The organism is Enterobacter sp. HMSC16D10 (genome assembly GCF_001807145.1).
Lineage (GTDB): Bacteria > Pseudomonadota > Gammaproteobacteria > Enterobacterales > Enterobacteriaceae > Enterobacter > Enterobacter roggenkampii.
The window spans coordinates 56152-113822 of record NZ_KV787894.1 but is presented as its reverse complement, the minus strand read 5'-3'; the positions used below and the strand labels follow the sequence as shown (position 1 = coordinate 113822).

Below are 57671 nucleotides of genomic sequence, written 5' to 3'. Positions count from 1 at the left end.
CTGAGCAGCGCCACCAGGTTGGCCTGCGTGCCGGTGGGCAGGAACAGGGCGGCCTCTTTTCCGCTCAGCTCTGCGGCATAGCGCTGCAGTTCGTTGACCGTCGGGTCATCGCCGTAGACGTCGTCCCCGACCGGGGCGGCCATCATCTCTTCGAGCATGGCGCGACTCGGGCGGGTAACGGTATCACTGCGTAAATCAATCATGGCATGTCCTTATATTTAAAAAGGCGATGCCAGATGTTTTACCTGAGCCAGTTGGTTTTTGCCAGTTCGATCACCTCGTCACCGCGCCCGCTGATGATCGCGCGCAGCATGTACAGGCTAAAGCCTTTGGCCTGCTCAAGCTTGATCTGCGGCGGGATCGCCAGCTCCTCTTTGGCGACGACCACATCCACCAGCACCGGGCCGTCGATGGAGAAGGCGCGCTGCAGGGCTTCATCCACCTCGGACGCCTTCTCCACGCGGATGCCGGTGATGCCGCAGGCCTCGGCGATGCGGGCAAAGTTGGTGTCGTGCAGCTCGGTGCCGTCCGTCAGGTAACCGCCTGCCTTCATCTCCATCGCCACGAAGCCCAGCACGCTGTTGTTGAAGACCACGATTTTCAGCGGAAGCTTCATCTGCACCACCGACAGGAAATCACCCATCAGCATGCTGAACCCGCCGTCGCCGCACATCGCTACCACCTGACGCTCCGGCGCTGTCGCTTTTGCGCCCAGCGCCTGAGGCATGGCGTTAGCCATCGAGCCGTGGTTGAACGAGCCGAGCAGTCGGCGTTTGCCGTTCATTTTCAGGTAGCGTGCCGCCCAGACGGTTGGCGTGCCTACGTCGCAGGTGAAAATGGCGTCTTCGTCTGCGAAATGGCTGATCTGCTGCGCCAGATACTGCGGGTGAATGGCTTTGTCGCTCGGTTTGGCGAGATCGTCCAGACCCTTGCGGGCATCGCGATAGTCGCTTAGCGCTTTATCGAGGAATTTGCGGTCCGTTTTCTCTTCCAGCAGCGGCAGCAGGGCGGCAAGGGTGGATTTGATGTCGCCCACCAGCGCCATATCGACCTTGCTGTGCGCGCCGATGCTGGCCGGGTTGATATCAATCTGAATGATTTTGGCATCCGTCGGGTAAAACGCGCGGTACGGGAACTGGGTGCCGAGCAGGATCAGCGTGTCGGCGTTCATCATGGTGTGGAAGCCGGAAGAAAAACCGATCAGCCCGGTCATGCCTACATCGTAGGGGTTATCGTATTCGACGTGCTCTTTGCCGCGCAGGGCGTGGACGATCGGGGCTTTCAGCTTTCCGGCAAATTCCAGCAGCTCTTTATGCGCGCCCGCACAGCCGCTGCCGCACATCAGGGCGATATTGCTGGCGTAACGCAGCAGCTGCGCCAGCTTTTTCAGCTCCTCCTCGGCTGGCGTCACCACCGGCTGCGGCGCGTGATACCAGTGGGTGCTGGCTCCTTCCGGCGCGGCCTTGAGCGCCACGTCGCCCGGGATAACGACCACGGACACGCCGCGATTCAGCACGGCCTTGCGCATGGCGATCGCCAGAACCTGCGGGATCTGCTCCGGGGATGAAACCAGTTCGCAATAGTGGCTGCATTCACGGAACAGCTCCTGCGGATGCGTCTCCTGAAAATAGCCGCTGCCGATTTCGGAAGAGGGGATATGGGCGGCAATCGCCAGCACCGGCACGTGATTGCGGTGGCAGTCGAAAAGGCCGTTGATCAGGTGCAGGTTACCCGGCCCGCAGGATCCGGCGCAGACGGCCAGTTCACCGGTAAGCTGCGCTTCAGCACCTGCGGCGAACGCGGCAACCTCTTCATGGCGGGTCGGCATCCATTCGATGGTCTTCATCTTGTTGAGGCTGTCGCTGAGTCCGTTGAGGGAATCGCCGGTGACGCCCCAGATACGTTTTACGCCAGCCTGTTCGAGCGTTTTCGCTATATATGCAGCCACGGTTTGTTTCATGGTTGTCCGTCTCCTTTTTGTGATAACGCTTACAAGCTTAGAAGAAAGTCTCCGTATTGCCCGTCACATCCCCCCAATTAAAAGGTGCTTTTCACGCGCAACGCTTCGGCATAATCTGATGATACCTCAGTGAAAACAGGAATCATTTCAAATGGTTAAATCATTGTTAATTGCTGTTAATGAAAAGCTATCGTGCGACGATCTCGGCAAACTCTTGTTACGACTTGCCGTCGGCGGGCTGATGCTCTTTCACGGTTTGCATAAGCTGTTTGGCGGGGTGGGCTTTATCAGCGGCATGCTGGTGGAGAAAGGGCTGCCGGGGTTTATTGCCTACGGCGTGTTGATTGGCGAAGTGGTGGCGCCGATCCTGATTATTGTCGGGCTCTTTACGCGCCCGGCCGCGCTGGTGCTGGCGTTTACGATGATCGTGGCGTGGCTGATGGTGGGATTGGATGAGACATTCGCGCTCGACAAGGTCGGCGCATGGGCGATTGAAAGCCTGGTGTACTTCTTTATCGGCTCGCTGGCAGTGGCGTTTTTAGGGGCAGGGCGGTTTGCGCTGGGGAAAGCACCTGCGTGGCGGTAGGGGTTGGAATCTGTTCCGAGGGAAGGGGTCTACGGACCCTTTTTTATTGGTGAGTTTTAAGTTGTTGATTTCACAACGGTGAATTGTTGGTGGGGAAAAAAGGGTTTACGGAGAATTTTAGGGGGATTTCTTTATATCACAAGAAGATAGGTGTAGATTGTTCCAGTTCACTGCCGTACAGGCAGCTTAGAAACATCTTCACGAAGCCCGCCATTGAGCGGGTTTGTTCACTGCCGTACAGGCAGCTTAGAAAAAAGACTTTCCGACCGACAAAGTCACCACGGCTGTTCACTGCCGTACAGGCAGCTTAGAAACGACCTCGGTCGTGAAGCAGTCCAGATAAGAAGTTCACTGCCGTACAGGCAGCTTAGAAATGGATACGCCCTCATAAGGAGCGTGTAATATAGTTCACTGCCGTACAGGCAGCTTAGAAATCATCCCGGTAACGAGATGGATAAAGGCGCGGGTTCACTGCCGTACAGGCAGCTTAGAAACTAAACCAGTTAAAGCGGCGCTTTCAGTGGTTGTTCACTGCCGTACAGGCAGCTTAGAAATCAGACGATGGATCGATCCACGCCCACCGGCGGTTCACTGCCGTACAGGCAGCTTAGAAACGTATGCGTTTACTGAACGAACCCAATAATAATGTTCACTGCCGTACAGGCAGCTTAGAAATCAAGGCTAAAGTTTTGCTGCTGCAGGTATGGGGTTCACTGCCGTACAGGCAGCTTAGAAATGATGGCTGTAGCTTAGAATCAACCATCTTTTGTTCACTGCCGTACAGGCAGCTTAGAAAGTGTTCACGCGCGTAGACATCCACCAGCAGGGGTTCACTGCCGTACGGCAGCTTAGAAAGCACTTCAGCCGGGTAAGCGTCGGTGGTTAGGGTCCAATGCCGAACAGGCAGTAGGCACAACGTAGGCCGGGTAAACGCAGTGCCACCCGGCAAAAAAGCCCGGTGGCGCTGACGCTTACCGGGCCTACGAACGAACGTTTATTGTTTATGCGAGGACCAGATCGCCCTGCGGATGGCACGAGCACGCCAGCACGTAACCCTCGGCAATTTCCGCGTCGGACAGCGTCATGGTGCTGGTGACGGTGTACTCCCCGGAAACCACCTTTGTTTTACAGCAGCCGCACACCCCGGCACGGCAGGCCGCCGCCACCGGCACGTTGTTGCTTTCCAGCGCCTCCAGCAGCGTCGTGCCCACGCGGCCAAAGAAGGTCTGCGCAGGCTGCAGTTTGGTGAACTGAATCCCGCTGGTTGCCGCTTCCGCCACCGGCGTGAAGAACTGCTCTTTGAAGAAACGGGTCACGCCGAGCGCTTTCACTTCTTCTTCCACGATAGCCATGTACGGCGCCGGGCCGCAGGTCATCACGGTGCGGTTCGCGATATCCGGCACGCTTTGCAGCAACTCGCGGCTCAGGCGACCGGGCACAAAACCGTGCGTCGCGTTGTGCTCAGCCACCAGCGTCACCGGATAATCACGCCACTCCTCGGCAAAAATGACATCGTCCGGAGAGCGCACGCTGAAGATCGCCTGCACGTCGGCCTGCGGGCGGTTTTTTGCCAGCCAGCGGCGCATCGACATAATCGGCGTTACGCCACAGCCTGCCGCCAGCAGCAGGAATTTATCGTCCGCTTTGTCGTCACAGGTGAATTCACCCTGCGCGTCGGAGAGCCAGATATAATCCCCGCGCTTCACGTCACGGGTCAGCCACTGCGAGCCCGCGCCGTCATCAATGCGGCGGACGGTGAGCGTGATGTATTCGCTGACGCCCGGCGTGGAGGAGAGGGTGTAGGCGCGCAGGGTGTCTGCCGAATGGCGAACGCTAACCAGCGCATACTGACCTGCTCGGTACGGATAGTAGTCGTGGCACAGCAGCGACAGCGTCCACACATCCGGCGTCTCCTGATGGATGTGATGCACCTGCATCCGCCACGGGCAGTGTGAGGTTGGCATGGTCATGAATAGCTCCTTACGCGCTCAGCAGTTGCTTCATATCGTCTTCAACGTTGGTCACGGAACGCAGGCCGAATTTCTCGTTCAGCACGGCCAGCAGGTCCGGCGTCAGGAAGCCTGGCGCTGTCGGGCCGGTCACGATGTTGGTCACGCCCAGAGAGAGCAGGGTCAGCAGGATGACAATCGCTTTCTGCTCAAACCAGGAGAGCACCAGCGAGAGCGGCAGATCGTTCACGCCGCAGCCCAGTTTTTCCGCCAGGGTAACGGCCAGAATGATGGCCGAGTATGCATCGTTACACTGGCCCGCATCGATCAGGCGCGGCAGGCCTTCGATGTTGCCGAAGTCCAGCTTGTTGAAACGGTATTTACCGCACGCCAGGGTCAGGATCAGGCAGTCTTCCGGCACGCGGGTGGCGAAATCGGTGAAGTAGTTACGCTCGCCGCGCGCGCCGTCGCAGCCGCCGACGAGGAAGATGTGGCGCAGCTTTTCGCGGCTGACGAGGTCAATCAGCGAATCGGCGGCGCCGAGCAGGGTTTCGCGACCGAAGCCGACGGTGATCAGATGCGGGATCTCGCTGTACGGGAAGCCTGCCATCTGCTGCGCTTGCGCTATCACCGGTCCGAAATCGTCACCTTCAAGATGGCTCACGCCCGGCCAACCGACGATGCTGCGGGTCCAGATGCGGTCGTCATACGCGCCCACGGTCGGGTCGATGATGCAGTTAGAGGTCATCACGATAGGACCAGGGAAGCGGGCAAATTCCACCTGCTGGTTCTGCCAGCCGCTGCCGTAGTTACCGATCAGGTGCTTGAATTTACGCAGCTCCGGATAGCCGTGCGCTGGCAGCATTTCACCGTGGGTATAGACGTTAACGCCGGTGCCTTCGGTTTGCTTCAGCAGGTTGTAGAGATCTTTCAGGTCATGACCGGAGATCAGGATGCATTTGCCCTCGGTCGCTTTGACGTTGACCTGCGTCGGCGTCGGGTGGCCGTAGGTGCCGGTTTCACCCGCGTCCAGAATGCTCATCACGCGGAAGTTCATCTGGCCGATTTCCATTGAGCATTCCAGCAGCGCGTTCATATCGGCAGGCCAGGTGCCCAGCCACGCCATGATTTTATGGTACTGGGCGTAGATGTCGTTATCGTACTGACCGAGCACGTGCGCGTGTTCCATATAGGCCGCAGCGCCTTTCAGGCCGTACAGGCACAGCAGGCGCAGGCCGAGAATGTTGTCGCCAATCGCTGCTTTGTCTTTATTTGGGGTGAATTCGGCCGCCTGACGCTGCAGATCGCCGAGATCGTCGCTCACCAGCTGAAGGTCAGACATCGGGTTTTCCACGCGGGCGTTAGCATCCGCCTTCAGGCACTGCGCCTTCAGCGCTTCACGCAGGGCAATGGCTTCGCGGGCATAGCCAACAATGCGCGGAGAGTCGAAGTTAACGTTGGTCAGCGTGGAGAAGAAGGCGCGCGGGGCGAAGCTGTCGACGTAGTGGTCGATGATGCCATATTCGCGGGCTTTAAACGCCCATGCGGAAAGGCCTTGCAGGGCGGCAATCAGCAGGTCCTGCAGGTCAGATGTTTCTGCGGTTTTGCCGCACATACCCTGTGCGTAAGAGCAGCCATTGCCTGCGGGGTTACGGATGGTTTGTTCACATTGCACACAAAACATAATCACACCTGTTAAAGTTATATTTGATATACATGTTTAAGGTTATGCCTGTGCCAGAACGGAGAAAAGGGCTTTCTGCTACAAAATAGAGGGAGATTGATTTAGCGCAATTTTGGCGGCAGGCACCCTACCGCCAAAGAGGTATCAGGCCGAGAAGACGGCCATCAGAACCGGAACCAGCAGGCTTAAAATAAAGCCGTGAACGATGGCGGCGGGCACCATCTCCAGTCCACCAGAGCGTTGCAATACTGGCAGGGTAAAGTCCATCGACGTCGCGCCGCACAGGCCCAGCGCGGTAGAGCGGCTGCGGCGAACCAGCCCCGGGATCAGCATAATGGCGAGCAGCTCGCGCGCCAGATCGTTAAAGAAGGCGGCACTGCCGATGACCGGGCCAAAGGATTCGGTCAGCAGGATACCGGAGAGGGAATACCAGCCAAAGCCTGACGCCATCGCCAGACCGGTTTTCAGCGGCAGGTCGAGAATAAAGGCGTTAATGACGCCCGCCACCATGGAACTGGCGACCACAATGACCGCAACCATCATTCCCCGACGGTTTAAAACAATTTGCTTCAGCGTCATGCCATTATTTCGCAGCTGGATACCGATCAGGAACAGCAGGAAAATTAGCGTATATTCACTGGCCTCTGTCGCGTGCTGTAAAAATGCCCAGCCGGTCAGCCCAAGAAGAAAACCGAGCACCACGACGCCGCACAGTTTTAATGATTCCAGCGCCATCGCAATTCGGGAAGGCAGTTTTTCCTGATGATGATGGTTTTTCCACGGAACGGTGCGCTCAAGCCAGAATAATGCGGCGATATTACACAGCAAAATAACCACCACGGTGACCACAGAATAATGCAGGATGGAAAGCAGATTCGTCGCCAGATTATCCAGGAAGGCCAGGCTGATCCCCATAAAGAAAAGAATGACGTAAACAATCCAGCTGAGAAAACGGTTGATAAGCCGTAATGCGGATTCTCTGTGCAGCGGGATGAGATAGCCCGCAATCAGGGGCAGCAGAATAATGAGGAGTCCTGAAAACATGAACAGCCGGTCCTTTTGAGTATCTGTTGAGCGCCAGAGACACTACCCAATAAAGACTGTTCAGTAAAGCGGCAATAAAAAAGCCGGGTGGCGGCTGCGCCTTACCCGGCCTACAAGTGCACACTCACCTAGGTCGGGTAAGCGTTAGCGCCACCCGACACCGCGCGCAATTAATCGCGTTTTTCCAGCAGGGTGCGGTACAGCACGCCACCCAGGATACCGCCGATAATCGGCATCACCCAGAACAGCCAGAGCTGCTCAAGCGCCCAGCCGCCCTGGAAGATGGCGACGGCGGTGCTGCGTGCCGGGTTAACGGAGGTGTTGGTAACCGGAATGGAGATCAGGTGGATAAGCGTCAGTGCCAGACCAATGGCGATCGGTGCGAAACCGGCTGGCGCGTGTTTGTCGGTTGCGCCGTGGATCACCAGCAGGAAACCTGCGGTCAGCACAATTTCAATCACGATGGCAGACAGCATGGAATAACCGCCCGGAGAATGCTCGCCGAAGCCGTTAGAGGCGAAGCCGCTGGCCGCCGCGTCGAAGCCAGCTTTACCGCTGGCAATGACGTACAGAACGCCCGCTGCGATAATACCGCCCACCACCTGAGCGACAATATAGCCAATCACCTCTTTCGCCGGAAAACGACCGCCGGCCCATAAACCTAATGTCACTGCCGGGTTAAAATGACCGCCGGAAATATGCCCCACGGCAAAGGCCATGGTTAATACGGTTAAACCAAATGCCAGCGCGACGCCGACAAAACCGATACCTAATTCCGGGAATGCTGCTGCCAGAACGGCGCTACCGCAGCCACCAAATACCAGCCAGAATGTACCAAAGCATTCTGCTGCCAATTTTCTAAACATAACCACCTCAAATAATTTTCCGCACGCTTTCCCGCGCGCGGGATATATCGCCATAAAGGGATGACGACTCAAAGAGTCCGTATTTTAGAAACCAATAACACCCCTTCGCCACTTAAATAAATTCGATTAATTTGATTTAAGGCAATGTGATGTCAATCCTTGTTCAAATCAGCGGTAAATAGAGCATAGACCAATTCTCGTCAGGGTGAATGTTGTGCTGTCGTGACAGGGCGCCTCCCGCTATACTGCTGATAACTTAAAGGAAAAAGTGAACATTGCGCGGGGGATTTATGCTTCTCGAACGTGTGGAAATTGTCGGGTTTCGCGGTATTAACCGCCTGTCGCTGCAGCTGGAACAGAACAACGTCCTGATCGGCGAGAACGCCTGGGGTAAGTCCAGCCTGCTGGATGCGCTGACGTTACTGCTTTCGCCCGAAGACGATCTGTATCACTTCGTTCGCGACGATTTCTGGTTCCCGCCCGGCGACGTGACGGGGCGCGAGAAGCACCTGCATATCATCCTGACGTTCCGCGAATCCGAACCCGGGCGCCATCGGGTGCGTCGCTTCCGCCCGCTGTCACCCTGCTGGGTGCCGTGCGATGATGGTTTCCACCGGATATTCTACCGGCTGGAAGGGGAGATGGCGGAAAACGAGGGCGTGTTGACCCTGCGTGATTTTCTTGATGAGAAGGCCAGCCCGATCCCGCTGGACAATATCGACGATCTGGCCCGCCATCTGATCCGCCTGACGCCTGTGCTGCGCCTGCGCGACGCGCGTTTTATGCGGCGTATCCGTAACGGTACCGTACCGAATATGCCGGAAGTGGAAGTCACCGCCCGCGAGCTGGATTTTCTGGCGAGAGAGCTGGTGTCGCGTCCGCAGAATCTGACCGACGGTCAAATTCGTCAGGGATTGTCCGCAATGGTACAGCTGCTGGAGCACTATTTTTCCGAGCAGGGAACGTCGGAGTCGCGCCACCGCCTCATGCGCCGCCGCTCTCATGACGAACAGCGCAGCTGGCGCTACCTCGATATCATTAACCGGATGATCGACCGGCCCGGCGGTCGTACCCATCGGGTGATTTTACTGGGTCTGTTTTCAACGCTTCTGCAGGCCAAAGGCACCGTGCGTCTTGACCGGGACGCCAGGCCGCTGCTGCTGGTGGAAGACCCGGAAACGCGCCTGCATCCCATCATGCTCTCCGTGGCATGGCATCTGCTGAACCTGCTGCCGCTCCAGCGCGTTACGACCACCAATTCCGGCGAATTATTATCGCTGACGCCGGTCGAGCACGTCTGTCGTCTGGTGCGTGAATCTTCCCGCGTCTCCGCCTACCGGTTAGGTCCGGGTGGATTGAACGCGGAAGACGGGCGGCGCATCGCGTTTCATATTCGCTTTAACCGCGCGTCGTCGCTCTTTGCCCGCTGCTGGCTGCTGGTGGAAGGAGAGACGGAAACCTGGGTCATCAACGAACTGGCGCGCCAGTGCGGCCACCATTTTGATGCGGAAGGCATTAAGGTGATTGAATTCGCCCAGTCGGGACTCAAGCCGCTGATAAAATTTGCCCGCCGGATGGGGATCGAGTGGCACGTTCTGGTCGACGGTGATGAGGCGGGCAAAAAATATGCCTCGACCGTACGCAGCCTGCTGAATAACGAGCGCGAGGAAGAGCGCGACCATTTAACCATGCTGCCCGCGATGGACATGGAGCACTTTATGTATCGTCAGGGGTTCGACGACGTATTCCACCGAATTGCCATGGTGCCGGTCGATGTCCCGATGAACATGCGGCGCGTGATCGCCAAAGCTATTCATCGTTCTTCAAAACCGGATTTAGCCATTGAAGTGGCGACGGAAGCGGGGAGACGGGGCGTGGAGGCGGTGCCGACCCTGCTGCGGAAGATGTTTTCCCGCGTGCTGTGGCTGGCACGCGGGAGAGCGGATTAACGTTGAGTCGCCTGGTTCACCTGCTGAATCAGGCTGTCCAGCAGCGCGTAGCGGCGGCGATATTCGGAGCGTTTTTTGCTCGCAATCTCTTCCATCGGTTTACGCGGCATGACGAGTGGCAGCATGAAGTTGCCGCTATCCTGCTTTTCGCCGCCGATGGAAATCCAGAAACTGTCGTAATCGGCCAACAGTTTCCCCTCTTTTTTCTTGCGGTAGCGCCAGCTGCGATAAATATGGGTGTCATTACTGACGGCGACAATCTGTTCTACCGGGAAGGCGGTGCCGAGGGTCATGGCGGCTTCGACCAGCAGACGTTTTGGGAACAGACCATGGCAGGCCTTCGTCGCACCCTGGATCAGCTCATGGGGAACGTGGGCTTTTGCGCCCTGCAGGCCGCCGATAAACAGCGTCGATTTTCCCTCAAACTGGCACAGGGTGAAGGTCATCTCGGCCAGCACCGTATTCTGGTGGTCGCAGAAGGCGAGGGTGGCTTCCCCTTCTTTATCCAGAAACGCATCGGCGCACAGGCGGACGGTAAATTGCTCTTCATCTTTACCGGTTAAGGTGAGCAGCGTGAAGCCCTTTTTCGACAGATAGCCCGAGAGCAGCGATGCCGGCATATGGCGGCTCATCGTTTGATAGTGCCAGTTAAGGGACTCAAGGGCCTGCTGGCGATCCATATTCACCGTCAGCCAGGGGCGATGCAGACGGCACGGCAGTCCTGGCTGCACCTGCAGCATTTGCATCAGGCTCGGCTGTTTTGCAAGGCTCGTCAACAGGCGAGCGGTACTTACAGGCGTCGCCAGCGAACGTAGCATGAATTTACGTCGATAGGCGGGGTTTTGCCACGCCAGTCCTGGCGTGAGCTTACCGGAAGCCAGATGACTGAAGAGCTGCCAACCCGATGCAGGCTGTGGCAGGTTTGAAAAAGGTGTATCGACGATGGAAGACATGTTAGATCCTGCTTCTTGATGAAGATCTCCATTTCAGCAGGCGAACGTTCAACGTCTCGTAAACAAATTGTGACGATTTCGGAGAACAGGGGTTTCGTTGAGGAGTCGTTTAGATAGAATCAGCATTTATCATTGCCAGAACATTTATTTGGAATATTTATGAACCTCAAGGGAAAACGCAGAACGCTGTTTCTGCTGCTGGCGGTCGTGGTGTTAGCCGGTGGGTACTGGCTATGGCAGGTGCTGAATGCGCCGGTGCCGCAGTATCAGACGCTGATTGTTCGTCCGGGCGAACTGCAACAAAACGTCCTCGCGACGGGCAAGCTTGATGCCCTGCGCAAGGTTGACGTCGGCGCGCAGGTCAGCGGTCAGCTGAAAACGCTGTCGGTTGAGATTGGCGATAAGGTAAAAAAAGGCCAGCTGCTCGGCGTGATCGATCCTGAACAGGCCGAGAACCAGATCCGCGAGGTGGAAGCCACGCTGATGGAGCTGCGCGCGCAGCGCGCGCAGGCGCAGGCAGAGCGTAACCTGGCCCAGGTGACGCTGACCCGTCAGCAGGCGCTGGCCAAAACCCAGGCGATCTCGAAGCAGGATTTAGATACGGCCACCACGGAACTGGCGGTGAAGCAGGCGCAGATTGGCACGATTGACGCGCAAATCAAACGCAACCAGGCCTCGCTGGATACGGCGAAAACCAACCTCGACTACACCAAAATCGTTGCGCCGATGGCCGGGGAAGTGACGCAAATTACCACGCTGCAGGGGCAGACGGTGATTGCCGCGCAGCAGGCGCCCAACATTCTGACGCTGGCGGACATGAGCACCATGCTGGTCAAAGCTCAGGTCTCGGAGGCGGACGTTATCCATCTCAGACCGGGGCAGAATGCCTGGTTTACGGTGCTGGGCGATCCGCAGACGCGCTACGAAGGCGTGCTGAAAGACATTCTCCCGACGCCGGAAAAGGTTAACGACGCCATCTTCTACTATGCCCGTTTTGAAGTGCCGAACCCGCAGGGCGTGCTGCGTCTCGACATGACCGCGCAGGTGCATATCCAGCTGACCGGCGTGAAGAACGTGCTGACCATTCCCCTCTCCGCGCTGGGTGAGTCCGCCGGTGATAGCCGCTATAAAGTGAAAGTGCTGCGCAACGGCGAAACGCGCGAGCGCGAAGTGGTGATTGGCGCGCGCAACGACACCGACGTGGTGGTGGTGAAAGGGCTGGAAGAGGGTGAGGAGGTTGTCATCAGCGAAAGCCTGCCCGGAGCCGCGAAATGACGGCATTGCTTGAGCTGAAAGACATTCGCCGCAGCTATCCGTCGGGCGATGGCCCGGTGGAGGTGCTAAAAGGCATCTCCCTTCGGGTGGAGGCGGGCGAGATGGTGGCGATTGTCGGGGCATCGGGCTCCGGTAAATCGACGCTGATGAACATTCTCGGCTGCCTGGATAAACCCACCAGCGGCACGTACCGCGTGGCCGGGACGGACGTATCAACGCTGGACGGCGACGCGCTGGCGAAGCTGCGTCGGGAGCACTTCGGCTTTATCTTCCAGCGTTACCATCTGCTTTCTCACCTCAATGCCGCGCAGAACGTGGAAGTTCCGGCGGTCTATGCGGGCGTCGAGCGGAAAAAACGCCTCGAGCGCGCGCAGATGCTGCTGACGCGCCTGGGGCTGGCGGAGCGGGTGGAGTATCAGCCCTCGCAGCTGTCCGGCGGCCAGCAGCAGCGCGTGAGTATTGCCCGTGCCCTGATGAACGGTGGGCAGGTGATCCTCGCGGATGAGCCAACCGGCGCGCTCGACAGCCATTCCGGCGAAGAGGTGATGGCGATCCTGCACCAGCTTCGCGATCAAGGGCATACGGTCATTATCGTGACCCACGATCCGCAGGTGGCGGCGCAGGCGGAGCGAATCATTGAGATCCACGACGGCGAGCTGGTCAGCAACCCGCCGCCGCGTGAGTCCAGGGCTGCGGCGCCGAAAGAAGTGCTTCCGGCATCAACCGGATGGGGGCAATTTTCCAGCGGCTTTCGTGAAGCATTGACCATGGCCTGGCTGGCGATGGCGGCCAATAAAATGCGTACCCTGCTGACGATGCTCGGCATCATCATCGGTATTGCCTCGGTGGTGTCGATTGTGGTGGTGGGCGATGCGGCCAAGCAGCTGGTGCTGGCCGATATCCGCGCTATCGGCACCAATACCATTGACGTCTATCCCGGCAAAGACTTTGGTGACGACGAGCCTCAGTATCAGCAGGCGCTGAAATACGACGATCTGGCGGCCATCCAGAAGCAGCCATGGGTCAACTCCGCCACGCCTGCGGTGTCGCAAAACCTGCGCCTGCGCGTGGGCAATGTTGACGTGGCGGCCAGCGCGAACGGCGTCAGCGGGGATTATTTCAACGTCTACGGTATGACCTTCAGCGAAGGGGCCACCTTTAACGCCGAACAGCTGGCGGGCAGGGCGCAGGTGGTGGTGCTGGACGCGAACTCGCGCAGACAGCTCTTCCCCAATAAAGCCAACGTGGTGGGCGAAGTGATCCTGGTCGGCAACATGCCTGCCACGGTCATCGGCGTGGCGGAAGAGAAGCAGTCGATGTTTGGCAGCAGCAAGATCCTGCGCGTCTGGCTTCCCTATACCACCATCTCCGGGCGGATTATGGGGCAGTCCTGGCTCAACTCCATCACCGTGCGCGTGAAGGAGGGCTACGACAGCGCGCTGGCCGAGCAGCAGCTTGAGCGGCTGCTCACCCTGCGCCACGGGAAGAAGGATTTCTTCACCTGGAATATGGACGGCCTCTTGAAAACGGCGGAAAAGACCACACGTACTCTTCAGCTGTTCCTCACGCTGGTGGCGGTGATTTCGCTGGTCGTCGGCGGTATCGGGGTGATGAACATCATGCTGGTGTCGGTAACCGAGCGTACCCGGGAGATTGGCATCCGCATGGCGGTCGGGGCCAGAGCCAGCGACGTGCTGCAGCAGTTTTTGATTGAAGCCGTGCTGGTGTGTCTGGTCGGCGGTGCGATGGGGATTGCGCTCTCGATGATGATCGCCTTCGCGCTCCAGCTCTTTTTACCCGGCTGGGAGATTGGCTTCTCGCCGGTGGCCATTATTACCGCATTCTTGTGTTCAACCTTTACCGGCATTTTGTTTGGCTGGTTGCCCGCCCGCAACGCGGCGCGGCTGGATCCGGTGGATGCGCTGGCTCGGGAATAACCCGAAAATAAAAATGCCAGCCGATCGGGCTGGCATTTTGACTGCGGGATGTACACAATAAAACAGAGAGCTATGCAACCGTCTCTGCTTCAATGGGGACGATAAGGCTTGCATGATTGCCTTTTGGTCCCTGGTGGACATCGAACCGGACGGACTGCCCGGCTTTGAGCGTTCTGTAACCATCCATCTGAATGGTGGAATAGTGAGCGAAGATATCCTCGCCGCCGCCTTCGGGGCAGATGAAGCCAAACCCTTTGGCGTTGTTGAACCACTTAACAGTACCCATTTCCATGCTTCGACATCCTTCGTAAATCTTATAAGTTAAGATGGAATGAACCGGTGGTGGAGTGGGGGCTGTTCAAAACCTCGCCATCTCACGCTTGTACAATTTAGAGAAACGAAAGACGTCGTCAAGCGTTTGGCGCTGGAGATGGGACAATAATCAACCAAAGTTTGAAGCAGTTAACGCTATTGCAACAGTTTGTGACAGACATCGCGGATGACAGTAATAGATGATTGTTATCTAACATCTGAGGCAGATTCAAAGTGGTTATGCAAAATGGGTAAGACCAACGACTGGCTGGATTTTGACCAGCTGGCGGAAGACAAAGTGCGTGACGCGCTAAAACCGCCATCTATGTATAAAGTTATGTTAATGAACGATGATTACACGCCGATGGAATTTGTTATTGACGTGCTACAAAAGTTCTTTTCTTATGATGTAGAACGTGCAACGCAACTGATGCTTACCGTTCATTATCGTGGCAAAGCTATCTGCGGCATCTTCACAGCCGAAGTGGCGGAAACCAAAGTGGCGATGGTGAACGACTATGCGAGGGAGAACGAGCATCCGTTGCTGTGTACGCTGGAAAAGGCCTGATAAGGCATAAAATTGGGGGAGGTGCCTATGCTCAATCAAGAACTGGAACTCAGTTTAAACATGGCTTTCGCCAGAGCGCGTGAGCACCGACATGAGTTTATGACCGTCGAGCATTTACTGCTCGCACTGCTTAGCAACCCATCTGCCCGCGAAGCGCTGGAAGCCTGCTCCGTGGATCTGGTGGCGCTACGTCAGGAACTCGAAGCCTTCATCGAACAAACCACACCGGTGCTGCCTGCCAGTGAAGAAGAGCGCGACACGCAGCCGACGCTCAGCTTCCAGCGCGTGCTGCAGCGCGCGGTATTCCACGTCCAGTCTTCTGGACGTAGTGAAGTGACTGGCGCAAACGTCTTAGTCGCCATCTTCAGCGAGCAGGAGTCACAGGCTGCCTATCTGCTGCGCAAACACGAAGTCAGCCGCCTCGATGTGGTTAACTTTATCTCTCACGGAACGCGCAAAGACGAGCCTAACCAGGCATCGGATTCCAGCAATCAGGTCAATAACAATGAAGAGCAAGCAGGCGGGGAGGATCGTATGGAAAACTTCACCACCAACCTTAACCAGCTTGCTCGCGTTGGCGGTATCGATCCGCTGATTGGTCGCGATAAAGAGCTGGAGCGCGCGATCCAGGTGCTGTGCCGTCGCCGCAAGAACAACCCGCTGCTGGTGGGGGAATCTGGCGTGGGTAAAACCGCGATTGCCGAAGGCCTTGCCTGGCGCATTGTGCAGGGCGACGTACCGGAAGTGATTGCCGACTGCACCATCTACTCGCTGGACATCGGCTCGCTGCTGGCGGGCACCAAATACCGTGGTGATTTTGAAAAACGCTTCAAGGCGCTGTTAAAACAGCTGGAGCAGGACACCAACAGCATCCTGTTTATCGATGAAATCCACACCATCATCGGCGCGGGTGCGGCCTCCGGTGGCCAGGTGGATGCGGCTAACCTGATCAAACCGCTGCTCTCCAGCGGCAAGATCCGCGTGATTGGCTCCACCACCTACCAGGAGTTCAGCAACATCTTTGAGAAAGACCGTGCGCTGGCGCGCCGCTTCCAGAAAATCGATGTGACCGAACCGTCCGTCGAGGAAACGGTGCAGATCATCAACGGCCTGAAGCCGAAGTATGAAGCGCACCACGACGTGCGTTACACCGCGAAAGCGGTGCGTGCGGCGGTGGAGCTGGCGGTGAAATACATCAACGACCGTCATCTGCCGGATAAGGCGATTGACGTGATTGATGAGGCCGGGGCCCGTGCGCGCCTGATGCCGGCCAGCAAGCGTAAGAAAACCGTTAACGTGGCGGATATTGAGTCCGTGGTGGCCCGCATCGCGCGTATCCCTGAGAAGAGCGTTTCTCAGAGCGACCGCGACACGCTGCGCACCCTTGGCAATCGCCTGAAAATGCTGGTCTTTGGTCAGGATAAAGCCATTGAGGCCTTAACCGAAGCGATCAAGATGGCCCGCGCAGGACTGGGGCATGAGCACAAGCCTGTCGGTTCCTTCCTGTTTGCCGGCCCGACCGGTGTGGGGAAAACTGAGGTAACGGTTCAGCTCTCTAAAGCGCTGGGCATTGAGCTGCTGCGCTTTGATATGTCCGAGTATATGGAGCGTCACACCGTCAGCCGTTTGATTGGTGCGCCTCCGGGCTACGTGGGCTTTGACCAGGGCGGCCTGCTCACCGACGCGGTGATCAAGCATCCGCACGCGGTACTGCTGCTCGATGAAATCGAGAAAGCGCACCCGGACGTGTTCAACATCCTGCTGCAGGTGATGGACAACGGGACGCTGACCGACAACAACGGGCGCAAGGCGGACTTCCGCAACGTGGTGCTGGTGATGACCACCAACGCCGGGGTGCGTGAAACCGAGCGTAAATCCATCGGCCTGATCCACCAGGATAACAGCACCGATGCGATGGAGGAGATCAAGAAGATCTTCACGCCGGAGTTCCGTAACCGTCTGGACAACATTATCTGGTTCGATCACCTCTCTACCGAGGTGATCCATCAGGTCGTGGACAAGTTCATTGTCGAGTTGCAGGTTCAGCTGGATCAGAAAGGCGTGTCGCTGGAAGTAAGCCAGGAGGCCCGCAACTGGCTGGCCGAGAAAGGCTACGACCGTGCGATGGGGGCCCGTCCGATGGCGCGCGTGATTCAGGACAACCTGAAGAAACCGCTGGCGAACGAGCTGCTGTTTGGCTCGCTGGTGGACGGCGGCCAGGTGACCGTGGCGCTGGATCAGGCGAAGAACGAACTGACGTACGATTTCCAGAGTGCAGCGAAGCACAAGCCGGAAGCGGCTCACTGATTTCTTACGTAGGTCTTAAAAACCGGGCAATAGCCCGGTTTTTTTATGCCTGCCAAGGTAAAAGCAAAACGACAACTGTGTTGTCGTTTTTAGTGTTTTCTCCCTCTCCCTGTGGGAGAGGGTTGGGGTGAGGGCAACAGGCCGCAGAGGAATTTTGCGAGGCGCTTTCCAGTTTCTTTCGAAGTCAGTTGCTGGATAAATCCACAGGAATAAAATGGCGGCGCACCTGCAAAATCAGGTGCCGGGATTGGCGTCCTGAAAGTGTGCACAAACAATCTTACGTGCATAAAGGATTACATATGATTGATATTAATAATTTCGCCCAATTTTACAGCGAACTCTCACTCAACCCCGATCTCCCCACCCTGGCCGAGCGCTGCAACCTGCTCACCGAAATCCTGCTGGATTGCAAATCACTCCCACAAACGCAGCCCGTATGTCGTTGCCTTGGGGCTTATCTGGAAGAGGTAAAATCCGGCCTCACAGAATCCATGCGTGATTTTCAAGTGGTGGAATTTGAGGACGAAGCGGAAAAACCGCGACAAAAAGAGTGGTTGCTGGAAGATACAGAAACGAAATGCGACTACTGCCGGGCGTTAAACCATGTGCTGCTGGTGTCGCATTTTGACTGCGATATGTTGCCGCACCTGACGGGGTTGCTGCATGACATTACGCATTCAATGGCCGCGGATGTCGTTGCACCTCAAAGTGCAGAAACGGTAATTCATATTATTTCCTGAGTGCTATCTGAGGCGTCGGGGGTGTTCCTCTGACGCCATTGGTTTAAACCCTTTTTTCTGATGCTTACGTAACCTTTTGATTTATATAATGCGAATTTACGAACCAGAAAAAAGGGTTTTATGCGGGAAAGTTGATTATTTTCTTTTTTAACAATAAGATGGCGCAGTTTCCTTTCAGTTCACTGCCGTACAGGCAGCTTAGAAACGGTTGGTCCTGTCCGTTTTGAGTAATGATGTTGTTCACTGCCGTACAGGCAGCTTAGAAATCGGAAGTTGCACCGATGCCCTGCGAACCTGGGTTCACTGCCCTACAGGCAGCTTAGAAAATTCCTCGTATGTTGCTTCGAGAAACCAAAGAGTTCACTGCCGTACAGGCAGCTTAGAAATGCTTAATAGGGCGCACAACATCGTCGTCACCGTTCACTGCCGTACAGGCAGCTTAGAAAGCAGGGCGTAACCATCACGATCACTGCAATGACGTTCACTGCCGTACAGGCAGCTTAGAAAGGCAGGAACGGAACTACAGCGCGACGATCAGGGTTCACTGCCGTACAGGCAGCTTAGAAATTGTTCAGAGTCGGAAGCTTGTCAAACTTCTGGTGCACTGCCGTACAGGCAGCTTAGAAATGGATATATTGACCACTTCTGATTATTCTTTAGTGCACTGCCGTACAGGCAGCTTAGAAAGTCGTGGTAAACGCCATGACTATTTCACATCGGTGCACTGCCGTAAAGGCAGCTTAGAAAAACGGGAGTAGACCGTATTTCTGTTTCCGCGCGTGCACTGCCGTACAGGCAGCTTAGAAATTCGAGGGTTATCAGGAGGCTCTCAACCGCATGTGCACTGCCGTACAGGCAGCTTAGAAAAGAATTTAGTCCCATATTCGCCACAACCGAAATGTGCACTGCCGTACAGGCAGCTTAGAAAAAACCGTTTAATCTGGGATAACTGGCAGAAATTGTGCACTGCCGTACAGGCAGCTTAGAAATATTGGCCGTTAATCGCCTCATTACGCAAAGCGTGCACTGCCGTACAGGCAGCTTAGAAAGTGTCGAAGCGCTGATCTGTCAGGTCAAGCCAGTGCACTGCCGTACAGGCAGCTTAGAAAGTCCACGCAGGCCGCAAGACCTGGGAACAGAAGTGCACTGCCGTACAGGCAGCTTAGAAAACCAGCCGCGCTTCACCAGCATCGGCTCCAGCGTGCACTGCCGTACAGGCAGCTTAGAAAGTACTCGATACCCTCAAAACCGAATTTAAGCTGTTCTCTGCCGTACAGGCAGCTTAGAAAGCTGGAATCAAAGTGATGGAGTGAGTATAAGGATGCACTGCCGCACACGCAGCTCAGCAAAATAGAAAATAAGGCCTAACAGTCCTCGGACCGTGCACTGTCGAACAGACAGCCCTGAAGCTGGAACGAACGGCTAAATAATTGTTCAAATAATCGACTGCGACACACAAAAATAAGGCCGGGAATATCCCGGCCTTATTTAATATTCATCTGCCATTACAGGCGAAAACAATTAGCGACTACGGAAGACAATGCGGCCTTTGCTCAGGTCGTACGGGGTCAGTTCAACAGTCACTTTGTCGCCCGTCAAAATGCGGATGTAGTTTTTGCGCATTTTACCGGAGATGTGCGCAGTTACCACGTGACCGTTTTCCAGCTCTACGCGAAACATGGTATTAGGTAACGTATCAAGTACGGTACCCTGCATTTCAATATTGTCTTCTTTGGCCATCTAATCCTCTGGGGTATCACTACCAAGTTTTGAACCGGCAAGATAATGCCGAAATTCATCAATTAAGTAAAGAATTGCGCGTTTGAAACGCAGCAAAACAGTTTCGGCGCATTGCCCAAGCGTCACGGTACAACCGAACGGAAAGCGCATTCGTAAAGGGGATACAACAGGATAAACGTCAGGACGTTATCTGAAGCGAAGGTCCCAAACGGCGGCGGGGCAACAGGCAGAAGCTACTCTGCGGCGTAATTATAACACCCTCACAAAAAATATGCGGAAAACATTTAGGCATTGGGCATAAAGAGCGTTCTCGGTATCCAGAAGTCGCGCGGGAGCTTTTCCTGACGACTGGCATCCAGATGCTCGATGTACTGGCGTCGCGGTATCTCAACGGCGCCGAGGGAAGCCGTGTGCTCATTGAGCACCTGACAATCGATCAGGCGTCCGCCGCGCTGGGCAAATGCCTGGCAGAAGACCAGCAGCGCTGTTTTCGAGGCGTTAACCGCGCGGGAGAACATCGACTCACCGCAAAACAGCGTCCCCTGCGCCACGCCATACATGCCGCCGACCAGTGCTCCGCCGTCCCACACCTCAATGGAGTGCGCGTAGCCAAGCTCGTGAAGCTGGTGGTAAGCGGTAATGATATCGCGGGTTATCCATGTTCCCTCAAACCGGTCTTCGGCACAGCCTTCAATGACCTGACCAAAGGCGTGGTTCAGGGTGACGCGGTACGGTGATTTTGCATGGAAACGCTTCATGCTGCGGCTCAGGTGAAACTGCTCTGGCCACAGCACGGCACGCGGATCGGGAGACCACCATAAAATCGGGTCGCCGGGAGAAAACCAGGGGAAGATGCCGCGCTGGTACGCCATCAACAGCCGCGCAGGGCTGAGGTCACCACCAAGGGCCAGCAGCCCATTGGGCTCACGCAGCGCCCCTTCAGGAGAAGGGAACGCGATGTTATGACGAGAAAGCTGGACCAGGCGCATGACAGCAAAACTCCAGTACGCGAGTGAGGACGCTACAAATATAGTCTACAGACGCTGTTTAAACTGGAAGTAGCGACCCTGTTTCGCCAACAGCTCTGCGTGACTACCTTGCTCAATAATGTGTCCGTTGTCCATCACAATTATCCGATCAAAACTCGCCAGTCCGCGCAGGCGGTGCGTAACCATCAGGACGGTTTTACCGGTCATGACATTGGCCAGCAAATCAAGGATTTGGCTCTCGGTCGTGGCATCCAGCCCTTCGGTAGGTTCGTCAAGCAGCATCAGCGGCGCATCGTGCAGCAGCGCGCGCGCAATCGCCAGACGGCGCAGCTCTCCGCCGGAAAGCTGACGACCGCCTTCACCGAGCCAGCTGTTCAGTCCATCGCCCTCAAGCAGCTTATGCAGACCGACCTGTTCCAGCACGGCGCGAAGCGCATCATCAGAGGCCTCTGGCGCAGCCAGCAGCAGGTTATCGCGCAGGGTGGCGCTAAACAGATGCACCCGCTGCGGAACGACGCTGACGGTTTTGCGCAGGGCCTGCTCGCTGAAATCGGTCAGCAACGTATTATTAAAACGAATCTGACCGCGCTGCGGGTCCCAGGCGCGGGTCAACAGCTGCAGCAGCGTCGATTTACCGCAGCCGGTACGGCCGAGGATCGCAATCCGCTGGCCGGCATTCACAGAAAGGGTGATACCGTCCAGCGCGTTCTGCGCCTGTTTGTCATAGCTGAAGGTAACATCTTCAAGCGTCAGCGCAACCTGCTCAGGGACAGCGGTCTGCCCGGCACTGAACGTGACTTCAGGCTCCTGCTCGGCAATCTGGGTGATGCGCAGGGCAGAGGCGATGACCTGCCCCAGATGCTGGAAGGCGCCCGTCACCGGAGCCAGCGCTTCAAACGCGGCCAGCGCACAGAAAACGAAAAGGGCAATAAGCGGACCCGGCTGTGTGTTTCCCCCAATATCGCCGGAAGCCAGCCACAGCATGGCAATCACCGCCACGCCGCCGATCAGCATCATCAGCGCCTGAGAGAAGGCCGTCAGCTCCGACTGACGGCGCTGGGCCTCATGCCAGTTCAGCTCCGTACTTTCCATCCGCGCGCGGTAGCGCTTGCTGGCACCAAAAATGGTCAGCTCTGCCTGCCCCTGAAGCCAGGCGGTCAGCTGCTGGCGGTAGTCCCCGCGCAGGCGCGTCAGGTTTTCCCCGGTGGATTTCCCGGCGCGGTAAAACAGCGGCGGCAGAACGATAAGCGTCAGCAGCATGATCCCGCCCAGCGTCAGCGCAACGGGAACATCCAGAACAGACAGCCCCAGCGTGACCACCACAATCACCACAAACGCGCCCACGATAGGGGAAATCACGCGCAGGTAAAGGTGATCCAGCGTGTCAACGTCCGCCACCACGCGGTTAAGCAACTCGCCCTGACGAAAACGCGCCAGCCCGGCAGGGGAGAGGGGCAGCAGTTTGCTGAAGGTATAGATACGCAGGTGCTGCAGCACGCGGAAAGTGGCGTCGTGGCTGACCAGCCGTTCGAAATAGCGCCCGGCAGTACGGGTGATGGCGGTACCGCGAACCCCGGCGGCCGGAAGCATATAGTTGAAGCTGTATAAACCGGCGAACCCCGCAACGGCCGAGGCCGACAGGAACCAGCCGGAAAGCGTGAGCAGGCCGATGCTGGCGAGCAGCGTGACAATCGCCAGCACAATCCCCAGCGTCAGCATCCATTTGTGGCGTTTATAGAGCGCAAGATAAGGCAGCAGAGCGCGCATCAGATATCCTCCTGACGGTTCGCCAGCAGGGTCGCAAATGGCCCCTGGGCGGCAACGAGAGAGGCGTAGTCGCCTTGCTCAACAATACGGCCGTTTTCCATGACCCAGATCTGGTCCCAGTCGGCAATCCCTTCCAGCTGGTGGGTGACCATCAGGGTGGTTTGCTGCAGGGAGGCGGCGTTAAGCGCTTCCATTACGCGCTGCTCGCTGTGTGCGTCAAGGCTGGCTGCGGGCTCGTCCAGCAGCATAAGCTGGCATGGGTTAAGCAGCGCGCGGGCAACGGCCACACGCTGCGCCTGCCCGACCGACAGCCCGGCGGACTGGTCGCCGACTACGGTATCCACCCCTTGCGGCAGCAGCGGCAGAAATTCGCTGACCCAGGCGCGGTCGAGAACCGATTGCAGCTCATCTTCACGCGCGTCCGGGCGCGCCAGAAGCACGTTTTCGCGCAGCGTCGCGGCGGGAAGCTGCGGGTTTTGGCCTACCCAGCTGAGCTGTTTACGCCAGGCGCCAGGATCGAGGTTACGCAGTTCGGTTTTGTTGATCCGCAGTGAACCCGTGTAGGCCATAAATCCGGACAACGCGTTCAGCAGAGAACTTTTCCCGGAACCGCTGATGCCAACAAGCACCACGCGTTGTCCGGCAGGTAAGGTAAAGTTCAGCGGACCTGCGAGCACTTTGCCTTCGGGCGACAGAATGGAAAAGTCCTGCGCTTCAATGGTCACGGAGTCTTTAGCATTCAGCGTTACATCACCGCGCTCCGGGTGGGCCAGCGGCGTTTCCAGGAACGTTTTCAGGCTATCGGCGGCGCCAACCGCCTGGGCTTTGGCGTGATAGAAGGTCCCCAGATCGCGAAGCGGCTGGAAAAACTCCGGCGCCAGGATCAGCGCCAGGAACCCGGCGGAAAGGGTCACCGCCGTGCCGTAATGGCCGAAATCCAGCGCGCCGAGGTAGGAGAAGCCGAAGTAGACCGCCACGAGGGCAATCGACAGTGAGGTGAAGAATTCCAGTACGCCGGAGGACAGGAAGGCGAGGCGTAACACTTCCATGGTGCGCTGACGGAAGTCCTGCGACGCCAGGCGAATATTTTCGGTTTCTGCTTCACCGCGGCCAAAAATGCGCAACGTCTCCATGCCGCGAAGGCGATCGAGAAAATGACCGCTCAAGCGACCCAATGCCAGGAAGTTTCTGCGGTTGGCATCCGCTGCCCCCATCCCGACCAGCGCCATAAAAAGCGGGATCAGCGGGGCGGTGCCCATAAGAATCAGCGCTGCCATCCAGTTCACCGGGAAGATGGCGATCACGATCAGCAGCGGAACGAAGACGGCAAGGGCCATCTGCGGCAGATAGCGCGCGTAGTAGTCATGCATATCGTCAATCTGCTCAAGGATCAGCGTCGCCCAGCTACCGGCCGGTTTACCCTGGATCCACGCGGGCCCGGCTTCCTGAAGCCTGTCGAGCACCTGACGGCGGATCTCGTAGCGGATGTGCTGTCCGGCGTGAAAACCGACGCGCTCACGCAGCCACACCACCCAGGCGCGCAGGATAAAAATCAGGATCAGGACAATAAAGGGCAGCAGGAGCGCTTCGCGGGGAATGTTCTCCATGATCATGTGATTAAGAATGCGGGCCAGCAGCCATGCCTGGGCAACAATCAACAGACCGCTGATGAAACCCAAAATACGGGAAATCATAAGCCAGCGGCGGGAAAGAACGCTTTGCTGTTTCAGCCAGCGTGTTAACTCTTGTTGACGGGTTTTTTCCATTGCGTACTTTGCAGGTGACGTTATTAGAAGTTGGGCAGCGCAATGTTACAACGGGGAGACAATAAAGGCGACTTATCGCCGCCTTTATTTACGTTTGTTACTGACTTGTAAAGATTATTTACCTTGTTCAGCCAGTCCATCGAGGTAGCGTTCAGCGTCCAGCGCGGCCATACAGCCGGTGCCCGCAGAGGTGATCGCCTGACGGTAAATGTGGTCCATTACGTCGCCGGCCGCGAATACGCCCGGGATGCTGGTTTGAGTCGCATTACCATGAATGCCGGACTGCACTTTGATGTAGCCGTTTTCCAGCTCCAGCTGGCCTTCGAAGATCGCGGTGTTCGGGCTGTGGCCGATAGCCACGAACAGACCCGCCACTTCCAGCGTTTCGACGTTATCAGTGTTCTGGGTATCACGGATACGCAGACCGGCAACGCCCATCTGGTCGCCCGTCACCTCTTCCAGGGTGCGGTTGGTGTGCAGCACGATGTTGCCGCTTGCCACCTTATCCATCAGGCGTTTGATCAGGATCTTCTCCGCGCGGAAGGTCTCGCGACGGTGGATCAGGTGCACTTCAGAGGCAATGTTGGCCAGATAAAGCGCTTCTTCCACCGCGGTGTTGCCGCCGCCGATAACCGCGACTTTCTGGTTGCGATAGAAGAAACCGTCGCAGGTGGCGCAGGCAGAAACCCCGCGGCCTTTAAACGCTTCTTCGGATGGCAGACCGAGATAACGGGCAGAGGCGCCGGTAGCGATGATCAGCGCGTCACAGGTGTATTCACCGCTGTCACCCGTCAGGCGGAACGGACGGTTCTGCAGGTCGACCTTGTTGATGTGATCGAACAGAATTTCGGTTTCGAATTTAGCGGCATGCTCGTGCATGCGCTCCATCAGCAGCGGCCCGGTCAGGTCGTTCGGGTCCCCTGGCCAGTTTTCCACTTCGGTGGTGGTGGTCAGCTGACCGCCTTTTTCCATACCGGTGATGAGTACCGGGTGCAGGTTAGCGCGTGCAGCATAGACCGCCGCGGTATATCCCGCAGGTCCAGAACCAAGGATTAGCAGCTTACTGTGTTTGGCCGTGCCCATGAGATCCCCATTGTTGTTGGCAGACATTTGGCTGGATTGTAGGGAATTTGTTGCCGTAAAAAAAGAGCACAGCAATTTTGATATCAATCTGTGTAATAGCCGTGGACGATGAATCGCGCGCGATAACATCACGCTTTCTTAAGAAAACCGGTCGTTTATAAGGCAATAAAATGAGGATTAATACCCTGTCGTAATGAATATCCGGCATGTTGTACTAAAAAACGATGTTTTGCTTTGACAATCCCCTGCGCTTTTGCGAAAACATTCAAGGAAGAAAAAAAACCGCGTTAACCGTATGCCGCATAGGCATGCACGTAAATGCCATTTTTACCGGGTCAGTGAAATCTACGCATGGCGTGGACAGACGCCATACGTGATGTCGGTGACAGCCTTCGGGCAACGGTCTTCTTACCAACAGAACCCGAATCCGCATCGCGTCTAATACAAAACCAGGCGATGTGATGACTAACGGGTACAGGCTCTGAACAGTGATGTGCACAGGGTCCAGGCAGGAGTAGGGAAGGAATACAGAGAGACAATAATAATGGTAGATAGCAAGAAGCGCCCTGGCAAAGATCTCGACCGTATCGATCGTAACATTCTGAATGAATTGCAAAAGGATGGGCGTATTTCCAACGTCGAGCTTTCAAAACGTGTGGGACTTTCCCCGACGCCGTGCCTTGAGCGTGTGCGCCGACTGGAAAGACAGGGTTTTATTCAGGGCTATACGGCTCTGCTGAACCCGCATTATCTGGATGCCTCACTTCTGGTATTTGTTGAGATTACTCTGAATCGTGGTGCGCCGGATGTGTTTGAGCAATTTAACGCCGCTGTACAAAAACTTGAAGAAATTCAAGAGTGTCATCTGGTGTCCGGTGATTTCGACTACCTGTTGAAAACCCGTGTGCCTGATATGTCCGCCTACCGTAAGCTGCTGGGGGAAACCCTGTTGCGTCTGCCGGGCGTGAACGACACCCGTACTTATGTGGTAATGGAAGAGGTCAAACAGAGCAATCGTCTGGTTATTAAGACGCGCTAACACGGAACAGGTGCAAAATCAGCGTAGTTTGATTACACTCCTGTTAATCCATACAGCAACAGTGCCGGGGAGTCCCGGCGCTGTTGTCCGTTTTAGCAAACAGGCAGGATATGCCTGATACCTGGAGAGCCTTTCTTGAGCCAGGAATATACTGAAGACAAAGAAGTCACACTATCGAAGCTAAGCAGCGGACGTCGTCTCCTCGAGGCTTTGCTGATTGTTATTGCCCTTTTTGCCGTCTGGCTGATGGCAGCCTTACTCAGTTTCAACCCCTCTGATCCCAGCTGGTCACAAACTGCATGGCATGAGCCTATCCATAATTTAGGCGGTGTCCCCGGTGCCTGGCTTGCGGACACGCTGTTTTTCATTTTCGGTGTGATGGCCTACACCCTTCCCGTCATTATCATTGGCGGATGCTGGTTTGCGTGGCGTCATCGTCAGAACGATGATTACATCGACTATTTCGCCGTCTCGCTGCGCCTGATTGGCGCGCTGGCGCTGATTCTCACTTCCTGCGGGCTGGCAGCGATCAATGCGGATGATATCTGGTACTTCGCCTCTGGCGGGGTAATCGGCAGCTTATTAAGTTCCGCGCTTCAGCCGATGCTGCACAGCAGCGGCGGCACGCTGGCGCTGCTGTGCATCTGGGCCGCCGGGCTGACGCTGTTTACCGGCTGGTCCTGGGTGAGCATTGCCGAGAAAATTGGCAGCTTTATCCTCACCATTCTGACCTTCGCCAGTAACCGTACCCGTCGTGACGATACGTGGGTGGATGAAGACGAATACGAAGATGAAGAGGAAGACGATGCGCCTGTGCAGCGTCGCGAGTCTCGTCGTGCCCGAATTCTGCGCGGTGCGCTGGCGCGTCGCCAGCGTGTTGCTGAGAAATTTGCCAACCCGCTGGGCCGTAAAACCGATGCGGCGCTCTTCTCCGGTAAACGCATGGATGAAGACGAGCAGGTTGAGTATCGTGCAGCAGGTACCGCCGTCGATCCTGATGATGTGCTTTTTTCCGGTAGCCGTGCCACGCCGGGTGACTTCGACGAATACGATCCACTGTTGAACGGCCACTCGGTTACCGAGCCGGTTGCGGCTGCCGCCGCCGCGACGACCGCTGCGCAGGCGTATGCCGCGCCTGTCGACGCCGTGATGCCATCCGCGCCGGTCCCGCCGCCGGAATCCGTTATTCAGCAGCCTCAGGTTGACTGGCAGACTGCGCCGGGTGTTCACACGCCGGAGCCCGTTATTGCGCCTGAACCTGAAAGCTACATCCCCGTGCAGCAGGAACAGTGGCAGCAGCCTTATCAGCCGCCGCAGCCTGAGTATGCACCGCAGCAATATCAGCAGCCAGTGTCCCAGCCTTATCAGGAGTACGTGCCTGACCCCGTTGAACCTGTGCAGCCTTACGTTGCACCGCAGCCTGAACCTGAGCCTGAAATCGTGGAAGAGGTGAAGCCTGCGCGTCCACCGCTGTACTATTTCGAAGAAGTCGAAGAGCGTCGTGCGCGTGAACGCGAACAGCTGGCCGCCTGGTATCAGCCTGTGCCTGAACCGGTGCAGGAGCCGGTTACGAAGGCGCCTTCTGTTTCTGTTCCGCCGGTCGACCCGACGCCTGCTGTAGCACCCGTAGCGGAAGGCGTTAAGCAGGCTACTGCGGCCGCAGCAGCGGCGGCACCGGTCTTTAGCCTGGCAACAGGGGGCGCACCGCGTCCTCAGGTGAAAGAGGGGATTGGTCCGCAACTGCCTCGTCCTAACCGCGTCCGCGTGCCAACCCGCCGTGAGCTTGCTTCTTATGGCATCAAGCTGCCTTCCCAGCGCATGGCTGAAGAAAAAGCGCGCGAGTCTGAGTACGACGATGATGCTGATGAAATGCAGCAGGACGAGCTGGCCCGCCAGTTCGCTGCGCAGCAGAATCAGCGCTACGGTCAAGACTATCAGCACGACGAACCTGCGCTGGAAGACGACGATGATGCGGCAGAAGCCGAATTAGCGCGCCAGTTTGCGGCAACGCAGCAGCAGCGTTACTCCGGTGAACAGCCGGCAGGGGCAAATCCGTTCTCACTGTCGGACTTTGAATTCTCGCCGATGAAAGATCTGGTGGATGATGGTCCAAGCGAGCCTTTATTTACCCCGAGCGTGATGCCGGAAGCTGAGCCTGTGCGCCAGCAGACACCATCGACCTACGCACAGCAACCTGTTCAACAGCCGTATGTGCAACCACAGCAGCCGCAGCAACAGCAGTTCCAGCAGCCTGCGCCACAGCCGCAGGAGAGCCTGATTCACCCGCTGCTGATGCGTAACGGTGACAGCCGTCCGCTGCAGCGTCCAAGCACGCCGCTGCCGTCGCTGGACCTGCTGACGCCGCCGCCAGCAGAAGTCGAGCCGGTTGATACGTTTGCGCTGGAGCAGATGGCCCGTCTGGTTGAAGCCCGTCTGGCTGACTTCCGTATCAAGGCGGACGTGGTGAACTACTCGCCGGGTCCGGTGATCACCCGTTTTGAACTGAACCTGGCGCCGGGCGTAAAAGCCGCGCGTATTTCCAACCTGTCCCGCGACCTGGCGCGTTCTCTGTCAACCGTGGCGGTGCGCGTGGTGGAAGTGATACCGGGCAAACCGTACGTTGGTCTTGAGCTGCCGAACAAGAAACGTCAGACCGTCTACCTGCGTGAAGTGCTGGATAACACCAAGTTCCGTGATAACCCATCTCCACTGACCGTGGTGCTGGGTAAAGATATCGCTGGCGATCCGGTGGTGGCAGACCTCGCAAAAATGCCTCACCTGCTGGTCGCGGGTACCACCGGTTCCGGTAAGTCCGTCGGTGTGAACGCCATGATCCTCAGCATGCTCTATAAAGCGCAGCCGGAAGATGTGCGTTTCATCATGATCGACCCGAAAATGCTCGAATTGTCGGTCTATGAAGGTATTCCACATCTGCTGACTGAAGTGGTCACCGACATGAAAGACGCCGCCAACGCCCTGCGCTGGAGCGTGAATGAGATGGAACGCCGCTACAAGCTGATGTCTGCGCTGGGCGTGCGTAACCTGGCCGGCTATAACGAGAAAATCGCCGAAGCGGCGCGCATGGGCCGTCCGATTCCGGATCCGTACTGGAAGCCGGGTGACAGCATGGATGCCCAGCATCCGGTGCTGGAAAAACTGCCTTATATCGTGGTGCTGGTCGACGAATTCGCTGACCTGATGATGACCGTCGGTAAGAAAGTGGAAGAGCTGATTGCCCGTCTGGCGCAGAAAGCGCGTGCGGCCGGTATTCACCTTGTGCTGGCGACCCAGCGTCCTTCCGTGGACGTTATCACCGGTCTGATTAAAGCGAACATTCCGACGCGTATCGCCTTCACCGTATCCAGTAAAATTGACTCCCGTACCATTCTTGACCAGGGCGGTGCAGAGTCGCTGCTGGGAATGGGTGACATGCTCTATTCCGGGCCGAACTCCACCTCTCCGGTGCGTGTTCACGGCGCGTTCGTGCGCGACCAGGAAGTGCACGCGGTCGTGCAGGACTGGAAAGCGCGCGGTCGTCCGCAATACGTCGATGGCATCACCAGCGATACGGAAAGCGAAGGCGGCGGCGGTGGCTTTGACGGCGGCGAAGAACTGGATCCATTATTCGATCAGGCGGTGAATTTCGTTACCGAAAAACGTAAAGCGTCTATCTCTGGCGTACAGCGTCAGTTCCGCATCGGCTATAACCGCGCTGCGCGCATTATCGAGCAGATGGAAGCGCAGGGCATTGTGAGCGAGCAGGGGCATAACGGTAACCGCGAGGTGCTTGCTCCGCCACCGTTTGATTAATCTTCCGCGATTGCAAAGAAGGGTAAATCAGCCAAAATTAAGCATTTTCTTCTGTCGCCTGCCTCCGGGCAGGTCCAGAATAGAAGTCGGAAACCCCATATCGGGAAGACGTATTTTAAGGAATAACAATGAAAAAAATCGCCATCGCCTGTGCATTACTCACCAGTTTTGTCGCCAGCAGCGTCTGGGCTGATGCAGCCAGCGACCTTAAAAGCCGACTGGATAAAGTAAGCAGCTTCCACGCCAGCTTTACGCAGAAAGTGACGGACGGTAGCGGCAACGCGGTGCAGGAAGGTCAGGGGGACTTGTGGGTAAAACGGCCAAATCTGTTTAACTGGCACATGACCCAGCCGGATGAAAGCATCCTGGTGTCTGACGGTAAAACCTTATGGTTCTACAACCCGTTCGTTGAGCAGGCTACTGCGACCTGGCTGAAAGATGCCACCAGCAATACGCCATTTATGCTGATTGCCCGTAACCAGGCCAGCGACTGGCAGCAGTACAATATTAAACAGACAGGTGACGAGTTTGTCCTGACGCCGAAAGGCAGCAACGGCAACCTGAAGCAGTTCACCATCAATGTCAGCACCAACGGTACCATTAATCAGTTCGGCGCGGTTGAGCAGGACGATCAGCGCAGCAGCTATCAGCTCAAATCTCAGCAGAACGGCGCCGTTGATGCATCGAAGTTCACCTTTACCCCGCCGAAGGGCGTAACGGTGGACGACCAACGCAATAAGTAAGAGGCGTGAGTGGGCAATCTGTCGCTCGATTTTTCAGATAACGCGTTTCAACCTCTGGCCGCCCGTATGCGGCCAGAAAATTTAGCGCAGTACATCGGTCAGCAGCACCTGCTGGCTGCCGGTAAGCCCTTGCCGCGTGCCATTGAGGCGGGGCATTTGCACTCCATGATCCTCTGGGGCCCCCCAGGCACCGGCAAGACTACGCTTGCAGAAGTGATTGCCCGTTATGCCAACGCGGACGTTGAGCGTATCTCAGCGGTGACGTCCGGCGTGAAGGAGATCCGTGAGGCTATCGAGCGTGCGCGTCAGAACCGCAACGCCGGACGCCGCACCATTCTTTTTGTCGACGAAGTCCATCGCTTCAACAAGAGCCAGCAGGATGCCTTCCTGCCGCATATTGAAGACGGCACGATCTTCTTCATTGGGGCGACCACCGAAAACCCGTCGTTTGAGCTGAACTCGGCGCTGCTTTCCCGTGCGCGCGTTTATCTGCTCAAATCGCTGACGACTGAGGATATCGAAAAGGTTCTCACTCAGGCGATGGACGACAAATCGCGCGGCTACGGCGGACAGGATATCGTTCTGCCTGACGAGACGCGTCGTGCGATTGCCGAGCTGGTCAACGGCGATGCGCGTCGGGCGCTGAACACGCTGGAGATGATGGCCGACATGGCTGAGGTCGACGACGCCGGGAAGCGGGTGCTGAAGCCGGAACTGCTCACCGAAATTGCCGGGGAACGCAGCGCGCGTTTCGATAATAAAGGTGACCGTTTTTACGATTTGATTTCGGCGCTGCATAAGTCCGTGCGCGGCAGCGCGCCGGATGCGGCACTGTACTGGTACGCGCGCATTATTACTGCGGGTGGCGATCCGCTATACGTCGCGCGCCGCTGTCTGGCGATTGCCTCAGAAGATGTCGGCAATGCCGACCCGCGTGCCATGCAGGTCGCGCTGTCGGCCTGGGACTGTTTCACCCGGGTTGGACCCGCAGAAGGTGAGCGCGCCATTGCGCAGGCGATTGTCTATCTGGCCTGTGCGCCGAAAAGCAATGCCGTCTATACCGCGTTTAAGGCCGCGATGTCTGACGCACGCGAACGCCCGGACTACGATGTACCGGTTCATCTGCGTAATGCGCCGACCAAACTGATGAAAGAGATGGGGTATGGGCAGGAATACCGCTACGCTCATGATGAACCCAATGCCTACGCTGCCGGGGAGGAATATTTCCCGCAGGAGATGGCACAAACGCGCTATTATCACCCCACAAACAGAGGTCTTGAAGGCAAGATTGGTGAAAAGCTCACCTGGCTCGCCGGACAGGATCAAAATAGCCCTATAAAACGCTACCGTTAGTTCAATCGTTGCGGTAATGTTGGCAATTGTATCCTTGTGACCGCAGGCTGTGGTCACATTTCCTATTTTAATTCGATAAGCACAGGATAAGCATGCTCGATCCCAATCTGCTGCGTAATGAGCCAGACGCAGTCGCTGAAAAACTGGCACGCCGGGGCTTTAAGCTGGATGTAGATAAGCTGCGCGCTCTTGAAGAGCGTCGTAAAGTACTGCAGGTACAAACTGAAAATCTGCAGGCAGAGCGTAACTCTCGATCGAAATCCATCGGCCAGGCGAAAGCGCGCGGGGAAGATATTGAGCCATTACGCCTGGAAGTGAACAAGCTGGGTGAAGAACTGGATCAGGCGAAAGCTGAACTGGATGTTCTTCAGGCCGAAATTCGTGATATTGCCCTGGCTATCCCGAATATTCCTGACGACAGCGTGCCTGTCGGTAAAGATGAAAACGACAACGTTGAAGTGAAACGCTGGGGTACGCCTCGTGAGTTTGACTTCGAGGTGCGCGACCACGTGACGCTGGGCGAAATGCACGCGGGCCTGGATTTTGCGGCAGCGGTTAAGCTGACCGGCTCTCGCTTCGTGGTGATGAAAGGCCAGATTGCCCATCTGCACCGCGCGCTGGCGCAGTTCATGCTGGATCTGCACACCGAGCAGCATGGCTACAGCGAAACCTATGTGCCGTATCTGGTCAACCACGATACGCTGTACGGTACGGGCCAGCTGCCGAAATTTGCCGGCGACCTGTTCCATACCCGTCCGCTGGACGAGGAAGCAGACAGCAGCAACTACGCGCTGATCCCAACCGCGGAAGTGCCGCTGACTAACCTCGTGCGTGATGAGATCATCGACGAAGACGACCTGCCAATCAAACTGACGGCGCACTCTCCGTGCTTCCGTTCTGAAGCAGGATCTTACGGTCGCGACACGCGCGGTCTGATCCGTATGCACCAGTTCGACAAAGTTGAGATGGTGCAGATCGTCCGTCCTGAAGAATCCATGGACGCGCTGGAAGAGATGACCGGCCACGCTGAAAAAGTGCTGGAGCTGCTGGGTCTGCCATACCGTCGTATGGCGCTGTGCACCGGTGATATGGGCTTTGGTGCCTGCAAAACCTTCGATCTGGAAGTGTGGGTACCTGCGCAGAACACCTACCGTGAGATCTCCTCCTGCTCTAACGTCTGGGATTTCCAGGCGCGCCGCATGCAGGCACGTTGCCGCAGCAAATCTGATAAGAAAACCCGTCTGGTGCATACCCTGAACGGTTCTGGCCTGGCTGTGGGCCGTACCCTGGTTGCCGTGCTGGAAAACTATCAGCAGGCAGACGGTCGTATCGAGATCCCTGAAGTGCTGCGTCCATACATGAAAGGCCAGCAGTACATCGGCTAATAATTTGTCTTAAAAAAAAAAAGCGCCTCATGGCGCTTTTTTTATGCCTTTGGTTTGATACGACGCAATAACCTCTCCCTCTAAAGTAGTAATACTCCTTCGAATGAAAGCCAGCATAAAAAGCTGATAACGATAATATTCGTTATATATAAAAATACATAGCGGTTTGCGCCGCCTCTCTTTTCTTTGTGAGCAACCAAAGTGAGTCTCTATGAAAATCAACGCGCCTGAAGCATTAATGGCTGCCGAGGTCACTCGCCGTGGGTTGATGAAAACCACGGCAATAGGCGGCCTGGCTGTAGCCAGTAGTGCCTTCACGCTCCCTTTTACCCGACTGGCGTCGGCGGCAGATGCTCTGTCTCCGGCCACTTCGCCGGAAAAAGTGGTGTGGAGTGCCTGTACCGTTAACTGCGGTAGCCGTTGTCCGCTGCGTATGCATGTGGTGGATGGCGAAATTAAATATGTCGAAACCGACAATACCGGGGACGATAACTACGAAGGGTTACATCAGGTGCGTGCGTGTTTGCGTGGTCGATCCATGCGTCGCCGCGTCTATAATCCGGACCGCCTGAAATATCCGATGAAGCGTGTCGGTAAGCGTGGGGAAGGGAAGTTCGAGCGGATTAGCTGGGATGAAGCCTACGATATCATCGCCACCAATATGCAGCGCCTTATTAAAGAGTACGGCAACGAATCCATCTATCTGAACTACGGTACCGGGACGCTCGGCGGCACGCTGACCCGTTCCTGGCCGCCGGGAAAAACGCTGGTGGCGCGCCTGATGAACTGCTGCGGCGGTTATCTCAATCACTATGGTGACTACTCCTCAGCGCAGATCGCGGCGGGACTGAACTACACTTACGGCGGCTGGGCGGACGGTAACAGTCCGTCCGATATCGAAAACAGTAAGCTGGTCGTGCTGTTCGGTAACAACCCGGGGGAAACCCGCATGAGCGGTGGCGGGGTAACCTACTACCTCGAACAGGCGCGCGCCAAATCCAATGCCCGCATGATCATCATCGATCCGCGCTATACCGACACCGGTGCCGGACGTGAAGACGAGTGGATCCCCATCCGTCCCGGGACCGATGCGGCCCTGGTCTCAGCGCTGGCGTGGGTGATGATCACCGAAAACCTCGTCGATCAGCCTTTCCTGGATAAATACTGCGTCGGCTATGACGAGAAAACCCTGCCAGCCAGCGCACCCGCAAACGGGCATTACAAAGCCTACATTCTCGGTCAGGGTAGCGACGGCGTGGCAAAAACGCCGGAGTGGGCGTCCACCATCACCGGCATCCCGGCAGAGCGTATCGTTCAGCTGGCGCGTGAGATTGGCTCAGCCAAACCAGCCTACATTAGCCAGGGCTGGGGCCCGCAGCGTCATGCGAACGGTGAAATTGCGACCCGTGCCATTTCCATGCTCTCCATTCTGACCGGCAACGTCGGTATTCACGGCGGTAACACCGGCGCGCGTGAAGGCTCATATGAAGTGCCGTTTGAACGTATGCCAACGCTGGATAACCCGGTTCAGACCAGCATCTCCATGTTTATGTGGACCGATGCGATTGAACGTGGCCCGGAAATGACCGCCCTGCGCGACGGCGTGCGCGGTAAGGACAAGCTGGACGTGCCGATCAAGATGATCTGGAACTATGCCGGTAACTGTCTCATCAACCAGCACTCTGAAATCAACCGCACCCATGAAATCCTGCAGGACGACAAGAAGTGCGAGATGATTGTGGTGATCGACTGCCACATGACCTCCTCGGCAAAATATGCCGATATCCTGCTGCCGGACTGCACCGCCTCTGAGCAGATGGATTTCGCGCTGGACGCCTCCTGCGGCAACATGTCCTACGTGATCTTTACCGACCAGGCGATTAAACCGCGCTTCGAGTGCAAAACCATTTATGAGATGACCTCTGAACTGGCGAAACGTCTAGGCGTTGAGCAGCAGTTCACCGAGGGGCGTACTCAGGAAGGGTGGATGCGCCATCTGCATGAACTCTCCCGTAAGGCAATTCCTGACCTCCCTGACTTTGATACCTTCCGCAAGCAGGGAATGTACAAACAGCGCGATCCGGAAGGACACCACGTGGCGTACAAAGCGTTCCGTGAAGATCCGCAGGCGAACCCGCTGACCACGCCGTCGGGCAAAATCGAAATCTATTCCGAAGCGCTGGCAAAAATCGCCTCCACCTGGGAGCTGCCGGAAGGGGATGTTATCGATCCGCTGCCGATCTACACGCCGGGCTTTGAAAACTATAACGATCCGCTGACGGCGAAATTCCCGCTGCAGCTGACCGGCTTCCACTATAAAGCGCGTGTTCACTCTACCTACGGTAACGTCGACGTGCTGAAGGCCGCCTGCCGCCAGGAGATGTGGATTAACCCGATGGACGCGAAAGCGCGCGGCATCAGCAATGGCGATCGCGTGCGCATCTTCAACGGTCGCGGCGAGGTGCATATTGAAGCCAAAGTCACCCCGCGCATGATGCCCGGCGTGGTGGCGTTAGGGGAAGGGGCCTGGTACAGCCCGGATGCCAACCGCATCGACCAGGCAGGCAGTATTAACGTACTGACCACACAGCGTCCGTCGCCGCTGGCGAAGGGCAACCCATCCCACACAAACCTTGTCCAGGTTGAAAAGGTTTAAGGAGTAGCCGATGACAACCCAGTATGGATTTTTTATTGATTCCAGCCGTTGCACCGGGTGCAAAACCTGCGAGCTGGCCTGTAAAGACTACAAAGACCTGACGCCGGACGTCAGCTTCCGTCGCATCTATGAATACGCCGGGGGCGACTGGCAGGAAGATAACGGCGTCTGGCATCAGAATGTCTTTGCTTATTACCTGTCGATTGCCTGTAACCACTGTGAAGATCCCGCTTGTACAAAAGTCTGCCCGAGCGGGGCGATGCACAAGCGCGAAGACGGTTTTGTGGTGGTGGATGAAGATGTCTGCATTGGCTGTCGCTACTGCCATATGGCCTGTCCGTACGGCGCGCCGCAGTACAACGCCGCTAAAGGCCACATGACCAAATGCGACGGCTGCCACACCCGCGTAGCGGATGGCAAAAAGCCAATCTGCGTCGAGTCCTGTCCGCTGCGCGCGCTGGACTTCGGCCCTATTGAAGAGCTGCGTCAAAAACACGGTCAGCTTGCCGCCGTGGCACCGCTGCCGTCTGCGCACTTCACGAAGCCGAGTATTGTGATTAAACCTAACGCCAACAGCCGTCCTACAGGTGACACCACCGGCTACCTGGCAAACCCGAAGGAGGTGTGAGATGGGAAGTGGATGGCATGAATGGCCGCTGATGATCTTCACGGTCTTTGGTCAGTGCGTAGCGGGCGGCTTCATTGTGCTCGCGCTGGCGTTGTTGAAAGGTCGTCTCAATGCTGAACAGCAGCAGCGCCTGGTGTTGAGTATGTTTGGCCTGTGGGTGCTGATGGGGATCGGCTTTATCGCCTCTACGCTGCACCTGGGCTCGCCGATGCGCGCGTTTAACTCCCTGAACCGCGTGGGCGCCTCATCCCTCAGTAACGAGATCGCCAGTGGCGCAATTTTCTTTGCCGTCGGTGGGCTGGGCTGGCTGCTGGCCGCTATGAAGAAGTTGCCTGCGGGTCTGCGCAGCCTGTGGCTGATTGTGACCATGGTGCTGGGCGTAGTGTTCGTGTGGATGATGGTGCGTGTCTATAACACCATCGATACCGTCCCCACCTGGTACAGCGTCTGGACGCCAATGAGCTTCTTCCTGACGATGTTTATTGGCGGGCCGCTGCTGGGCTACCTGCTGCTGCGCGTGGCGGGTGTCGACGGATGGGCAATGCGTCTGCTGCCCGCTGTTTCGCTGCTGGCGCTGGTAGTGAGTGCGATAGTCGCCCTGATGCAGGGTTCTGAACTAGCAACCATTCACAGCTCTATTCAGCAGGCCTCTGCCCTGGTGCCGGACTACGGTGCGCTGATGGCCTGGCGTATCGTTCTGCTGGTCGCCGCGCTGGTATTCTGGATTGCCCCTCAGCTCAAAGGTTATCAGCCGGCGCTGCCGCTGCTATCACTGGCTTTTGTGCTGGTACTGGCGGGTGAACTGATTGGTCGCGGCGTGTTCTACGGGTTGCATATGACCGTTGGTATGGCTGTCGCCAGTTAACGTTGCATTTGGTTATATCAAGCCGGGCCAGAGTGCCCGGCTTTTTCTTTTTTCGATCATGAAATTTTTCGACTGTCGTTTTGTTTTAATTTTGCCCATTAATAAATGAAAACAGAGACATAATTAATATCTATAGCAGGCGTGGCATTAGCAGGATAAGTTTTTTAAATCGACAGGGAACATATTGTGCGAGGCGGCTAAATCAGTGGATTGACTTTGTTTTTGCCAGTGGCATGATGCGCACGAAATCTGAACTTCCTCGCGGTTTTTAATCCATGACCACCTATACCCGGCCAGTGCTGCTGTTGCTCTGTGGCCTGCTTTTGTTGACCCTGGCGATCGCAGTGTTAAATACGCTCGTCCCGCTGTGGCTCGCCCATGAAAACTTACCGACCTGGCAGGTGGGTATGGTCAGCTCATCCTTTTTTACCGGGAACCTGCTGGGTACGCTGGTGACCGGGAGCCTGATCAAGCGCTTTGGCTTTAACCGCAGCTATTATCTGGCCTCGCTGATTTTCGCCGCCGGATGTGCGGGGCTGGGCCTGATGGTCGGCTTCTGGAGCTGGATGGCATGGCGCTTTATCGCCGGTGTAGGCTGCGCGATGATTTGGGTGGTCGTTGAAAGTGCGCTGATGTGCAGCGGCACCTCCCGCAACCGCGGACGCCTGCTGGCTGCCTACATGATGGTTTACTATGTCGGCACCGTGCTGGGACAACTGATGGTGAGCAAGCTGCCAACCGACCTGATGAGCGTTCTGCCGTGGGTAACGGGCATGGTGCTGGCCGCAATCCTGCCGCTGCTCTTTACGCGCATTGTGAACCAGAACAGTGAACACCAGGAAGCAACCCACGTCTGGCCCATGCTGAGACTGCGTCAGGCCCGTCTGGGCGTTAACGGCTGCATTATCTCGGGGATTGTACTGGGCTCGCTCTATGGCCTGATGCCGCTTTATCTGAACCATCAGGGCGTCAGCGACTCCGGAATTGGCTTCTGGATGGCGGTGATGGTGAGTGCGGGTATTGTTGGACAATGGCCAATTGGCCGTCTGGCTGATCGCTTTGGCCGTTTGCTGGTGCTGCGCGTTCAGGTCTTCGTGGTGATCATGGGATGCCTCGCCATGCTCAGCAATGCCGCGATGGCACCCGCGCTGTTTATTCTTGGAGCGGCAGGTTTCACGCTTTATCCGGTCGCGATGGCGTGGGCCTGTGAGAAAGTTGAGCATCACCAGCTCGTGGCAATGAACCAGGCGCTGTTACTGAGCTATACCATCGGCAGCTTATTAGGGCCGACGTTTACCGCGATGCTGATGCAAAATTATTCCGACAATTTACTGTTTATCATGATCGCCAGCGTGTCGTTTATTTATCTCTTAATGCTGCTGCGTAAAGCGGGCGAACATCCAACGCCTGTGGCACACGCCTGATTAAATAAAAGCCTGTCATCGACAGGCTTTTTTGTCCCTGTCACATATAAGACTTTTACGTATTGTTTGTTTTTCCCCCCTGGCGATAATTCAAATGAGTTCTACCACTAAAAGGCAACAATCATGTCTATACGTCGTTTTTCCACTACCGCACTTGCCGTAGTGTTGTCTTTAACGTTTGCAACGGCTCCGGTCATGGCTAATCCTGGCAACGGGAACGGCGGTGGTCACGGAAACGGTGGCGGACAAGGTAATGGCGGCAATCATGGTAACGGGAATTCGGGTAACTCCGGTAACCATGGTAATAAGCAAAATAGCGGACAGGATAACCCTGGAAAATCGGATAAGAACTTCAAAAACAGCAAAGATGTCGGTAATGACGTTGATGCTCGCGTGAGCTTCGATCATGTCCGTCATCTTGCCGTGAATTACGGCTTAACGGGCTATAAGTCACTGCCCCCGGGGATCGCAAAAAACCTGGCGCGCGGTAAACCACTGCCTCCGGGTATTGCGAAGAAGGCCGTTCCGGCCTCAATGCTGGACCAGCTTCCTTCCTATCCCGGCTACGAATGGCGCGTAGTGGGTGACGACCTGGTCTTAATTGCGCTGAGTACTGCGATTGTGACTTCCGTTATTAACGGCGTCTTTAAATAGAATAAAAAAGGCCCGGTTCTCACCGGGCCTTTTCTTTAATACATCACTTTGTGACCGTACTGTTCAAGAATACCTTTGACGCGTTCCATCGTCTCTTTTTTCGGCGGCTTCACGCCATCAAGCTTGTACTCTTCACCCATGGCCACCCATTTATGTTTACCCAGCTCGTGATAGGGCAGAAGCTCGATTTTCTCGACGTTCCCCATGTCGCGGGTAAATTCTCCCAGGCGGTGCGCGGAGTCGTCGTCATCTGACCAGCCAGGAACAACCACGTAGCGGATCCAGGTTTTGATGCCCTTGTCGGCAATGTATTTGGCAAACTCCAGCGTGCGGTGGTTGGAGACGCCCACCAGATTCTGGTGGATCTCATCATTCATCTGTTTGAGATCGAGCATCACCAGATCGGTCACGTCGAGCAGTTCATCAATCACCGGATCGTAGCGACGTACAAAGCCGTTGGTGTCGAGGCAGGTATGAATGCCTTCTTTATGGCAGGCGCGGAACCAGTCGCGGACAAACTCAGCCTGAAGAATGGCTTCACCGCCGGACGCGGTCACACCGCCGCCGGAGGCGTTCATAAAGTGGCGATAGGTCACCACCTCTTTCATCAGATCGTCGACGGTGACTTCTTTACCGCCGTGCGTGTCCCAGGTGTCGCGGTTATGGCAGTACAGGCAGCGCATCAGGCAGCCCTGGAAAAAGGTGATAAAGCGGATACCCGGGCCATCGACGGTGCCACAGGATTCAAAGGAGTGAATACGACCAATAGTTGACATTGCGGTGATATCTCCATCATCGGCCCGTCCGGGGCCTGTGTATGCACAGCTCAAAGCCGGCTGTGTTAAGTCTGTTTTGGCTGTTATCCATTCAGTATAGATAGCGGACAAAAGAGACTGAGGTGGAGAGGGTGCTAAAAAGGCCCCACTGACGTGGAGCCTTTATTGTACGCTTGTTAACGCGTGATTTCAGTCAATTCCACTTACATGGACTGAGTGAAAGTACGGGTGATAACGTCCTGCTGCTGTTCTTTAGTCAGGGAGTTAAAACGTACTGCGTAGCCAGATACGCGGATGGTCAGCTGAGGATATTTCTCGGGATGTTCCATCGCGTCGAGCAGCATTTCACGGTTCATGACGTTCACGTTCAGGTGCTGACCACCTTCGATGGACGCTTCGTGGTGGAAGTAACCATCCATCAGACCCGCGAGGTTAGTTTTACGCACTTCGTCGTCTTTACCCAGCGCATTTGGCACGATAGAGAAGGTGTAGGAGATACCATCTTTCGCGTAAGCAAACGGCAGTTTAGCGACAGAAGTCAGAGAGGCAACCGCACCTTTCTGGTCACGACCGTGCATTGGGTTTGCACCTGGGCCGAATGGCGCGCCAGCACGACGACCGTCTGGGGTGTTACCGGTTTTCTTACCATACACAACGTTAGAGGTGATGGTCAGAACAGACTGAGTCGGGATAGCGTTACGGTAGGTAGTCAGTTTCTGAATTTTCTTCATGAAACGTTCTACCAGGTCAACCGCCATGTCATCAACGCGAGAATCGTTGTTACCAAACTGCGGATATTCGCCTTCGATTTCGAAGTCGATAGCCAGACCGTCTTCGTCACGAATTGGTTTAACTTTCGCATATTTGATTGCAGACAGGGAGTCAGCAGCAACGGACAGACCTGCGATACCACACGCCATGGTGCGGATAACGTCACGGTCGTGCAGCGCCATCAGAGAAGCTTCGTAGCTGTACTTGTCGTGCATGTAGTGGATAACGTTCAGCGCAGTGACGTACTGTTTCGCCAGCCAGTCCATGAAGTGATCCATGCGCTCCATGACTTCGTCATAGTTCAGCACATCGCCTTTGATCGGCTCAGACTTAGGACCAACCTGCATTTTCAGTTTTTCATCAACGCCGCCGTTGATTGCGTACAGCATGGTTTTCGCCAGGTTTGCACGCGCACCGAAGAACTGCATTTGCTTACCAACAACCATTGGGCTTACGCAGCAAGCGATAGCGTAATCGTCGTTGTTGAAGTCCGGACGCATCAGGTCATCGTTCTCGTACTGCAGAGAAGAGGTGTCGATGGACACTTTAGCGGCGAATTTCTTGAAGTTCAGAGGCAGTTTTTCAGACCACAGAACGGTGATGTTCGGCTCCGGAGAAGGACCCATGGTGTACAGGGTGTTCAGGAAGCGGAAGCTGTTTTTGGTCACCAGAGTACGGCCGTCAACGCCCATACCGCCGATGGATTCAGTTGCCCAGATTGGGTCACCGGAGAACAGCTCATCGTATTCAGGGGTACGCAGGAAGCGAACCATACGCAGTTTCATGACCAGGTGGTCAATCATTTCCTGAGCGTCTTGCTCGGTGATTTTGCCTGCTTTCAGGTCACGTTCGATATAGGCATCCAGGAAGGTGGATACACGACCGAAGGACATTGCTGCGCCGTTCTGAGATTTAACTGCGGCCAGGTAGCCGAAGTAGGTCCACTGGATAGCTTCCTGAGCGTTGGTAGCAGGACCAGAGATATCGCAGCCGTATTTAGCAGCCATCTCTTTGATCTGACCCAGCGCGCGGTGCTGTTCAGCGATCTCTTCACGCAGACGGATAGTCGCTTCCAGGTTTACGCCGTTTTCCAGATCGGACTGCAGGGAAACAAACTGCGCGTACTTGTCTTTCATCAGGAAGTCGATACCGTACAGCGCAACGCGACGGTAGTCACCGATGATACGGCCACGGCCATATGCATCTGGCAGACCAGTCAGAACGCCAGATTTACGGCAGTTCAGAATGTCTTTGGTGTAAACATCGAATACGCCCTGGTTGTGGGTTTTGCGGTATTCGGTGAAGATTTTTTTCAGCATTGGGTCCAGCTCGCGGTTATACGCTTTGCAGGAACCTTCAACCATTTTAATACCACCGAACGGGATGATTGCGCGTTTCAGTGGTGCTTCAGTCTGCAGACCAACGATTTTCTCAAGGGCTTTGTTGATATAGCCAGCATCGTGAGAAGTGATGGTGGAAGCAACGGAGGTGTCAAAATCAACTGGCGCGTGAGTGCGGTTTTCCAGTTTAACGCCTTCCATTACGCTGTCCCACAGCTTGGTGGTCGCGTCAGTTGCGCCAGCCAGGAAGGATTCGTCACCTTCATACGGGGTATAGTTTTTCTGAATGAAGTCACGTACGTTTACTTCATTCTGCCAGTCACCTTTCGCAAAACCTTCCCAGGCTGTGGCTAACTTTTCATTAAGCTCGGACATGTAACACCTACCTTCTTAAGTGGATTTTTTATTTACTGCCTGAGAAAACCATCAATGATGATCGTCGCCACGCAGGTAAATGACCCAGTATGTCAACCCAACTAACAGACCCCCACCGATAATGTTCCCGATAGTGACAGGGATCAGGTTATCAGTAATGAAATTCATAATAGTCAGGTGAGAGAAACTTTCCGGGGATGAACCAACTGCGGTCCAGAACTCCGGGCTCGCAAAGTCGCGGATAACAATGCCCATTGGGATCATGAACATATTCGCGATACTGTGCTCAAAGCCGCTGGCAACGAACATCGCAACCGGCAGAACCATAATTAAGGCTTTGTCCATCAGGCTACGACCCGAGTAGCTCATCCATACAGCCAGGCAGACCATCAGGTTAGCGAGGATGCCGAGAGCAACGGCTTCGATAAATGTGTGGTGCATTTTGTGGTCGGCAGTTTGCAGGACGTTAAGGCCCCAGCCACCGTTGGCGGTCATGTACTCGCCAGAAAGCCACATCAACAAAACAAAGAGCAGACAGCCAACCAGGTTACCCACGTAAACATTAAGCCAGTTACGTGCCAGCTGACCCCAGGTAATTCTTCCGCTCGCCTTTGCCACGACAATCAGCACCGTTGAGGTGAAGAGGTCGGCGCCGCAAATAACGCAAAGAATCAGACCCAGTGAGAAACAAATGCCGCCAATCAGTTTGGCCATGCCGAAAGGCATTCCGGCAGTACCGGTAGTGGCGGTGATGTAGAAGACGAAAGCGATAGAGATGAACACACCAGCCGTGATCGCCAGATAGAACGTCTTCATCGGGTGTTTCGTTGCTTTATAGACACCTGCTTCTTCGGCAACTTTGGCCATCGCAGCAGGGAGTAAAAGATCAAAAGGGTTGTCAGCTTTCACACTAACTCTCTCTTTATTAAGTCGGCGACGAGATACTAACAAAGCATTATAGAAGAGAAATTGATATAGATCATATCTCGCCTGGCTTATAGGCCCGCAATGTGTATGGATTTACAGCAAATGCGGAGTAAGTATTTGATTATCCGTATAAAAATAAATTTTAAAAGTTATGAAAAGAGTTGAATTTTTTCGTTCGGCCACCTCTTTATCAGTTAATTAATATGGAGTATTAACCATAAAAAGTAACAGTAAAGCCCAGATCAATATTATTATATTTACCCGTGTTTAACTTTATTATTACAATCAACAATCATTGCCGAAGGAAATAAAAAAAGGGGCAATGAAATTGCCCCGTAATATAGCCCAGACGATTGAATACGCCTACTGCTGGTAATGTTATGTGCGCTTATTTTGACCAGTAAGCGGCTTTTGCTTTCTGCAGCTTTTCGTAGGCCTTCAGCAGTGACTGATGCGCCGGGAAGGCTTTCAGATCGCTATCAACGGCCTGCAGGCCATAGAACGGCGCTTCGCCGCTCAGGGCTGCGCTGGCTGCTTCAACGGCCTCAGCGCCGTACATACGCACGAAAGCATTCAGATATTGCAGCGGTTCGCGATCCTCTTCCTGTGCAAGCAGCAGCAGGGTTTGCAGGCAGCGGTAATAGTTGGTGCGCTCGGCAGAGAAGACCGACTGGTTGAACTCCATGGTCCACTCGGTCCAGGCCAGGGCCTGATCCAGATCGCCGCCCGCCAGGGCCAGCATCGCTTTCAACTCACCGATGCGCAGGGTGTACCAGCCGTTGTCTTTACCGGTCGCCAGGCCCAGGAGTTCGCGTACGCGGGTGAAATCATCGTGGCCTTCTTCGTCCAGCTGGGCGATCAGGTTCAGATAATCCTCTTTCTCCCATTCGCTGCCCGGCAGAGCCAGCAGCGTTTCACGCAGATGCGCGCCCATGCTGTTGTTCGCCAGCCACAGATCTTCCGCCGGATAGATATCAGACATGCCAGGCACGATGATGCGGCACGCGTAAACGCCCAGGTGCTCGTAATCGGCAATGTACACTTCCTGGTCTTCCGCGTTAAAGATCGCCATCAGCGTCGCGAACTCTTCTTCCGTGGTACCGGCAAAGCTCCAGTCCACGAACGGATAGTCCGCGTCCTGCTTGAACATATCCCAGGAAATTAAGCCGCTGGAATCGATGAAGTGGGTTTCGAGGTTGGTATGCTCGGCCACTTCTTCATCGTCAAACGTTGGCGGCGTAAACACGTCGAGATCTTTCAGGCTACGGCCCTGAAGCAGCTCGGTAACGGTACGCTCCAGCGCCACGCCGAAGTCCGGGTGCGCGCCGAAGGAGGCGAAGCAGGTGCCGTTGGTCGGGTTAAACAGCACGACGCAGATCACTGGATACTTGCCGCCCAGCGAGCCGTCATACGCAAAGATTGGGAAACCTTCTGCTTCCAGCTTGGCGATGGATTCCACCACGCCCGGGTAGCGTGCCAGCACCTCTGCCGGAATTTCAGGCAGGCTGATGGATTCGGCAATAATGCGGTTTTTGATATGACGCTCGAAGACTTCAGACAGCCCCTGCACGCGCGCTTCATTGCGGGTGTTACCGGCGGACATGCCGTTAGACACATACAGGTTGCCGACGATGTTCATCGGAATATAGACGGTCTGCTCGTCAGACTGACGGGTAAACGGCAGGGCGCAAATACCGCGATCGTCGTTACCGGACTGCAGATCGATCAGCATGCTGGCGGTCAGTTCGTTTTGCGGATCGTAGAAGGCACGCAGGCGCGCGTCGAGAATTCCTTCCGGCAGTTCATCGTCTTCGGTCAGCGGGAACCATTTTTCGTTCGGATAGTGAACGAACGGGCCGTTGGCGATGGTTTCGCCCAGCCAGAAGTCAGCAAAGAAATAGTTGGTGGACAGACGCTCAAAATACTCACCCAGCGCGGAGGCCAGTGCCGCTTTTTTTGTCGCGCCTTTACCGTTGGTAAAGCAAAGGGCACAGTCTTTATCGCGAATATGCACAGACCAGACATGAGGCACCGGATTGAGCCAGGAGGCTTCTTCGATGTTAAAACCCAGGTCGGTCAGTTTCTGCTGGAAGCGAGCGATGGAATCTTCCAGAGCGGCGTCTTTGCCGGGGATAAACGTTTGAGTCATGGCGTTCACTTTTATCGTACGTAAAGCGCGCAATGATACGGGTTTTGCGTGACGGGTGCTATCTCCGGCGAAAATAAAAGACTGGGCTATGCTTACTGTCAGTAACTCACTGTTAAGGCATAGAAAAATGAAAGCATTCGATCTCCAGCGGATGGCGTTTGATAAAGTCCCTCCTGAATTTTTAGGCGAAGTGGCGCTGCGTAGTCTGTATACCTTCGTTCTGGTCTTCCTGTTTCTTAAAATCACCGGTCGTCGCGGCGTGCGGCAGATGTCGCTTTTTGAAGTGTTGATCATCCTGACGCTGGGTTCCGCGGCGGGGGATGTCGCCTTCTATGATGATGTGCCGATGGTGCCGGTATTTATCGTTTTTGTCACACTGGCGCTGCTTTACCGCCTTGTCATGTGGCTGATGTCGAAAAGTGAAAAGCTGGAAGATCTGCTTGAAGGGAAGCCGGTCGTTATCGTCGAGGACGGTCAGCTGGCCTGGGAAAACGTTCAGAGCGCCAATATGACCGAGTTTGAGTTCTTTATGGAGCTACGCCTCAACAGCGTGGAACAGCTCGGGCAGGTGCGTCTGGCGATCATGGAGACCAACGGGCAGATCAGCGTCTATTACTATTCTGACGATGAGGTGAGGCCGGGACTGTGCATCCTGCCGGATATGCTGGTCGAGCGTTTCAGAACCGTACCTGAGTCAGGCGAGTATGCCTGCGTGAGATGTAGCCATGTCGTCGCGATGCAGCCGGGGGATCGTCAATTATGCCCCCGCTGTGCAAATCCGGAATGGACGAAGGTTAGCCGGGCTAAACGCATCACCTGACAGCCATTTTGTCGGTTTTGTCCTGGCGAGGCGGCAGATTGTTTTGTGTGACGCGGGGCACATTTCACGGGTCATAAGTTTTAGACATTGCGGCGCGTGTCACTGAATGATAAAACCGATATCCACAGTTATAACTTATGGCTTTTAGCGTGGTGAGGGGAAATGGCTCAAGTCTTTAATTTCAGTTCAGGTCCGGCAATGTTACCGGCAGACGTGCTTAAACAGGCTCAACAGGAACTTTGTGACTGGAACGGTCTGGGAACGTCGGTGATGGAAATCAGCCACCGGGGTAAAGAGTTTATTCAGGTGGCGGAAGAGGCAGAAAAGGATTTTCGCGATCTGCTGAATATTCCCTCGAACTACAAAGTATTGTTCTGTCACGGCGGCGGGCGCGGCCAGTTTGCAGGCGTACCGCTAAACATCCTGGGCGATAAAACGACGGCAGACTACGTTGACGCAGGCTACTGGGCGGCCAGTGCGGTGAAAGAAGCGCACAAATACTGCACGCCGAATGTGATTGACGCCAAAGTGACCGTTGACGGCCTGCGCGCCGTGAAGCCAATGAGCGAATGGCAGCTTTCTGATAACGCAGCGTATTTGCACTATTGCCCGAACGAAACCATTGACGGGATTGCCATCGACGAGACGCCGAACTTCGGTAAAGACGTCGTGGTTGCCGCTGACTTCTCCTCCACCATTCTTTCTGCACCAATTGACGTCAGCCGTTATGGCGTGATCTACGCGGGCGCGCAGAAAAATATCGGCCCTGCGGGCCTGACGATTGTTATCGTGCGTGAAGACCTGCTGGGTAAAGCGCATACATCGTGCCCGTCCATTCTTGATTACACCGTGCTGAACGACAACGATTCTATGTTCAACACCCCACCGACGTTTGCCTGGTACCTCTCCGGCCTGGTCTTCAAATGGCTGAAGCAAAACGGCGGCGTGGCGCAGATGGACAAAGTGAATCAGCAGAAAGCCGAACTGCTGTATGGCGTCATCGACAAGAGCGATTTCTACCGCAACGACGTGGCGAAAGCTAACCGTTCCCGCATGAACGTGCCGTTCCAGCTGGCGGACAGCAACCTGGATAAAGTGTTCCTTGAAGAGTCCTTCGCGGCCGGCCTGCACGCGCTGAAAGGTCACCGTGTCGTGGGCGGCATGCGTGCCTCCATCTATAACGCGATGCCGCTGGAAGGCGTTAAAGCGCTGACCGATTTCATGATCGACTTCGAACGTCGCCACGGTTAATTGCGCTGTTTTCACCCCCGTAGCCCTGCTGCGGGGTTTTTATTATGTTGAGTTGAGAGTTAAGTTTTCATGGAATCCCTGACGTTACAACCTATCGCGCGGGTAGATGGCACCATTAATCTGCCTGGTTCAAAAAGTGTCTCGAACCGCGCTCTGCTGCTGGCAGCACTGGCAAACGGCACCACCGTCCTTACAAACCTGCTGGACAGCGATGACGTGCGCCATATGCTCAATGCGCTGAAAGCGTTGGGCGTTCATTACACTCTCTCCGACGATCGTACCCGCTGCGAAGTGACCGGCAACGGCGGCACGCTGCAGACGGGTGAAGAGCTTGAGCTGTTTCTGGGCAACGCGGGTACCGCGATGCGTCCGCTGGCAGCGGCCCTGTGTCTGGGGCGCAACAACATTGTGCTGACCGGCGAGCCGCGCATGAAAGAGCGTCCGATTGGCCATCTGGTGGATGCCCTGCGTCAGGGCGGCGCGCAGATCGAGTATCTGGAGCAGGAAAATTATCCGCCACTGCGTCTGCGCGGGGGCTTTACCGGCGGTCACGTTGAGGTTGACGGCAGCGTCTCCAGCCAGTTCCTGACCGCACTGCTGATGACCGCGCCGCTGGCGCCGCAGGATACGGTTATCACGATTAAAGGCGAGCTGGTCTCCAAACCGTATATTGATATCACGCTGCACCTGATGAAAACCTTCGGCGTTGAGGTGGAAAACCAGTCTTATCAGCGTTTTGTCGTGCGTGGGGCGCAGCAGTACCAGTCTCCGGGCAGCTATCTTGTTGAAGGCGACGCCTCGTCGGCATCTTACTTCCTGGCTGCAGGCGCGATCAAAGGCGGTACCGTGAAGGTGACCGGTATTGGTCGCAACAGCGTGCAGGGTGACATTCGTTTTGCGGACGTGCTGGAAAAAATGGGCGCGGTTGTGACCTGGGGTGATGACTTCATCTCCTGTACCCACGGCGAGCTGAAGGCCATCGACATGGACATGAACCATATTCCGGATGCGGCGATGACCATTGCCACGGCGGCGCTGTTTGCAAAAGGCACCACCACGCTGCGTAACATCTACAACTGGCGCGTAAAAGAGACTGACCGTCTGTTTGCGATGGCGACCGAACTGCGTAAGGTCGGTGCTGAGGTGGAAGAGGGCGAAGATTACATTCGCGTCACGCCTCCTGCAAAACTGCAGGTTGCCGAGATCGGCACCTACAACGATCACCGTATGGCGATGTGCTTCTCGCTGGTGGCACTGTCCGACACGCCTGTGACCATTCTCGATCCGAAATGTACGGCGAAAACGTTCCCGGACTACTTTGAACAGCTGGCACGCATTAGCACGCTGGCCTGATGACGCTTGCCGCATCACCTGATGCGGCATTTCCTTACGCTTCCTGACGAACACTTCCGTTCATTTCTTCTACACTCTGCTTCAATCAATCCGTAATTTGCACGCAAAGGTAACAGTTGCGCACGTTGACGCGTATAATGCGCGGCGTTCATGTAAACGGTATGCCTTATTTAAGGAGAAAAAGATGACGGCAATTGCCCCGGTAATCACCATTGACGGGCCGAGTGGCGCAGGGAAAGGGACTCTGTGCAAAGCGATGGCGGAAGCATTGCAATGGCATCTTTTAGATTCGGGAGCAATCTATCGCGTGCTGGCCCTGGCTGCGCTGCATCATCATGTGGACGTGGCGTCAGAAGAAGCGCTGGTTCCGCTGGCTGCGCATCTTGATGTGCGTTTCGTGTCGACCAATGGCAACCTGGAAGTCATCCTTGAAGGGGAAGACGTGAGCGGGGAAATCCGTACTCAGGAAGTGGCGAATGCGGCCTCTCAGGTAGCGGCCTTCCCGCGCGTTCGTGAGGCGCTGTTACGCCGTCAGCGCGCGTTCCGTGAGGCCCCGGGTTTGATCGCGGACGGACGCGATATGGGAACCGTGGTATTCCCTGATGCACCTGTGAAAATTTTCCTTGACGCCTCTTCGGAAGAACGCGCTCAACGCCGCATGCTTCAGTTGCAGGAAAAGGGGTTTAGTGTTAACTTTGATCGCCTTTTATCCGAGATAAAAGAGCGCGATGACCGCGATCGTAACCGCGCCGTCGCCCCACTTGTTCCAGCAGAAGATGCATTAGTTCTGGATTCAACCAGTTTAACTATTGAGCAAGTGATTGAAAAAGCGCTACAATATTCGCGCCAAAAACTGGCACTCGCGTAATCGCGACCGATTTAGCAGTACCCCCGCTGCAATGGATTGACGGCGGGTATGTGAAACAACCCCATCCGGCATGGAGCCAGGTGGACGTTAATATTAACCTGAAGATTAAACATGACTGAATCTTTTGCTCAACTGTTTGAAGAATCCTTAAAAGAAATCGAAACCCGCCCGGGTTCCATCGTTCGCGGTGTTGTTGTTGCTATCGACAAAGACGTAGTACTGGTTGACGCCGGTCTGAAATCTGAGTCCGCCATTCCGGCAGAGCAGTTCAAAAACGCCCAGGGCGAGCTGGAAATCCAGGTTGGCGACGAAGTTGACGTTGCTCTGGACGCAGTAGAAGACGGCTTCGGTGAAACCCTGCTTTCTCGTGAGAAAGCGAAACGTCACGAAGCATGGATCACGCTGGAAAAAGCTTACGAAGAAGCTGAAACTGTGGTCGGTGTTATCAACGGCAAAGTTAAAGGTGGCTTCACTGTTGAGCTGAATGGTATTCGTGCGTTCCTGCCAGGTTCTCTGGTAGACGTTCGTCCAGTTCGTGACACCCTGCACCTGGAAGGCAAAGAGCTTGAGTTCAAAGTAATCAAGCTGGACCAGAAGCGTAACAACGTTGTTGTTTCCCGTCGTGCCGTTATCGAATCCGAAAACAGCGCAGAACGCGATCAGCTGCTGGAAAACCTGCAGGAAGGCATGGAAGTCAAAGGTATCGTTAAGAACCTCACTGACTACGGCGCATTCGTTGACCTGGGCGGCGTTGATGGCCTGCTGCACATCACCGACATGGCGTGGAAACGCGTTAAGCACCCAAGCGAAATCGTGAACGTGGGCGACGAAATCACTGTTAAAGTGCTGAAGTTCGACCGCGAGCGTACTCGTGTATCCCTCGGCCTGAAACAGCTGGGCGAAGATCCATGGGTAGCTATCGCTAAGCGTTACCCAGAAGGGACTAAACTGACTGGTCGCGTAACCAACCTGACTGACTACGGCTGCTTCGTTGAAATCGAAGAAGGCGTTGAAGGTCTGGTGCACGTTTCCGAAATGGACTGGACCAACAAAAACATCCACCCATCCAAAGTTGTTAACGTTGGTGATGTAGTGGAAGTGATGGTTCTGGATATCGACGAAGAACGTCGTCGTATCTCCCTGGGCCTGAAGCAGTGCAAAAACAACCCATGGCAGCAGTTCGCGGAAACCCACAACAAGGGCGACCGTGTTGAAGGTAAAATCAAGTCTATCACTGACTTCGGTATCTTCATCGGCCTGGACGGCGGCATCGATGGCCTGGTTCACCTGTCTGACATCTCCTGGAACGTTGCAGGCGAAGAAGCAGTTCGTGAATACAAAAAAGGCGACGAAATCGCTGCAGTTGTTCTGCAGGTTGACGCAGAGCGTGAGCGTATCTCCCTGGGCGTTAAACAGCTCGCAGAAGATCCGTTCAACAACTGGGTTGCACTGAACAAGAAAGGCGCAATCGTAAACGGTAAAGTCACTGCAGTTGACGCGAAAGGCGCAACCGTAGAACTGGCTGACGGCGTTGAAGGTTACCTGCGCGCTTCTGAAGCTTCCCGTGACCGCGTTGAAGATGCCACTCTGGTTCTGAACGTAGGCGACGACGTTGAAGCTAAGTTCACCGGTGTTGACCGTAAGAACCGTGCAATCAGCCTGTCTGTTCGTGCTAAAGACGAAGCTGATGAGAAAGATGCAATCGCAACTGTTAACAAACAGGAAGATGCAAACTTCTCTAACAACGCAATGGCTGAAGCTTTCAAAGCAGCTAAAGGCGAGTAATATCAGGTTCTCAGCATCATTTGCGCTGTAACGCATTTACAGCGCGAAGGATGAGGAGCAAACTTGACAGATTACAGGATTCGTCCTGTAATCAATAACAAAGGGCGGCTACGGCCGCCCTTGTTTAATGAGCTGTTCAGCTAATTGGTTTGAAAGGAACCGGAGGAATCATGACCAAGTCAGAATTGATTGAAAGACTTGCCAGTCAGCAACCGCATATCCCTGCCAAGGCAGTGGAAGATGCCGTAAAAGAGATGCTGGAGCATATGGCCTCCACTCTTGCCCAGGGCGAGCGCATTGAAATCCGCGGTTTCGGTAGTTTTTCTCTGCACTATCGTGCTCCACGTACCGGGCGTAACCCGAAAACTGGCGATAAAGTCGAGCTGGAAGGTAAGTACGTTCCACACTTTAAGCCGGGTAAAGAACTGCGCGATCGCGCCAATATTTACGGCAACTGAGTTTAGCCAGCCGGTTAAACTGGGTTCGAAAGAAAGCACCTGCGGGTGCTTTTTTTGTACCCGTCGCTTTCTTTCTGAAGGTGCCCCGCATTTTCCGTTTCGTTTTCTGCAACCCGTTAAATACCTTGCTGCGCTTGCCGTAAATCGCATCCTTCACGCCTGACGACATGCTCAACCTGCCTGCATACTGCCACCCTGAAACAGGGAGGTGGCAATGGGAATTCCCGCGCTTAGCATCTGCGCCATTCTGGCGATCGTCCCGTTACTCTGGTTACCTGAACTGCCTTCCCCCTACACCGTGTGGGCAATGTTGGCTGGCGGGATAGTGCTAGCGGTATGGCAAAACAGTCGACTGAGGTATGCGGGTATGACGCTGTTATTTTGTGCCTGGGGCATTTTGGCCGCGCAGGAGAGCGTCTGGCCGATGCAGCATTTAACAACGGGGGCCGTGCAGGCTGAGATAGAGCTCACCGCGACCGACGGCGCCACTCAACATCAGGGAAGCATTCTAAGCGTCAATGGCAAGCGCTGGTGGGCCTCTACCGGCGTAACGCTGTATGGCAATTATCTGCCGCAAAAGGCGTGTGCAGGGCAGCGCTGGAGCGTGACGCTCAGGCTCAGGCCTGCACACGGCGAACTCAACGACGGCGGTTATGATTCTCAGCGCAGCGCTTTTGCCCGACATCAAACGCTGAGCGGGCGCTTCACCCGTGCGGAGATCGTCGACGGGCGCTGCAGCCTGCGGGCGCAATATCTGATGTCGCTGCAAAACCGACTTTCAGCTTACCGATGGGGAGCGGTTATCCTGGGGCTTGGGATGGGAGAACGCCTGGAAGTACCCCGTGAAATAAAAGACCTGATGCGGGAAACCGGCACGCTGCATCTGATGGCGATTTCGGGTCTGCATATCGCGCTGGCAGCCTCTCTCGTCTGGTTACTTGCACGTGGACTCCAGTTTTTATTACCCAGCCACCGCGTCCACTGGCAAATGCCTCTCCTTGCCGGGTTGTTCTTTGCTGCTTTCTACGCCTGGCTTACCGGCCTGCAACCGCCTGCGCTGAGGACGATCATCGCCCTTGCGGTGCTTGCTCTGTTGCGGATTACTGGCCGTCAGTGGTCTCCCTGGCAGGTTTGGAGCTGCTGCATCGCGGCGATACTGATTAACGATCCCTTGGCCGTACTTTCGCAGAGTCTGGCTCTGTCAGCCTTTGCCGTCGCCGCGCTGATTTTCTGGTTTCAGTGGCTGCCTCTTCCCGACTGGATTTGGACACGACGGATGCGGCCGCTACTGAACCTGATTTATCTGCAGGTCGGGATGTTGCTGCTGCTCATGCCGTTACAGGTTCTGATTTTCCATGGCTTCAGCCTCTCATCCCTGGTCGCGAATCTCTTTGCCGTGCCCCTGGTAACGTTTGTCTCCGTCCCGCTGATCCTGCTCGGTATGCTGCTCCATTTGCTACCGCTGGCTGCGGTAGAAAGTGCCATCTGGTTTGCCGCCGATAAGTCGCTTGCGGGACTCTTCTGGCTACTGATGCGCCTGCCTGATGGCTGGCAGAATGTCGACCAGCGCTGGCAAGCCCTGGCATTACTGCCGTGGTTGAGTATTATTGCCTGGCGTTTTCGTGCCTGGAAAACCGTTCCTGCCGTTTGTCTTGCAGGCAGTGTCCTGCTGACATTTACCCTCTGGCGAGCGGCAAAAAGCGAGAGCTGGACGCTGCATATGCTGGACGTGGGGCAGGGGCTGTCCATGGTCATTGAAAGGCAGGGAAAAGCCATTCTCTTCGATACCGGGCTCGCCTGGCCGGGCGGGGATAGCGCGCAGCGGTTAATTATTCCCTGGCTTCGCTGGCATCACCTACGGCCAGAAGGAGTGATTCTCAGTCATGAACACCTCGACCATGCAGGAGGCCTCGCGTCGTTGCAAAAAGCATGGCCGGATATATGGGTAAGAAGCCCGTTACGCAGGACGGGGCACCGCCCTTGTTTTCGTGGGCAGAAATGGGAATGGCAGGAATTAACCTTTACCGTCCACTGGCCTCCTGAAAATTACCCGGCCCAGGGGAATAACCATTCCTGTGTGGTAAAGGTGGACGACGGGGAGCAAAGCGTTCTGCTAACAGGGGACATTGAAGTGCAGGCGGAACAGGCTATGCTTAGCCATTACTGGCGTCATCTGAGGGCCACGCTCATACAGGTCCCCCATCATGGCAGCAATACCTCGTCTTCATTGCCGCTGGTACAGCGGGTGGAAGGACAGATCGCCCTGGATTCTGCGGCCCGCTATAACGCATGGCACTTCCCGTCGGCAAAAGTCGTTCGACGTTATCGAAAAGAGGGATATATCTGGCACGATACTCCTCATTCAGGACAAATATCGGTGACATTCTCGCAACATCACTGGCAAATCCGGCGCTTGCGAGAGCAAATTTTACCACGTTGGTATCATCAGTGGTTTGGCGCGCCCGTCGATAACGGGTAGAATATGCGGCTATTTCAACAATGCTGGTTTTTTGAATGCATAACGACAAAGATCTCTCCACGTGGCAAACGTTCCGCCGACTCTGGCCGATGATTGCCCCTTTTAAAGCAGGCTTGATCGTGGCGGGTGTAGCGTTAATCCTCAACGCAGCCAGCGATACCTTTATGCTATCGCTTCTCAAACCGTTACTGGACGACGGTTTTGGTAAAACGGATCGCTCAGTGCTGCTATGGATGCCTCTGGTGGTTATCGGACTGATGATCTTACGCGGTATCACCAGCTATATCTCCAGCTACTGCATTTCCTGGGTATCCGGGAAAGTAGTGATGACCATGCGCCGTCGGCTGTTCAGTCACATGATGGGCATGCCGGTTGCGTTCTTTGACAAGCAGTCAACCGGGACGCTGCTGTCGCGGATCACCTACGACTCCGAGCAGGTTGCCTCTTCCTCTTCCAGCGCGCTGATTACCGTTGTGCGCGAGGGCGCGTCGATTATCGGCCTGTTCGTGATGATGTTCTACTACAGCTGGCAGCTGTCGCTCATCCTTATCGTTCTGGCACCGGTGGTTTCTATTGCTATCCGCGTCGTCTCAAAACGCTTCCGTAATATCAGCAAGAATATGCAGAATACGATGGGGCAGGTGACTACCAGCGCAGAGCAGATGCTGAAAGGGCATAAAGAAGTGCTGATTTTTGGTGGTCAGGACGTTGAAACCAAACGCTTTGATAAAGTGAGCAACAAAATGCGTCTGCAGGGGATGAAAATGGTCTCGGCCTCTTCTATCTCCGACCCGATTATTCAGCTGATCGCCTCACTGGCGCTGGCGTTCGTTCTGTATGCGGCAAGCTTCCCGAGCGTCATGGAGACGCTGACGGCGGGTACCATCACCGTGGTCTTCTCCTCAATGATCGCCCTGATGCGTCCGCTGAAATCACTGACAAACGTCAACGCCCAGTTCCAGCGTGGGATGGCGGCCTGTCAGACCCTGTTCAGCATTCTGGATTCCGAGCAGGAAAAAGATGAAGGCAAACGCGTCATTGAGCGCGCGAACGGCGACGTTGAGTTCCGCAATGTGACCTTTACCTATCCTGGCCGCGAAACACCGGCTCTGCGCAATATCAACCTGACCATTCCGGCGGGGAAAACCGTTGCGCTGGTAGGCCGTTCCGGCTCGGGTAAATCGACCATTGCCAGCCTGATCACCCGTTTCTACGACATTGACGAAGGTGAAATTCTGTTAGACGGTCACGATCTGCGGGAGTATACCCTGCAGTCGCTCCGTAACCAGGTGGCGCTGGTCTCCCAGAACGTGCACCTGTTCAACGATACCGTGGCAAACAATATTGCTTATGCACGCACTGAAGAGTACAGCCGCGAGCAGATTGAGAACGCCGCACGTATGGCCTACGCGATGGACTTTATCAACAAGATGGATAACGGTCTGGATACCATCATCGGCGAGAACGGTGTACTGCTCTCCGGTGGGCAGCGTCAGCGTATCGCCATTGCCCGAGCGCTGCTGCGCGACAGCCCGATACTGATCCTGGACGAAGCGACTTCTGCGCTGGATACGGAATCTGAACGCGCGATTCAGTCGGCGCTGGATGAGCTACAAAAGAACCGCACCTCGCTGGTGATTGCGCACCGTCTGTCGACTATCGAGCAGGCTGATGAAATCGTCGTGGTTGAGGATGGGGTCATTGTTGAACGCGGAAGCCATGCTGATCTGCTGGAACACCGCGGTGTTTACGCTCAGCTTCATAAGATGCAGTTCGGCGAATGATTGCACGCATCTGGTCCGGTGAATCCCCGCTGTGGCTGCTGCTTTTGCCGCTCTCCTGGCTCTACGGCCTGGTGAGCGGCATTATCCGTCTGCTTTATCGTCTTGGGGTGAAGCGGGCCTGGCGCGCGCCGGTGCCCGTTGTGGTTGTCGGTAATCTTACGGCGGGCGGCAACGGCAAAACGCCGGTGGTGATCTGGCTGGTGGAGCAGTTGCAAAAGCGCGGTATACGCCCGGGCGTGGTATCGCGGGGATATGGCGGTAAAGCGGCGCATTACCCGCTGTTGCTGACAGCGGAAACCACGACGGCTGAAGCGGGTGATGAACCGGTATTGATTTTCCAGCGTACTGGCGCCCCTGTTGCGGTCTCCCCGGTGCGCAGCGATGCCGTCCGGGCCCTGCTTGCCGAACATGCGGTACAGATCATTATCACTGACGATGGTCTGCAGCATTATGCCCTGGCGCGAGATAAAGAGATTGTGGTCATCGACGGGGTTCGCCGTTTT

Annotated in this window: 43 protein-coding genes and 2 CRISPR repeat arrays (2 of these 45 only partly in view); of the genes, 26 read left to right on the top strand and 17 right to left on the bottom strand. The window is 55.6% G+C overall.

Features of this window, described 5'->3' with window-relative positions; genetic code table 11:
• Both ltaE and poxB read right to left on the bottom strand, forming a co-directional pair.
• Nucleotides 1-203: the 5' end (the start) of a low-specificity L-threonine aldolase gene (gene ltaE / locus HMPREF3143_RS16830; protein ID WP_070533760.1), read on the bottom strand. The gene continues 799 nt to the left of window position 1, outside the view; only the first 203 of its 1002 coding nucleotides appear in the window; its start codon is at nt 201-203; its stop codon lies off the left edge, out of view.
• 38 nt (nt 204-241) lie between these two features.
• Nucleotides 242-1960 (bottom strand): ubiquinone-dependent pyruvate dehydrogenase, encoded by a 1719-nt coding sequence (gene poxB, locus HMPREF3143_RS16825; RefSeq protein ID WP_025912921.1) that lies wholly within the window; start codon nt 1958-1960, stop codon nt 242-244.
• Nucleotides 1961-2111: 151 nt separating this feature from the next.
• On the opposite strand from poxB, the gene HMPREF3143_RS16820 reads away from it, so the two are divergent.
• Nucleotides 2112-2546, top strand: coding sequence for a DoxX family protein (locus HMPREF3143_RS16820; protein ID WP_008500002.1), 435 nt, complete (start codon nt 2112-2114; stop codon nt 2544-2546).
• 165 nt (nt 2547-2711) lie between these two features.
• A CRISPR array of direct repeats spans nt 2712-3401; the repeat unit is 28 nt; unit sequence GTTCACTGCCGTACAGGCAGCTTAGAAA.
• Nucleotides 3402-3547: 146 nt separating this feature from the next.
• On the opposite strand, the gene hcr is transcribed toward HMPREF3143_RS16820, so the two are convergent.
• The 4 genes from hcr to aqpZ all read right to left on the bottom strand — a co-directional run bounded on the left by hcr (nt 3548) and on the right by aqpZ (nt 8089).
• Nucleotides 3548-4516 carry an NADH oxidoreductase gene (gene hcr, locus HMPREF3143_RS16815; protein WP_045352067.1) on the bottom strand — a complete coding sequence of 323 codons (969 nt, stop codon included), beginning with the start codon at nt 4514-4516 and terminating at the stop codon, nt 3548-3550.
• Nucleotides 4517-4526: 10 nt separating this feature from the next.
• Nucleotides 4527-6179, bottom strand: a complete 1653-nt coding sequence (gene hcp, locus HMPREF3143_RS16810) for a hydroxylamine reductase (protein ID WP_070533759.1) — start codon at nt 6177-6179, stop codon at nt 4527-4529.
• A 144-nt stretch (nt 6180-6323) separates the two neighbouring features.
• Nucleotides 6324-7223: a LysO family transporter gene (locus HMPREF3143_RS16805; RefSeq protein WP_008499999.1), complete on the bottom strand. Its 900-nt coding sequence runs from the start codon at nt 7221-7223 to the stop codon at nt 6324-6326.
• 170 nt (nt 7224-7393) lie between these two features.
• Entirely contained in the window at nt 7394-8089 is a 696-nt protein-coding gene (gene aqpZ / locus HMPREF3143_RS16800; RefSeq protein WP_008499998.1) for an aquaporin Z, read from the bottom strand.
• Between the two features lie 290 nt (nt 8090-8379).
• On the opposite strand from aqpZ, the gene HMPREF3143_RS16795 reads away from it, so the two are divergent.
• Nucleotides 8380-10038 carry an ATP-dependent endonuclease gene (locus HMPREF3143_RS16795; RefSeq protein WP_008499997.1) on the top strand — a complete coding sequence of 553 codons (1659 nt, stop codon included), beginning with the start codon at nt 8380-8382 and terminating at the stop codon, nt 10036-10038.
• On the opposite strand, the gene HMPREF3143_RS16790 is transcribed toward HMPREF3143_RS16795, so the two are convergent.
• Nucleotides 10035-10991, bottom strand: a complete 957-nt coding sequence (locus HMPREF3143_RS16790) for a VirK/YbjX family protein (protein WP_021240892.1) — start codon at nt 10989-10991, stop codon at nt 10035-10037. The genes HMPREF3143_RS16795 and HMPREF3143_RS16790 overlap by 4 nt on opposite strands.
• Nucleotides 10992-11150: 159 nt before the next feature.
• Here HMPREF3143_RS16790 and macA point away from each other — a divergent pair, with 159 nt between their 5' ends.
• Nucleotides 11151-12266, top strand: coding sequence for a macrolide transporter subunit MacA (macA, locus tag HMPREF3143_RS16785; protein ID WP_023327007.1), 1116 nt, complete (start codon nt 11151-11153; stop codon nt 12264-12266).
• On the top strand, nt 12263-14203 hold the full coding sequence (gene macB, locus HMPREF3143_RS16780; RefSeq protein ID WP_021240890.1) for a macrolide ABC transporter ATP-binding protein/permease MacB: 1941 nt from the start codon (nt 12263-12265) through the stop codon (nt 14201-14203). The genes macA and macB overlap by 4 nt, the downstream gene beginning before the upstream one ends.
• Before the next feature lie 70 nt (nt 14204-14273).
• Here the strand turns inward: macB and cspD are convergent, their stop codons facing one another.
• Complete coding sequence (cspD, locus tag HMPREF3143_RS16775; RefSeq protein ID WP_008499993.1) at nt 14274-14495, bottom strand: cold shock-like protein CspD; 222 nt, start codon at nt 14493-14495, stop codon at nt 14274-14276.
• A gap of 267 nt (nt 14496-14762) precedes the next feature.
• On the opposite strand from cspD, the gene clpS reads away from it, so the two are divergent.
• The 3 genes from clpS (at nt 14763) to HMPREF3143_RS16760 (ending at nt 18130) form a co-directional block, all read left to right on the top strand.
• A complete protein-coding gene (gene clpS / locus HMPREF3143_RS16770) occupies nt 14763-15083 on the top strand; it encodes an ATP-dependent Clp protease adapter ClpS (protein ID WP_006174393.1) in 321 nt (106 codons plus the stop codon).
• A 27-nt stretch (nt 15084-15110) separates the two neighbouring features.
• Complete coding sequence (clpA, locus tag HMPREF3143_RS16765) at nt 15111-17390, top strand: ATP-dependent Clp protease ATP-binding subunit ClpA (protein WP_014831269.1); 2280 nt, start codon at nt 15111-15113, stop codon at nt 17388-17390.
• A gap of 299 nt (nt 17391-17689) precedes the next feature.
• A complete protein-coding gene (locus HMPREF3143_RS16760) occupies nt 17690-18130 on the top strand; it encodes a hypothetical protein (RefSeq protein WP_070533757.1) in 441 nt (146 codons plus the stop codon).
• Between the two features lie 177 nt (nt 18131-18307).
• A CRISPR array of direct repeats spans nt 18308-19479; the repeat unit is 25 nt; unit sequence CACTGCCGTACAGGCAGCTTAGAAA.
• Nucleotides 19480-19651: 172 nt separating this feature from the next.
• Here the strand turns inward: HMPREF3143_RS16760 and infA are convergent.
• The 5 genes from infA to trxB form a co-directional block, all read right to left on the bottom strand.
• Nucleotides 19652-19870, bottom strand: a complete 219-nt coding sequence (gene infA, locus HMPREF3143_RS16755) for a translation initiation factor IF-1 (protein WP_002211347.1) — start codon at nt 19868-19870, stop codon at nt 19652-19654.
• A 284-nt stretch (nt 19871-20154) separates the two neighbouring features.
• On the bottom strand, nt 20155-20859 hold the full coding sequence (gene aat / locus HMPREF3143_RS16750; RefSeq protein ID WP_008499991.1) for a leucyl/phenylalanyl-tRNA--protein transferase: 705 nt from the start codon (nt 20857-20859) through the stop codon (nt 20155-20157).
• A gap of 45 nt (nt 20860-20904) precedes the next feature.
• Nucleotides 20905-22626: a heme ABC transporter ATP-binding protein/permease CydC gene (cydC, locus tag HMPREF3143_RS16745; protein WP_021240888.1), complete on the bottom strand. Its 1722-nt coding sequence runs from the start codon at nt 22624-22626 to the stop codon at nt 20905-20907.
• Entirely contained in the window at nt 22626-24392 is a 1767-nt protein-coding gene (cydD, locus tag HMPREF3143_RS16740) for a heme ABC transporter permease/ATP-binding protein CydD (RefSeq protein ID WP_070533754.1), read from the bottom strand. Before cydD ends, cydC begins: the two co-directional genes overlap by 1 nt.
• 114 nt (nt 24393-24506) lie before the next feature.
• Entirely contained in the window at nt 24507-25475 is a 969-nt protein-coding gene (gene trxB, locus HMPREF3143_RS16735) for a thioredoxin-disulfide reductase (RefSeq protein WP_021240886.1), read from the bottom strand.
• 544 nt (nt 25476-26019) lie between these two features.
• Here trxB and lrp point away from each other — a divergent pair.
• From lrp to HMPREF3143_RS16685, 10 genes are all read left to right on the top strand, one after another.
• Nucleotides 26020-26514 (top strand): leucine-responsive transcriptional regulator Lrp, encoded by a 495-nt coding sequence (lrp, locus tag HMPREF3143_RS16730; protein ID WP_000228469.1) that lies wholly within the window; start codon nt 26020-26022, stop codon nt 26512-26514.
• A gap of 135 nt (nt 26515-26649) precedes the next feature.
• Nucleotides 26650-30324 carry a DNA translocase FtsK 4TM domain-containing protein gene (locus HMPREF3143_RS16725; protein WP_070533752.1) on the top strand — a complete coding sequence of 1225 codons (3675 nt, stop codon included), beginning with the start codon at nt 26650-26652 and terminating at the stop codon, nt 30322-30324.
• Nucleotides 30325-30452: 128 nt separating this feature from the next.
• The gene (gene lolA, locus HMPREF3143_RS16720; RefSeq protein WP_021240884.1) at nt 30453-31067 is read left to right on the top strand and encodes an outer membrane lipoprotein periplasmic chaperone LolA; all 615 of its coding nucleotides are present in this window, start codon (nt 30453-30455) and stop codon (nt 31065-31067) included.
• Between the two features lie 9 nt (nt 31068-31076).
• Complete coding sequence (gene rarA, locus HMPREF3143_RS16715; RefSeq protein ID WP_008499984.1) at nt 31077-32420, top strand: replication-associated recombination protein RarA; 1344 nt, start codon at nt 31077-31079, stop codon at nt 32418-32420.
• A gap of 92 nt (nt 32421-32512) precedes the next feature.
• Nucleotides 32513-33805 carry a serine--tRNA ligase gene (serS, locus tag HMPREF3143_RS16710; protein ID WP_008499983.1) on the top strand — a complete coding sequence of 431 codons (1293 nt, stop codon included), beginning with the start codon at nt 32513-32515 and terminating at the stop codon, nt 33803-33805.
• A gap of 211 nt (nt 33806-34016) precedes the next feature.
• Nucleotides 34017-36461: a dimethylsulfoxide reductase subunit A gene (gene dmsA / locus HMPREF3143_RS16705; RefSeq protein WP_025912931.1), complete on the top strand. Its 2445-nt coding sequence runs from the start codon at nt 34017-34019 to the stop codon at nt 36459-36461.
• A gap of 10 nt (nt 36462-36471) precedes the next feature.
• On the top strand, nt 36472-37089 hold the full coding sequence (locus HMPREF3143_RS16700) for a DMSO/selenate family reductase complex B subunit (protein WP_021240882.1): 618 nt from the start codon (nt 36472-36474) through the stop codon (nt 37087-37089).
• A 1-nt stretch (nt 37090) separates the two neighbouring features.
• Nucleotides 37091-37954, top strand: a complete 864-nt coding sequence (locus HMPREF3143_RS16695; protein WP_065101870.1) for a dimethyl sulfoxide reductase anchor subunit family protein — start codon at nt 37091-37093, stop codon at nt 37952-37954.
• Nucleotides 37955-38229: 275 nt separating this feature from the next.
• Complete coding sequence (locus tag HMPREF3143_RS16690) at nt 38230-39378, top strand: MFS transporter (protein ID WP_008499979.1); 1149 nt, start codon at nt 38230-38232, stop codon at nt 39376-39378.
• A 123-nt stretch (nt 39379-39501) separates the two neighbouring features.
• Nucleotides 39502-40032 (top strand): anti-virulence regulator CigR family protein, encoded by a 531-nt coding sequence (locus HMPREF3143_RS16685; protein WP_023292887.1) that lies wholly within the window; start codon nt 39502-39504, stop codon nt 40030-40032.
• Between the two features lie 35 nt (nt 40033-40067).
• Here HMPREF3143_RS16685 and pflA read toward each other — a convergent pair whose 3' ends face one another.
• The 4 genes from pflA to ycaO all read right to left on the bottom strand — a co-directional run bounded on the left by pflA (nt 40068) and on the right by ycaO (nt 46370).
• Nucleotides 40068-40808 carry a pyruvate formate lyase 1-activating protein gene (gene pflA, locus HMPREF3143_RS16680; RefSeq protein WP_025912934.1) on the bottom strand — a complete coding sequence of 247 codons (741 nt, stop codon included), beginning with the start codon at nt 40806-40808 and terminating at the stop codon, nt 40068-40070.
• 203 nt (nt 40809-41011) lie between these two features.
• Nucleotides 41012-43294 (bottom strand): formate C-acetyltransferase, encoded by a 2283-nt coding sequence (pflB, locus tag HMPREF3143_RS16675; RefSeq protein WP_008499975.1) that lies wholly within the window; start codon nt 43292-43294, stop codon nt 41012-41014.
• 51 nt (nt 43295-43345) lie between these two features.
• Nucleotides 43346-44203, bottom strand: coding sequence for a formate transporter FocA (gene focA, locus HMPREF3143_RS16670; protein WP_008499974.1), 858 nt, complete (start codon nt 44201-44203; stop codon nt 43346-43348).
• Nucleotides 44204-44609: 406 nt separating this feature from the next.
• Complete coding sequence (ycaO, locus tag HMPREF3143_RS16665) at nt 44610-46370, bottom strand: 30S ribosomal protein S12 methylthiotransferase accessory factor YcaO (RefSeq protein ID WP_046091835.1); 1761 nt, start codon at nt 46368-46370, stop codon at nt 44610-44612.
• A 127-nt stretch (nt 46371-46497) separates the two neighbouring features.
• Between ycaO and HMPREF3143_RS16660 the strand changes: the two genes are divergently transcribed.
• From HMPREF3143_RS16660 to lpxK, 9 genes are all read left to right on the top strand, one after another.
• Complete coding sequence (locus tag HMPREF3143_RS16660; RefSeq protein ID WP_023343682.1) at nt 46498-47190, top strand: DUF421 domain-containing protein; 693 nt, start codon at nt 46498-46500, stop codon at nt 47188-47190.
• Nucleotides 47191-47352: 162 nt separating this feature from the next.
• Nucleotides 47353-48441: a 3-phosphoserine/phosphohydroxythreonine transaminase gene (gene serC / locus HMPREF3143_RS16655; RefSeq protein WP_021240877.1), complete on the top strand. Its 1089-nt coding sequence runs from the start codon at nt 47353-47355 to the stop codon at nt 48439-48441.
• Nucleotides 48442-48510: 69 nt separating this feature from the next.
• Nucleotides 48511-49794 (top strand): 3-phosphoshikimate 1-carboxyvinyltransferase, encoded by a 1284-nt coding sequence (aroA, locus tag HMPREF3143_RS16650; protein WP_070533751.1) that lies wholly within the window; start codon nt 48511-48513, stop codon nt 49792-49794.
• Nucleotides 49795-49978: 184 nt separating this feature from the next.
• Nucleotides 49979-50662 (top strand): (d)CMP kinase, encoded by a 684-nt coding sequence (gene cmk, locus HMPREF3143_RS16645; protein ID WP_070533749.1) that lies wholly within the window; start codon nt 49979-49981, stop codon nt 50660-50662.
• 111 nt (nt 50663-50773) lie between these two features.
• Entirely contained in the window at nt 50774-52447 is a 1674-nt protein-coding gene (gene rpsA / locus HMPREF3143_RS16640) for a 30S ribosomal protein S1 (RefSeq protein WP_008499966.1), read from the top strand.
• Between the two features lie 170 nt (nt 52448-52617).
• Nucleotides 52618-52905 (top strand): integration host factor subunit beta, encoded by a 288-nt coding sequence (ihfB, locus tag HMPREF3143_RS16635; protein ID WP_008499965.1) that lies wholly within the window; start codon nt 52618-52620, stop codon nt 52903-52905.
• Nucleotides 52906-53119: 214 nt separating this feature from the next.
• Nucleotides 53120-55384 carry a ComEC family protein gene (locus HMPREF3143_RS16630; RefSeq protein ID WP_070533747.1) on the top strand — a complete coding sequence of 755 codons (2265 nt, stop codon included), beginning with the start codon at nt 53120-53122 and terminating at the stop codon, nt 55382-55384.
• A 35-nt stretch (nt 55385-55419) separates the two neighbouring features.
• Nucleotides 55420-57168, top strand: coding sequence for a lipid A ABC transporter ATP-binding protein/permease MsbA (msbA, locus tag HMPREF3143_RS16625; protein ID WP_008499963.1), 1749 nt, complete (start codon nt 55420-55422; stop codon nt 57166-57168).
• Nucleotides 57165-57671 carry the 5' portion of a tetraacyldisaccharide 4'-kinase gene (gene lpxK / locus HMPREF3143_RS16620; protein ID WP_008499962.1) on the top strand. Its footprint extends 471 nt past the window's final position, so the window shows 507 of its 978 coding nt (coding positions 1-507); the start codon lies at nt 57165-57167; the stop codon falls past the right edge of the window. The genes msbA and lpxK overlap by 4 nt, the downstream gene beginning before the upstream one ends.

Coding starts and splice junctions, on each gene's coding strand:
- poxB (WP_025912921.1), bottom strand. CDS start 1,960: ATGAAACAAACCGTGGCTGCATATATAGCGAAAACGCTCGAACAGGCT.
- HMPREF3143_RS16820 (WP_008500002.1), top strand. CDS start 2,112: ATGGTTAAATCATTGTTAATTGCTGTTAATGAAAAGCTATCGTGCGAC.
- hcr (WP_045352067.1), bottom strand. CDS start 4,516: ATGACCATGCCAACCTCACACTGCCCGTGGCGGATGCAGGTGCATCAC.
- hcp (WP_070533759.1), bottom strand. CDS start 6,179: ATGTTTTGTGTGCAATGTGAACAAACCATCCGTAACCCCGCAGGCAAT.
- HMPREF3143_RS16805 (WP_008499999.1), bottom strand. CDS start 7,223: ATGTTTTCAGGACTCCTCATTATTCTGCTGCCCCTGATTGCGGGCTAT.
- aqpZ (WP_008499998.1), bottom strand. CDS start 8,089: ATGTTTAGAAAATTGGCAGCAGAATGCTTTGGTACATTCTGGCTGGTA.
- HMPREF3143_RS16795 (WP_008499997.1), top strand. CDS start 8,380: ATGCTTCTCGAACGTGTGGAAATTGTCGGGTTTCGCGGTATTAACCGC.
- HMPREF3143_RS16790 (WP_021240892.1), bottom strand. CDS start 10,991: ATGTCTTCCATCGTCGATACACCTTTTTCAAACCTGCCACAGCCTGCA.
- macA (WP_023327007.1), top strand. CDS start 11,151: ATGAACCTCAAGGGAAAACGCAGAACGCTGTTTCTGCTGCTGGCGGTC.
- macB (WP_021240890.1), top strand. CDS start 12,263: ATGACGGCATTGCTTGAGCTGAAAGACATTCGCCGCAGCTATCCGTCG.
- cspD (WP_008499993.1), bottom strand. CDS start 14,495: ATGGAAATGGGTACTGTTAAGTGGTTCAACAACGCCAAAGGGTTTGGC.
- clpS (WP_006174393.1), top strand. CDS start 14,763: ATGGGTAAGACCAACGACTGGCTGGATTTTGACCAGCTGGCGGAAGAC.
- clpA (WP_014831269.1), top strand. CDS start 15,111: ATGCTCAATCAAGAACTGGAACTCAGTTTAAACATGGCTTTCGCCAGA.
- HMPREF3143_RS16760 (WP_070533757.1), top strand. CDS start 17,690: ATGATTGATATTAATAATTTCGCCCAATTTTACAGCGAACTCTCACTC.
- infA (WP_002211347.1), bottom strand. CDS start 19,870: ATGGCCAAAGAAGACAATATTGAAATGCAGGGTACCGTACTTGATACG.
- aat (WP_008499991.1), bottom strand. CDS start 20,859: ATGCGCCTGGTCCAGCTTTCTCGTCATAACATCGCGTTCCCTTCTCCT.
- cydC (WP_021240888.1), bottom strand. CDS start 22,626: ATGCGCGCTCTGCTGCCTTATCTTGCGCTCTATAAACGCCACAAATGG.
- cydD (WP_070533754.1), bottom strand. CDS start 24,392: ATGGAAAAAACCCGTCAACAAGAGTTAACACGCTGGCTGAAACAGCAA.
- trxB (WP_021240886.1), bottom strand. CDS start 25,475: ATGGGCACGGCCAAACACAGTAAGCTGCTAATCCTTGGTTCTGGACCT.
- lrp (WP_000228469.1), top strand. CDS start 26,020: ATGGTAGATAGCAAGAAGCGCCCTGGCAAAGATCTCGACCGTATCGAT.
- lolA (WP_021240884.1), top strand. CDS start 30,453: ATGAAAAAAATCGCCATCGCCTGTGCATTACTCACCAGTTTTGTCGCC.
- serS (WP_008499983.1), top strand. CDS start 32,513: ATGCTCGATCCCAATCTGCTGCGTAATGAGCCAGACGCAGTCGCTGAA.
- dmsA (WP_025912931.1), top strand. CDS start 34,017: ATGAAAATCAACGCGCCTGAAGCATTAATGGCTGCCGAGGTCACTCGC.
- HMPREF3143_RS16700 (WP_021240882.1), top strand. CDS start 36,472: ATGACAACCCAGTATGGATTTTTTATTGATTCCAGCCGTTGCACCGGG.
- HMPREF3143_RS16695 (WP_065101870.1), top strand. CDS start 37,091: ATGGGAAGTGGATGGCATGAATGGCCGCTGATGATCTTCACGGTCTTT.
- HMPREF3143_RS16690 (WP_008499979.1), top strand. CDS start 38,230: ATGACCACCTATACCCGGCCAGTGCTGCTGTTGCTCTGTGGCCTGCTT.
- HMPREF3143_RS16685 (WP_023292887.1), top strand. CDS start 39,502: ATGTCTATACGTCGTTTTTCCACTACCGCACTTGCCGTAGTGTTGTCT.
- pflA (WP_025912934.1), bottom strand. CDS start 40,808: ATGTCAACTATTGGTCGTATTCACTCCTTTGAATCCTGTGGCACCGTC.
- pflB (WP_008499975.1), bottom strand. CDS start 43,294: ATGTCCGAGCTTAATGAAAAGTTAGCCACAGCCTGGGAAGGTTTTGCG.
- ycaO (WP_046091835.1), bottom strand. CDS start 46,370: ATGACTCAAACGTTTATCCCCGGCAAAGACGCCGCTCTGGAAGATTCC.
- HMPREF3143_RS16660 (WP_023343682.1), top strand. CDS start 46,498: ATGAAAGCATTCGATCTCCAGCGGATGGCGTTTGATAAAGTCCCTCCT.
- serC (WP_021240877.1), top strand. CDS start 47,353: ATGGCTCAAGTCTTTAATTTCAGTTCAGGTCCGGCAATGTTACCGGCA.
- aroA (WP_070533751.1), top strand. CDS start 48,511: ATGGAATCCCTGACGTTACAACCTATCGCGCGGGTAGATGGCACCATT.
- cmk (WP_070533749.1), top strand. CDS start 49,979: ATGACGGCAATTGCCCCGGTAATCACCATTGACGGGCCGAGTGGCGCA.
- rpsA (WP_008499966.1), top strand. CDS start 50,774: ATGACTGAATCTTTTGCTCAACTGTTTGAAGAATCCTTAAAAGAAATC.
- ihfB (WP_008499965.1), top strand. CDS start 52,618: ATGACCAAGTCAGAATTGATTGAAAGACTTGCCAGTCAGCAACCGCAT.
- HMPREF3143_RS16630 (WP_070533747.1), top strand. CDS start 53,120: ATGGGAATTCCCGCGCTTAGCATCTGCGCCATTCTGGCGATCGTCCCG.
- msbA (WP_008499963.1), top strand. CDS start 55,420: ATGCATAACGACAAAGATCTCTCCACGTGGCAAACGTTCCGCCGACTC.